The sequence below is a fragment of the Acinetobacter sp. 25-47-130 genome, assembly GCF_056779705.1.
Genome location: NZ_JBWYII010000012.1, coordinates 57672 through 109882, shown reverse-complemented (window position 1 = coordinate 109882; position 52211 = coordinate 57672). Strand labels below are relative to the sequence as shown.

Genomic DNA, 52211 nt, shown 5'->3' with positions numbered 1-52211 from the left:
CTTAGATCCAACCTATTCAGCTAAATCCTTGTTTTTCAACAAGTTTTAATCAACATCACCGCCGATGGATGTGCATTCTACAGCATTCCTCTCCCAATGCAACCATGTTTTTTAAATATTTAAAAAAAATATGATTAACTGGATATTTATTGTTCAATTTACGTGATTTTTATGCTTTTGGAGCTATTTTTTAAGCGTGCATGGCACAATACTTGCAAAATTATCCATTAATTTTTCATCTTTATTAATTTCTTGCCACTTTAAACTACGGCAATCTATATATTCACAATACCCAGATTGTCCCACTTCTTGAATTCCATCAATCTGCACCTGATAACTAAAACTACCTACATAACCTGCGGCAAGACCAAATTTAAAATCTCCACGACTTTCACCTTTCACGATTATTTTTCTTTTTTTATTTTCAAATGACCATTCAAATACGCGCGCTAAATACATCTCATGTCCATTAGGGGTTTTTACTTTTGGGTATACACGATGGACTTTGAAATAAACATCATCAAACATTTCAGATGTCTGAGCTTTTAAATCTCTTAAATACATCCTTGATTGCACAATTTGATTTAAACCATTGCGTATATGAGCAAGAAGTAACTGTCTTTGGTCGATTAAGTTAATTATCTGATACGTAAAAAAATGAAGCGGTAGATAAGGAATATTGATCGCTCTGGCAAATTCAAATGATCCTAACTGGTCAATTTTATATGTTTGTTCTTTATAGGTTACTGTTCCTTTGCATTGACACACTAATGACCAGTGATCAAATAAACCTAATTTTAGTTTGGTAAAGTGCGAAATAATTGGTTGAGTTTGAATATTCAGATCAACGGAAAGTTCATTGTCCTTTCTTATTAATTTGAAGTTTGGGATTGAGCCTTCTAGTTGTTCTCTTTGTCCAAATACAAATTTATTCTCTTTAATCTCGCAATCATTGATGATTGAATAACCATTAAAATGTCCAACCATATGTGGACTAATGCTCGTAATGAGTGAAACAGTATCCAAGGCTTTTGTTTTAATTGCATAATCATTACGCAGCATTGGAACATTCGGCTGTCCGATAATGGTTAAAAAATTAAAATAATGAAGTGGAGATGGTAATCCTGGAATCATCAATCCTTGATGGATAATTTTATAGATTCCTCGTGGACCGTGATAATCCAACCGAAGAGGAAAAGGAGCCTGATTCAGCTGTTTTGAATCGTCCGCTAAACTCATCAACAACTGCATATCAAACTCCTTTTTTATTTATCTTGTTTTTTCTCGAGTCAAAAATGTAGTGACGAAACCTGAAAGTGCATAAATAATCGAAAGCACTAAAATACCGACAGGAATATTGTACGTAATCGCAGCAAAGATAAACACAACAATAGGCAAGACTGCAAACGGCACACGTTTACGATCTACGGTTTTAAACGAATAGTATTTAATATTCGAAATCATCAGCAAGCCAACTGCAATAATAATGACTGCATTTATGGTCTGAATCATTGGATCAGATAGGACAAAAATTTCAGGGAAATCACGTCCCACCCAAACCAAAGAAATGATCATTACTGCGGCTAGAGGACTAGCTACACCAATAAAATAGCGTTTATCAACCACACCTATTTGCACATTGAAACGTGCCAATCGGAATGCAGCACAAGCAGTATAGACAAAACATGCAGCCAAACCGATTCGACCTAGATCATGGAGGCTCCAGCTATACATCAAAATTGCAGGCGCAACACCAAATGCCAACATATCTGATAATGAATCAAACTGCTCACCAAAAGGGCTTTGCGCTCCAATTGCTCGTGCGACCCGACCATCTAAACCATCAAATAAAGCAGCGATAAAAATGGCATAAATAGCTTGTGTGAATTCGCCATTCATACTTGCAATAATTGAGTAAAACCCTGACAACAATGCCGCAGTAGTAATCAGATTTGGCCACAGATAAATCCCACGACGCTTAACCTTTTGCCCTTCTTGCGTATGTTCCTCTTCTTCAACTTCGAAAGTAATACCATCAAAGCCCGGAACATTTCTTGGAGAAGATTCAGTTTCAGGTTTATTTATATTTGTCATTGTCATTCGTCCTAACTGTAGCCTTATCTCTCAATATTCTTATTCGCCGACCAACCAACGAACGGCAGCATGACCACCATTTTCACTCATTCTTAAGTGCGGGAAAAGCCATTGCAATGCTTCATCTGCATCTTCAGAAAACTTCCAAGGTGGATTAATCACCAATAAACCACAACCGTTTAATCCTACAGGTGTATCGTCTGGCCATACACATACTTCACAAACCAATTGACGGCGAATACCAGTCTTAATCATTTTCTTCTCAAAACGATCAATCATTGCGCGGTCTTTAATTGGGTACCAAATTGCAAATACGCCTGTAGGCCATTTCTTATATGCCGTAGCGATGAGTTCAACCAACTGCGGAAAATCCTTTCGCTCCACCTCATATGGTGGATCAATCATGACCAATCCACGTTTTTCTTTAGGAGGAATCACACCGAGCAAACCTTCATAAGCATCACGCTCATGCAAACCTGCACGACGATCACGCACATTCATATAAAGTTGCTGAAATACATCTCGTTGCATCTCAAAAATTGTTGCTTTATCTGTTTCGCGCATTCCTTCCAAAGCGAACCATGGCGAACCCGGATAAGCGCCTTTTCCGGCACCTGCACGCATATCTTCTACAACTTTAAGATATTGCTTAACACCTTCAGGGGCATTACGCTTAATTGAGTCATCGAGTTTAACTAAACGGTGAATACCATTTAAAAACTCTCCCGACTTCTGTGCTGCAGACGTTGATAAATCGTATTTACCTGCACCACCATGTGTATCAATGTAACGATACGGCTTATCTTTTTGATTAAGACGTGACAAAATCTGAAGCAACAATACATGCTTCATGACATCGGCAAAGTTTCCAGCATGGAAATGGTGACGGTAATTCATGTTTCAATTATTCCTAAGATCAACAATCATTTTAACATGAAAAAGTGTTTCATTCAGAATCGATTATTACTCTAAAATAGCTGACCTTTTTTTTATACAGTAAATAGCGAGATAAATATGGAAGCAGTTGTCATCCCAGGGGCTTGGAATGTTGATCAAATCCTTGATGATTTAGATCAACATGGCTTCAGTATCATCGATCATGCATACCCACCAAGCTATTTAAAAAACGTTGTAAATGAATGCCAAATCCATCTCGATGATTTTAGAAATGCAGCAATTCAAAATGGCATTGTCAGCACAATCCGCAGCGATCACATTTTGTGGTTAGATCCAAAACTATCAATTTCCCATCAACACATTAAAACCTTACATTTACTCTCTCAGGAATTAAATCGTGCATTTTATTTAGGCATTCAAGAAGTCGAAGCCCACTTCGCTTGTTATAATCCTGGTGATTTCTATGCTTTACATCGAGACAACCCTCAAGGCAAAAATGGTCGTGTGATTTCGACAGTTTTTTATCTGCATGAAGAATGGCATCAGCATTGGGGTGGTCAACTAAAGCTCCAAGATAAGAATAATCAGTGGCATATTATTGAACCCAAACCTAATCGCATCGCTCTATTTCAAAGCGATTTATTACATGAAGTTCTTGTTGCACACCACCAACGTCTTTCAATTACAGCTTGGTTAAGGACCGCACGAACTTTAATTTAGCGCTTTATTTTTTCGAAGTTGCCTCCATATAGGTTTTAAACCTGATGAGGACTCATCCATGCAATCAAATACCAAGCTAATTATTCAACGCATTGGTGAAACAGACCAACTTTACTTACAAAAAAATACGCCTGAGCTTGCCTTTGAACGTGCCGAATTGCGTTTAGAGCTGGTCAGTATGAGTAAGCTTCGTCAGGAACAAATTCATTTTCTTCAAGAAGCGATTGTTCTTCTTGAACAAGGTCGAGTAGATTTCGAAGAAATGCCAATGCATTTGTATATTAATCTTACCCTGATGTTAGCCAGAGCCTACATGATGTATTTTGAGATTACTCAAGATGAAAAATTTGCGATCATCACTCAGCAAATTTTAAAATCATTAACATCGACCAATCATAGTGATGTTTATTTTAATCTGGCGTATGCTTGCGCTTCTCGTAAAGAATCAGCACTTACACGCCATTGGCTAAATAAATATTTTAAAACTATTGATCATGATTTAGAGGTGATAAGAACTCACCCTGCTTTCAAACAATTTCATGACCAAGAGTGGTTTATCCAGTTAACCAAACCTAAGATGCATTAAAAAAAGCCCCATGATAGGGGCTTTTTTTAGGCCATTCTTAATTTATATGCATCCATATGTAATTGTTGATTAAGTTCATCTATCCATATTGCCCAATCATCATCTTGTACTAAATGACTAATTAAGAAGTCACGCTGACCTTTATTCCAAAATGGTGCATCATGTAAATTTTGTTGCGCGGAAAGCTGATGTGTACGGATATAGAGTTCAATTGCCGCTGGACTATTTGCCAACCCCAATTGAGAAAATAATAACGCTAAGGAAGGTTTATGTTCCATCAAGAGACTCCCCTTATCAGATTTTAATAAAATTATTATTTAAATAACTTATAAAAAATCCATGAAAAAACCCAGCTTTTAGTCTGGGTTTATTGTTTCAATTTGTGATTATATTTTCATCACTTTGTATCGTTTGTGAGCTGCTCACTCAATTGGTCAATGACAATGGCCCATTCATTATCTTTTTTCCAATGACTAATAATAAAATCGCGTTGCGATGGATTCCAAAAATCAGCTTCATGCATCGGCGTATTGGGATCAAGCCGATGTGTTTGTATAAAGTGATCAATCCCTTCAGGTGAGCTATCTAAGCCCAATTGCTCAAAAAGTAATTCTTGATTTACTTCCATATCCAACATGGATTGCTCCTTGAATTTTCATGATTTTGTTCAAGATAACATGTCAATACACAGTTCTATGTAGAAGGATTTCTTAAGCATTGTTAAGTTTTGTGCATTAAAAAAGCACTCCATTCGGAGTGCTTTTTTAATTTAGTTGAAAACTAAATTATTTAACCATGTCAGCAATCGCTGCACGTTCTTCTTCTAACTCATTAAGCGTGAAGTTGATACGCTCACGGCTGAATTCGTCAATTTCGAGACCTTGAACGATTTTGTACTCGCCATTTTCACAAGTTACAGGGAAACCGAACATTACACCTTCAGGGATACCGTAAGAACCATCAGAAGGAATACCCATAGTTACCCATTCGCCGTTTGTGCCAAGAGCCCAATCGCGCATATGGTCGATTGCAGCGTTTGCAGCAGAAGCAGCAGAAGAAAGACCACGCGCTTCGATGATCGCAGCACCACGCTTACCAACAGTTGGAAGGAATACGTCTTTATTCCATGCAGCATCGTTGATTTTGTCTTTTAAGCTTTCGCCGTTTACGTTAGCAAAACGGTAGTCAGCATACATTGTTGGAGAGTGGTTACCCCAAACTGTCATGTTTTTGATGTCAGAAACTGCAACACCTGCTTTTTGAGCAAGTTGAGTTAACGCACGGTTGTGGTCAAGACGTAACATTGCTGTGAAGTTTTTCGCTGGAAGATCTGGAGCAGATTTCATTGCGATATAAGCATTCGTGTTAGCAGGGTTACCTACAACAAGAACTTTAACGTCACGGCTAGCAACTTCGTTAAGCGCTTGACCTTGACCGATGAAGATTTCACCGTTGACTTTAAGAAGGTCAGCACGTTCCATACCAGGACCACGTGGACGTGAACCAACAAGAAGCGCGTAGTCAGCATCTTTGAATGCAACTTTAGGATCATCAGTACCGATCATGCCAGCCAACAATGGGAAAGCACAGTCGTCAAGTTCCATCATCACGCCTTTAAGCGCTTGTTGAGCTTTCTCAACAGGAATTTCTAATAATTGAAGAATAACTGGTTGGTCTTTACCCAACATTTCACCGCTAGCGATACGGAATAAAAGGCTGTAACCAATTTGACCAGCAGCGCCAGTAACGGCAACGCGAACAGGTTGCTTCATGTAATTATCTCCAGTTGAGAGGATAGTCAATGCGATTAAATAGCTGTTCTATCTAATCTTAATAATCATAAACGGCGAAGATTGTACTCCAATACTTTGACAGATGCATTGAAAAGAGAATGAATTTCAACAAAAGTCTGATAGGAAATATAAATTAACTTCGCGGAAATAAATTAGTAGGCGCCCTCTATGTCAAATGTATTTGGGCAGGTCGAGACAATATCAGACGCACATGACTTGAATTGACCATTCGTGCGATAACAGATTTCAACCCCCGTTAACACTGGGCGACCATTTAAGCTTTGGCATTGAAATTCAATACCTTGGCTGGGTAATTTTGGGTTGAGTTTGATGAATTGTGATCGTAATGTCGCCATAGAGACTGTTTTACGATCCACTCCTGTTAAGGAATCAGGAACTTTTAATTGGTCTGCATGATTAATAATGGTACGAAAATACTGACTGGCATTCATTGGAACGCAACCACCATAGTTGGTCCATAACCTAATTCTAGCCTGCTCATCAGGCATCACCCTAGCAACAACCCTCTTCTGTAGCGGTGCCAAGGTGGCAGATGAACTCGTTTGGCAATCATGACGACTGGTTTCTGGGATAAGACCCTTTATCGTCAGTGAATATCCTTCTAGGCATTTACGGTGTTTCGCTTTTGTTCGATCTAATGCACAAATGGCAGGTGTCATCTGTACTTGAAGCACATATCCTTGTAAACCTTTCCCGGATGCCATCACATCTGCTGAACACAACAAAGCCCCTACGCTCAAACTACAGAGGAGGTAAGTGTGTTGACGACTAAACAGCAGTTTTGCGTGATTCATCCAAGCTCACAAAAGTAGTTGAAATGCTATTGCGTATTTCTTACTGGAATAGGCGGCATACGACTTTCGATCGCTTGCGGCCCCTGACCAAGCAAAACACCATAATGAGCAGCATTGGTCATAACTTTCTTCACATAGTCACGTGTTTCATGAAGTGGTATTGACTCTGTGTATTGATCCGCCGCAATACTTTTAAACTCTGGTTGCCAACGGCGTGCTCTAGTCAGCCCTGCATTATAGCCAGCCGTAGCTAGAACTGGACTGTTACTCAGCATACCTTGAATCATTGACAGGTAATATGTCCCATAACGAATATTGGTATTCGGATCTGATAATGCAGCAGGATTATACGTTTCACCCATTTTTCGTGCCACATCTTTTGCTGTTGCAGGCATAATTTGCATCAATCCACCAGCACCTACATGTGAACGGGCCGTGGTTACAAAGCGACTTTCTTGACGCATTAAACCATAAGCCCACGAAGGATCAATCCCTGCATTTTTACTATGCGTCACCACTAGATTTTGATGTGGTGTCGCATAACGATATGCATAGTTATGACGTTTAAGTGTTCTTTCCGCCGCATAAATAGCACGGTCATACCACCCCATTTCTGTGGCACGTTTTGCCGCAGCCAGTAATAGACCATCATCTTGCTTAAGATAAGCTTGGCGGACAGCCCAATTCCATTCACGGTTTGTGTAAGTTGCTGAAGCATTGATATTGCGTAATGCAAAAGCACGTCTAAAGTGAATATCTTGATCTAAACGTTGAATATCCTGTGCGCTTGGTTGTGCTCGATCATGTGCTTCATTATAACGAATACCTAAATGATCTTTTGCCAACAGATTGTGATAATCATCGCCAGCGGCAGCTAATCGTTGATAAATACTTTTTGCAGCTTGCTTGGAAGCTTGATCTTTGCGATTTTCATACGCTCTCGCCATCCAATATTGCCAGCGATCTTCTTGTTTTTGCGTAACGCTCATACTATCTATGGCGCGCAACACACTTTCCCACTCACCAAAACGAATCGCTTGACGCGCGTAAATTTCAGCCTCTTCTGGTGTAAAAGGCACGCCATAACTGTAATCAAAGTTCTTCAGCACTTCAGGATTAAAATTATTTTTCATCACTGTCGTGCCTCCAATATACGCCACCGTGCGGTACATATACTTTTGAACATCTGCAGGAACACCTTGCACGACACGAGGAAGATTTTGAAGCGCCGTGTTCAAGTCAGCATCTGCAGCACGACCTAAAGCAAACACCAAATAAGCATAATCTACTGTTGTTCCTTTGGTCGCAGACCATAAATAATTCAAAGGATCTGCCTGAATTTGATTTAATTGTGCTAATGACAAGTTTAAACCCAGAGTTTGTGCTGTTGCGATCGCTGGACCAGACTGGCCCGCTCTAAGTTGCGCAAACAAGCGCTGTTGACGATCAGTGGTGGTGAGTAAGGGACTACTTAGCATTAAGCGACCTAAACCATAACACGATTCTGGCTGCGACTCTGTTGTAAGCCAGACATCTTTGTATTCCGCGTACACCAATGTATCGCCATTTTTTGCTCGTACTTGCGCAACCGCACAGCTTTCAGCTTGGTCAGGATTGGTGACATAAGGTAAAACAGGTTGAGCTGTCTTGAAATCCGCTTGTTTTACCTTTTCTTCGACATAATCAGCAGCTAATTTTTCAGCCATTGCAGATTGAGGATAGCGCTGTGCAAAGCTGATAATATTCGTTGCGGGTTGGAAGCCTAAATTATTATTCAACATCCAATATTCTGGATAATATCCAAGCGCATCATTTTGCATTGCAGAACGATAATATTCGAGCTGAGCTGTATTACCCGAGTTCGCAAATTTAATCGCCTCATTAAATTGCTCTTCAGCCGCATGAGCAACGGGCAAACAACCTAGTGTTATCAGCCCCATTAAATATTGTTTTAACTGTTTTTGCTTCACTGCTTTTTTTAACACGCTTCTCTTCTCAACTTTAACTCGTCGCTACATTTGGACATGCTTTTTTGCATGATCAACTCTTTTGCAGCGCTTGGCAATTTTAAAATGTATTTTAAATACTCTAATGATCAAGTACTGTTCTGTTATGTAAAGCGCTGATTAACCACTATTATTTTAAAGTATTTTTACTGTAAATCCATAAACTTGATCTGATTTATATATTTGTTCAACCCGTAGTACAAATACTGTAAAATAGCTCGCTTTTATCGAGTGTGGGATTCCCCCATACTTCACCGGAACATATTTATCCCTTTTTATAGGATAGGAGCCTTCATGACGGTTCAAACCTTCATTCCGAATAGTGCCCCAGCTGCCTCAGAAAACACTGTTACCCAGCCACAGCACACCCCAGCCATCGATGGTGCAGTCAAAAAACTGTATATCGAAACGCAAGGGTGTCAGATGAATGAGTATGACAGTCATCGTATGGCCGACTTGCTAGGTGATTCACACGGTTATGTATTAACGACAGACCCTGCTGATGCAGATATTCTTTTAATGAATACCTGTTCAATTCGTGAAAAAGCGCAAGAAAAAGTATTTTCAGAATTAGGTCGCTGGCGCAAGCTGAAAGAAAAAAATCCTGATTTGGTGATTGGTGTAGGTGGATGTGTTGCATCTCAAGAAGGTGACAATATCCAAAAACGTGCACCTTATGTCGACATGGTATTTGGTCCACAAACACTTCACCGTTTGCCACAAATGCTTGATCAGCATACAGATCAAATTGAAAAGCCGAAAAAAGAGAAAATCAAACTGGTAGACATCTCATTTCCAGATATCGAAAAGTTCGACTTCTTACCTGAACCTCGCGTTGAAGGTTATAAAGCTTTCGTATCGATTATGGAAGGCTGTTCAAAATACTGTTCATTCTGCGTGGTGCCATACACTCGTGGTGAGGAAGTCTCTCGTCCCCTAGATGATGTACTTGCTGAAATTGCTGGTCTTGCGGAAAAGGGCGTACGTGAGGTTTCTTTACTCGGTCAAAACGTAAATGGTTACCGCGGAGAAACATTCGAAGGTGAAATCTGTACGTTTGCTGATCTTCTTCGTCTAGTGGCGGAAATTCCAGGCATTGGTCGTATTCGTTATACGACATCTCATCCATTAGAATTCAATGATGACCTTATCCAATGCTATCGTGACCTACCACAGATGGTTTCTCACCTTCATTTACCAGTTCAAAGTGGTTCAAATGATGTATTGAAGGCGATGAAGCGTAACCACACGATTGACGTTTATATCGATAAGATTGCTAAATTACGCCAGGTACGCCCTGATATGCATTTGTCTTCAGACTTTATTATTGGCTTCCCTGGTGAAACTGATGCTAACTTTGAAGAGACATATCAATTTATTCAAGACTTAGATTTTGATCATTCTTATAGTTTCATCTACTCGAAACGTCCTGGTACACCAGCATCAGAGCTGGAAGATTTAACACCTGAAGATGTTAAAAAAGAGCGCTTGGCTAAAGTTCAACAATGGATCAAGCAATCAAGTATCCAAAAAACTGATGCTATGCTTGGTACTGTCCAACGTGTGCTCATTGAGAGCGTTTCAAAGCACGATCCAAACTTATTGGTAGGAACCGCAGACAATACACGTTTAGTAACATTTATTGGTGATGCTTCTTGGCTCGGACGCTTTGCAGAGATTGAGATTACAGAGATTAAAACCTTAAATTTAGTTTACGGTGAACTCTTGAATCTTGAACCTGACGTGGCGTAATGTAGAGGTATAGATTAATAGACTCTAAAGGAAATCTCTTGACTGCAGCGATTCGACGTACAGTGGCTTTTCCCGGTGTTTCAATGGACCGTTTACAAACCATGCTTGGCGCGTACAACGGTCATATGAAACAAATTGAACAACGTTTAGATGTAAAAATCAGTCAGCGTGGCGATAGTTTTTTTATTGACGGTGGAATTGATGAAGTCGAGAGAGTTGAAAGCTTACTTCAGCGCTTATACGCCGAAGCTGAAGTTTCTCAACAAATCAGCTCTGATTTGATTCATTTAATGATTCAAGGCAGCCAGACTGATCATGAATTACAATTGGATCCTAATCAAGAACACACAGGACTTGACGAAGTCTGGCTCCAAACCCGTAAGGGCCGCATTAATCCACGGGGGGCCAACCAAAAACGCTATGTACAACGCATTCTTCAAAGTGATATTTCTTTCGGGATTGGTCCAGCCGGTACAGGTAAGACCTATTTGGCTGTAGCTGCTGCAGTTGATATGCTTGAACGCAATGAAATTCAACGTATTCTTTTAGTTCGCCCTGCTGTGGAAGCTGGTGAAAAACTTGGCTTCTTGCCAGGTGACTTATCACAAAAAATTGATCCTTATTTACGCCCACTCTATGATGCCCTGTATGAAATGCTTGGCTTTGAAAAAGTGGCAAAATTAATTGAGCGTCAAATTATTGAAGTAGCGCCACTTGCATATATGCGTGGTCGTACACTCAATCACTCCTTTGTCATTTTAGATGAAGCTCAAAATACAACGCCAGAACAGATGAAAATGTTCTTAACTCGTCTTGGTTTTGGTTCACGTGCAGTCATTACAGGTGACATTACTCAAGTGGATTTACCACGTGGACAGCAGTCTGGTTTGGCACATTCATTACGCGTGCTTGAAAAGATTAAAGAAATCCATATCACGCGTTTTCACTCACGTGATGTTGTAAGACATCAGCTTGTACAAAAAATTGTAGAAGCATATGAGGGTTGGGACAGTGAACAACATCGTTTAACTGCTGAAGCACGTGCGGAACGTAAAGCACGTCAAGAAGCACTCATATCAGAAAATGATTCTGCTGCTGATGCTCAGCATCAAGATGCAGAGTAATTTAAATCTAATCACGCTCAAGGCAAGATTTTGAAACTCAGTCTCTCATTACAACAATCGTTTGAAGCATCAAGCTTGGTGCTCAAACGTGCGTATGTTAAAAAAATTATTGAAACCACCCTTCGTCATATTGATACACAAAGCGATTGTGAAATTGGAATAGCTTGCGTAGATGTCGAAGAAAGTCACAAACTTAACCTTGAATATCGTGGTAAAGATAAGCCAACCAATGTTTTATCTTTTCCAAGCGACTTACCAGATGAAATGGCTGAAATTTTAGACAGTTTCCCTATCGGAGATCTGGTGATTTGTATTCCCGTTGTGCTTCGAGAAGCAGAAGAACAATTTAAAGCACCATTAACACATTTCACTCATATGTTGGTTCACGGTACTTTACATCTGATGGGCTATGATCATGAAACTTCTGAACAAGATGCTGAGGAAATGGAAGCAATTGAGATTGAGATTTTACAAAAACTAGGCTTTGAAAATCCTTACCTGCTTTTGGATGACGAATAACACTCCTCAATAACTTCAGTCTATGCTTCCCGTTATTAGGGAAGCACATTAAAATAATAAATGAGTATTCACAAATGAACTTCGTTGTCATCTTCAAAGCGAAAATAAAAAATATTGATGATGAATATGTACAATTAGCAAACCAAATGCGGCATAAAGCGATGCATGATTATCATTGTATAAAGTTTGAAAGCTATCAAGAGAAGAATAATGAAGTCAGTCTTTCTTATTGGAATCGGTTAGAGGATATTCAAGCTTGGCGTCAGGACACTGAGCATCTTTATGCGCAACAAAAAGGTCGCCTAACATGGTATGACACGTATTCGATTGAGGTCTGTCAAATTCAGCGCGCTTATCAATCTGAATAAATCGAGTTGATCTTTATATTGATGACATATTTTAGACAAATGAGTTAAATATTGAGCAAGTTCTTCAGATAAAATAAGATAAAGTCATGCGAAACCAATAGATTAAACTTAAATAACGCCTGACCATCAAAACCATAATAAACGTCTTTGTAAACATTACATCGCAATTGGATAAGCTGTTATCCTTCGGCAGTAATCACCTACAAGATATATACTAGCTGACATCTCACAAGATTTAGAGGTAATGGAACTTCACTTATGCCAACGATTATTTCAAATATCGCGAACAAATTTCGTAAAGTCTATCAAAAGGCTGAAGGGTTTATTGAAGAAGAACGTGAATTTCCTGTCTCTCAAGTTTTTTTAAATGCGACTTTCAAGCGCTTTGTGACCGACAATGTCAGCATCCTTGAAGACTTACATGCTGATTTACATGATGATTGGCTTCGACTCTATGCCACTTTGAATGTGAAAGGGCTTTATACCATTCTCTCTGTAGATTTAAAGCTGATTCAAATGGAATTGAATAAAGATGTACAACTGATTGTATTTGAACAAATTAGTGAAACCGAAGTCATTGAAGCAAAATTTCAAACCTTTTGGATGAAAATTGCATTCCGCTCTGCCCTATTTTTCTATCAAAAAATTCTTCGTAAAGATCCACTTGGTATGATTTTAGAGCGGTTTAATGTCATTAAAGTCAAAGACGATCTCTTACATCTCGATCTAAATCAGTGGCTCGGAAAAAATCGCTCGATCATTGAAACATTGGGCAAAGTACACGTCAACCATGCAGAACTTCGTGAAACAGAATTGGTGGTGATTGGTAATGTAAATTTGATGGCTTTATTCAGCAAAATGAATACTGATCGATTCAAATCTAAATCTGATGAAGTGGAAAGTGATCACATTACACCAATTAAACAAAAGGACGACTAGAGCGCAGCGTTTTGATGTCGTCATAAAGCTTAAGCTACAGAAAAATACATTTTCACTGTGATTATTGATTATTTCTCCTTATTTATCAGAGATAATAAAACTTCAAGTGATCCTTCGATACGAAGGTAAAGGAAAATATTTATGGCATTTAAATCGTTTAAAACTTTGAGTGTGATTGCAAGTGTAGGTACAGCCGTGCTTTTCACAGGCTATTCAAGTCAAGCGCTTGCCATGACGCCCTTCCAAGCCTCTTATCAGTTTGCATACAATGGTAAAAACTTGGGGTCAGCAACACGAACCTTGAAAAAATCAGGTAACACATGGAATTACGTTTTTGCAGCTAAAGCAGGTGGTATTGCTTCAGCGACTGAAACCAGTAACTTCACATTCAACAATAATCAGATTCAATCATCCAATTTCAGTCGCACCAGTAAAATTTTGGTTCATAACAATACAATGAGCATTAAATTTAATCCAAGTGCCAAAACCATTAACACCACTAAAGATAAAGAGCAACGTTCATTTGCTTGGAAATCTGGTGTACTGGATGAGTTAAATGCAGAATTGCAAATTCGTGAAGACTTAAAAAATAACGGTTTAAAATCGCAATATTGGATTGCAGATGCTAAAGAAGTTGAATCACGTCGTTTCGTCAAACAAGGCACTGAAAAAGTAGAAACCAAGTACGGTACGTTTGATACCATCAAAGTAGTGATGAAGCATGATAAACCAGGTCGTGAAACGATTTTTTGGCTGTCTCCGAAATTGGACTATCTACCAGTGAAAGTCACACACCAAGATAAGAAATCTTCATACGGGCTCTTACTGACAGGGTATAACGGTCCACAAAATTAAGGCATTTTTTACTTGCTTTTTTGCAGATGCTTTTTAAAATACGTCTTTGCTTAAAAAGGCACCTGCCCTAGAGGATTCTCCCGTGTACGCACTAGAACAGAAAATCTTAAACGAAGGTATCGTTCTATCTGATCAGGTTTTAAAAGTTGATTCTTTTCTAAACCACCAAATCGACCCAGTGATGATGCAACAAATTGGTCAAGAATTTGCTCGTCTATTCAAAGATGCAGGCATCACCAAAATCATAACAATTGAAGCTTCAGGTATCGCACCTGCTGTGATGGCTGGCTTGGAACTTGGTGTACCGGTAATTTTTGCACGTAAGTATCAATCTTTAACTTTAAAAGATGATTTATATCGTTCAAAAGTATTCTCATTTACAAAGCAAGTAGAAAGCACAATTGCTATTTCTAAGAAGCACATTGCAGCAACAGATAAGGTTCTTGTGATCGATGACTTTCTTGCGAATGGACAAGCAGCTTTAGGTTTAGCTGATTTGATTCACCAAGCTGAAGCTGAGGTTGTCGGGATTGGTATCGTGATTGAAAAGTCGTTCCAACCTGGCCGTGATCTTTTACTTGAAAAAGGTTACCGAGTTGAATCACTTGCTCGTGTTGAATCACTTGCAAATGGGACAGTGACTTTTGTTCAAGAATAATGTTTAACATTAAAAAAAAGCGCCTAACGGCGCTTTTTTATTTTAATGTGGCAGGATCAAGTTGAATACCCAATTTTGTACCACCAAAATGCTTTTGAATATAATCTTCAACGTAAGGCTGATGGTAAAGATTTGAAAGTTTTTGAAATTGTGGATCATTCAATCGATCTTTACGCACTGCAAGTATATTGACATTTTCTAAAGCTTTATCAGTAACCTCTTCTTTAAATATCGCATTTGTTATTACATTTAGTCCACTTTCTAGAGCAATAGTATTTCCAATTGCGGCTAAATCCACCTCAGACAATACACGTGGTAGTTGTGCACCTTTGACCAATTTAAATTGAAGTGATTTCGGATTTGACTGGATACTTTCAAGAGTTCCAGAAATCGTATTAAAATCTGGCTTAAGTTGAATCAACTGAGCACGTTCTAATAGTCTTAATGCACGTGCTGTATTCGCCACATCATTTGGAATTGCAATTAAGGCCCGATCAGGCAAAGCAGTTAGTGACTTGTAGTTTTGAGAATATAAACCCATAGGCTCTAAATAAGTGGTCGCCAAGACAGCAAGCTTCTGATGATTCAAGTCATTAAATTCTTTGAAATACGCCCAAGATTGAAATGCATTAACGTCAATCTCACCATCGAGCAAAGCTTGATTCAAAGCCACACCGTCATTAATTTCTTTCACCTCAATGTCAAATTTTGCTGTTTTCGCCTGATCAGAATCCGCGATATGTCTCCAAATATCAACATCCGATCCATGTGATCCGATCACACGATTGTTTGTTGTGTTTGCTTTGTTTTTTGAGGTTTAGGTTGAGCACTACATGCACTGATAATGAGAATTGCAAAAATAATAAATAAAAATTGGGCGTATTTTGACTTCATGATTTACTCGATATTGTTGTTGATTGTTTGAGTTGTTTAAATTGCGCTGGATAATATTTTTCTGTAACGTCTAGATGAGATCTAAGTCGACCTTTGATACAGTTTTCTCCCACATTTCTCAGTAAAGGATTCAGCGGATCTGTCTCTGGTCCTTGTGCAAGCGCTTTTAAATTATCTGCAAGATTTAAAAGCGGAATTTCACCAGCAAATAAATTTGGAGAAAGAAAATAAGCAACCGAGTACCGTTCTGCATTGGTTGGAGATATGACTCGATGTTGATTCGCAATCAAATATCCATTTGTGGCAAGCTCTAAAACCTCACCGATATTGACGACAAATGCGTATTCAACAAATGGTACTTCAATCCATTTGCCTTGACTTAAGACCTGAAGTCCTCCGATCTGGTCTTGTAAAAGTAAAGTTAAAATATTGGAGTCTTTATGAGGCCCTACACCCTGATGATTCATTTGATCAATTGGGGGATAATGAATCAGCTTGAGTAGTTCATGTGGACTGCCTGTAATCAATTGATCAAGTGCTGTGTCCTGCTGCCCCAATGAAAGCAACAAGGCTTTTAATAATTTAATTGCAACTTGTCTGAGATCTCGTTGCCATGCGGTGACTACGCGTTGAAACTCAGGCCAATTCGAAGGCCACTGATTTGGTCCCTGTAAACGTCTCCATGTCGGTCCAGTTTCAGGTTCTAATGCTGCTAGTTCAAAACCAATGTCTATTTGTTCTCTAAAATCAGGGTGCAGACGTGTAACTTCGGCATTTACTCGACTATACCCTCGAAAATGCGGGGAATGAATCATAGCGATTTCATCTTTTTGTTCTTGTGGCAGCGAAAAAAACTGTCGAGTAATACGCTGAATCTCCAAAATGTTTTCAGCTGAAATACCATGACCTGTCAAATAAAAAAAACCAATATCCTTGGCGATATGTGCAAGTCGTTGCAGAAAATCTGCTTGCGTTGATGATTGATCAAATTGACTTAAATTCAGAATAGGAAGTGCGGTTAAGCTTTGTTGTAATGGTTGATTCATGATGCACTCATCTTTCTAATACTTCATTGTATTAATGACTGAAAGATGAATGCTTTTGAAATCATTTAAATTGGATACTTATTCGTCTTTAAAAATATGATTCGCGTTCAATCACTTAGTCTTTCCCAGTCCACACATGATCTTTTAAAGACACGGCATTCGGAATGAGTTTGAGCTGATAAAATAAATCTGCAATTTTTTGTTGCGCCGTGACTGTATCTGTGTCGACCAGTTTGGCATAAGCAGGAATATTTCTTTTTTCTAAAACAAGTTTGGTAATATTTTCGTCCAAGCTTGTACTTTGCGCCAGAATTTTTGCGGCTTGATCTGGGTGTTGATTGATCCAATCATCTACTTGATTTAATGTTTGCACAATTTTTTGGGCTTCAACCCCATGTTGTTTTAAAAATTTTGGTGAAGACAAATAGAAGCTATAAGCCAATGGTAAAGCCTTTGAATCAATAAGAACACGTGTATCACCTTTAAGCGAAGCAGCACTTGCATAAGGATCCCAAATCGCCCAAGCATCGAGTGATTTTTTATCAATAGCAGCTCGTGCATCTGCAGGCGTTAACCAGACGGGTTGAATATCAGACCAACTCAATTGAGCTTGATCTAATATTTGTGAGAGAAAGTAATGCGCACTTGAACCTTGTGTAACACCAATACGCTTACCTTTTAGATCCTTTAAGCTTTGAATCGTGCTGTCTTTGGGTAACAGCAAGCTATGTGAGTTTTTAGATCCATTTTCATAAGCTAAATATTGAATTGGTTTACCTGCAGAAAGTGCGAAAATTACAGGTGTATCCCCTGTATACCCCACATCAATAGCACCGACATTTAATGCTTCTAGTGTTTGAGGACCTGCCGGGAATTCTTTCCATTGAATTTTCACACCAGGGAATGCCTGCTCAAAAGTTTTATTTTGTTTTGCAACGATGAATTTAAGCGCCGCTTTTTGATAGCCAATATTCAAGGTTGTTAACTTTTCTTTTGATTCATCTTGCCCCTTAAGCTCAGTAGGCTTTTCTTTTGAGCATGCAATAAGGCTAAAACTCAATGTCACAATGGTGCTTAGTACAAATAATTTTTTCATTGTCTTGGTAATTTTTTGATTGGAATAAAAAAATAAGCCAAACTTCGAAAAAAATTAAATCACTATTTGCGCTTAGTTATTCAGTTCAAGATCTAAGCCATCCTGCTCATAAAATATGGTTTTATCCTTAAAAATTAAATTAATCTATTTTCAAATCAATTTTTTATTTTATCTGCCATTACAGTTTTTCTACATTCGGCCATGTTGCAACTTTAAGCGCAATGCTAGAATCTTTTAAATAAATGGATGTATAGATTAGAGCAATCCTAAATGACTGAAAACTTAGAAATACACTGCCCAAAATGCGGTTCAACTGATATTGAAAAACGCAACCATGAACAATTACTGCAAAAAACAGGTGGTGTTCTTCTTTCCGCAGCGGGTACAACTGCGGGTACTGTGGGTGGTGCTGCATCAGGTGCTTCTATTGGTGCTTCCATTGGTGCTGTTGCGGGGCCTTTAGGTGTAATCATGGGTGGCACAATTGGCACTTTTGTTGGTGCAATCAGTGTGGGTGTGACTGGTGGCTTTTTAGGTCATCGTTTTGGAAAAAAAGCGGGAGAAATTGTCGATAAGAATGTTTTCCTCGATTACCAATGCAAAAAGTGCAAACACCGATTTGAACAGAAACATATTTCAAAATAAAAGTGAGCGAGAAGCTCACTTTTTTATGCCTGATAAAATAATCTTTAACATTATTTCTTTAACATTTGCAACGCCACTTCACCTAATCGTTTCCCTTGCTCGATACACAGTGATTTTTCATCTTGGCTTAGAGATTGATCGTGTCTAGGTCCACTGACATGTGTAGCACCATAGGGTGTCCCCCCTGATTTTGTATTCGATAAAGCTGGGTTGGCATTGGTTAAACCCAAAATCAACATTCCATGATGAAACAAAGGTGGCAACATGGTCAGTAATGTACTTTCCTGCCCGCCGTGCATAGACCCTGATGAACCAAACACACAAGCAGGTTTATTATGCAATGCACCATTGAGCCATAAACTCGTTGTTTGATCCCAAAAATATTTCATTTCTGATGCCATATTGCCAAATCGAGTTGGTGATCCTAATGCAAGTCCCGAACAATGTTGAAGATCATCCAAAGTCGCATAAATATCGCCCTCCTCTGGAATACTTGGTGCTGCTTTAGTCACTACTGTTGCCAACTGTGGAACTGTTCTAATTTTCGCAAGCATTCCAGTAGATTCAATTCCTTGAGCAATTAAATGTGCCATTTTCTTGGTTGAACCATATTTGCTGTAATACAAAACTAGAACATATGCTTGCATAAAAAGATCATCCAATGAAAAAAGAAAACTATACGGTATTTTTTTTAAAATTTGGTTAAGCTGTGCAACGAACGTACAGAATTTTAACTAAAAAATACTCGAGACTCATTATTTATGGCGGAAATCTTAAAAAAGTTACCTTTCTACAATAAAACATGGTTTCAGTTTATTTTGTTTGTACTACGACGCTTTGAAACTAACAATTGTCGTGAGCAAGCAGGCTCTTTAACTTACACTACACTTTTCGCTGTCGTGCCGATGTTGACCGTATTCTTGGTTATCATTTCATCGATTAAAGCATTAGAACCTGCTCGGCAACAATTACAACAATTGATCTACAGTAATTTTCTGCCTAAAACCAGTATCGCGTTTGACAAAGCATTGAATGCATTTACTGACAATTCGAGCAACTTAACCATTATTGGTGTGCTGTTTTTATTCTTTACCACAGTAATGATGCTCACTAGCATTGAGACAGCATTCAATCGTATTTGGCGTGTGACAGAAACGCGTAATGGCATTATTGGTTTTATGCGCTATTGGACCATCATTTCACTGGGACCAATCCTGCTGGGTTCGGCTTTTGTGATTTCATCGACTTTAGCGTCTATGAACATCCTAAGCAATAATTTTGCAGGTTATGAATTAAATGGGACGTTTATTTTGTGGGTCATCTCATTTGCACTCACCGCATTTGGTTTTTTTGCCTTGTATTGGACGATTCCAAACCGCTCTGTTCCAATAAAAGCAGCCATGATTGCTGCGATTTTTAGTGCTGTTACCTTCGAGTTACTGAAAAATTTATTCGGCTTCGTGATGACTAACTTTACCAGTTATCAGTTGGTTTACGGTGCTTTTGCAGCAGTTCCAATTTTCCTGTTGTGGATTTATCTCTCTTGGAACATCGTACTGCTTGGTGTTGAGATAAGTTATGCCCTCACAGCATTTCATACAGGTAAGACCGAAACGCGCCATCCAATTCTCATGCTTCTAGATATGCTTGAGTTATTCTATAAAAAACAAAAACAAGGTAAAACCGTAACCGATCTGGAGGCACTTGATATTTTAGGACGCGGTGAAATTGGCCGCTGGCCTAAATATGTCAATCTATTAGAACAGCAGAATATTATTAAACGTACTGATAATAATGAATATGTTTTGGTTAGAAATTTAGATCATCTGGATTTTTGGTCATTTTATAAATCATTGCCTTATACGCTACCTGATAAAAATGATATCGGACAAATCCATGAAGATGACATATGGATGAACCGTATTGGTCCTGCACTAATTGAAGCTGATGATTATCTGGCTGCAAAGCTCTCCGTACCGCTATCGACCATACTTGAAGAAAAATAAACTCTTGCAATAAGAAAAGACCTCTATAGGTCTTTTTCTTATTTCATAGATGGATTATATGGACGTGTAAATTGCCAACAAATAAGTGCACCTAAGGTCACTAAGACACAACCGATCCAAAAGCTCATTAGAGGTTGCACATCTAGAATCAGCATCGACATCAGACTTGAAAAAATGGGCATAAAATACGTTGCCAAAATTAAAATTTTGAGATGTCCATATTGCATGCTTTGGTTCCAATTGCTGTAAGCCAAGCCAATTAAGCTGCCAATGACTACAACCATCAGCCATGTCATCAAATTCAGCTCAATAAACGGTTCTCGCATCACAAAATGTACAGCCCACAATCCAACTGCAGTCATTAGAAAAAGAAATGGGACAGTATTATGACCTTCTGCATATTTCTTGGTAAATATACTGTACAAAGGCCATAGTACGGCGCCGATGAAAGCAAATGAATATGCTAATGGATTTTCAAGCACAGCCACAAATATCCGTTTCGGCTCGAGAATATCAGGATTAACAACCATCATTAACCCAAGAATGGCACATGCAAAGCCAGCAATCACCCAAATATTCGCGCTCAATTGCCGTGCAAGAATCGAAAATACAATCAGCAAAGGAGGCCAAAGATAATTAATCATTGCAATGATTAATACCTGTTCTCGATGCGTTGAAAGTGCAATCGAAATTAAAAACAGGATCTCATAGCCAACAAAAAGAGCACCACAGCCCCATAAGTATTTTTTAGGCATGAGTGAAAGCTTGGGAAAACCATTTTTCCATAACATGAACAATGCACTAAAACTATAGATCAGTGCCACCGCCTGTACCGGGCTTAATGATTCAGTTACAAGTTTCACCACCGCAACCAACGAGGCCCAAATTAAAATCGAGCTTAATCCCAGCCATGTATACTGATTCAATGGAATGCTCCAATTCTTGCGCTGATTCGATCAAAATAAATTCTCAAATAGCGGTGCAAAGATACAATCATAATCCCTGCAAGAACCATACTAGAACCGACCAAGAAACTCGTTTCGATCTCCTCATCTAACAGCCATACACCAAACAACATGCCGAACATGGGGGTCAAAAACGAAAACACACCTAAGCCATTTGCTAAATAAGTTCGTAACAACCAAAACCATAGCAGCAAACTTAAAAAAGACATGACAACCGCATGAAATGTTAAGCTCAGAAACGTCAGTTGTGACCAGCGTACATCTGCTTGTCCAGTCCAAAAAGCTAAGGGTAATAAAAAAATAAAGCCCCCAAGCAATTGATAAAATAATGTTTGAGTGGGCGGTGCCTCTGAAAGCGTTGAAAATTTTAAAGAAATCGTAGTCAATGCCCACATCATCCCCGCCATTAGAGCAAGAAAATCTCCCCATAAAATAAGGCTGAGTTGGCTCTGAGCTTGATCACGCACTAAAAAAGTATAAGCGATGCCAAGAAATGCGAAACAAATACCAAACCACTGCAGATTATTCAATTTTTCAGCTTTGACTTTCCAATGTAAGCCTAAAGCCACAAAAATAGGCGCGGTATAGAGCAGAACAACAGTGTGCGCAGCACTGGTGTACCTGAGTGCCTCAGCAACCAAATAAAATTCTGCAGAAAATAAAAAGGCTAACCAAATTCCAGGAACAACATAACGGTAATTGAACAGTTGTTGCACTCGTTGTCGATACAATAATGGAACGACAAGCAAGGTTGCCAAACCACAGCGCAATGCGATTTGCATCAGAGGACTAATATCAGTAGCTGCAAGTTTCAAGACAATTTGCTGTAAACCCCAGACTAAACACAATACGATCATTAAGCTTGACGCCTGAAGGTCAAGACCTCTTCGCTCACCCATGAGTGGCACTCTTCACACAAACAAGTCGTCACTATACTGCTGACTGAATTAGAATATATAATTCAAAATAGACAACAAATACATTTATTCAGGCAATTTAATATGCCAAAACGCCATCCACATGAATCATTCGTTCAGTTAGATAATTATGATCATATCCAAGAGAATCTTTGGCTAACATTCCGTAATGATCCAGCCCATTCGGAATATCCTAAACACGGTCATGCATGGGGCGAATTTATCTATGCATTTGATGGTGTAATGGAAGTTCATATTGATCAAAATCAATATTTAACACCTCCGCCCTACGGAATTTGGCTACCGCCGCATCTGCATCACAGCAGTATTAATCTCACAGCTGTTTCTCATGCCACCTTATACGTGCATGAAAGCCTGTGTGATGCACTGCCCAAACAATCAGGTATTTTACTAAGCTCCCCCTTAGTGACGGCGCTACTCAATGAACTCAGAAAAACTTATTTCAAATATGATCAACCCGAATATCAACGACTCTTAATGGTTTTGCTGGATCAATTAAAAAGTTCACCACTGCTCAAAAGCTACTTACCCCATTCTGATCATCCTGCATTACAAACGATATTTTCCTACATGCATGAGCATCTCAGTGATCAGCGTCCACTGAGAGATTATGCTCAAATGGTGAATATGAGTGAGCGCACTTTATCGCGCCTATGTGAAGCTGAAATTTCGATGTCGCTCAATGAATGGCGTCAACGCTTTAAAATTACACGAGCATTAAGCTTATTGTCTGAAAATAAAACCGTTGAACATATTGCTCTAGATTTGGGCTATGCCAACGCCTCAGCCTTTATCAATATGTTTAAACGCTGGATGCACATCACGCCCCAACAGTTTCGTAAAAACATCAATTCAGACAATCTCTAGCCATAAAAAAAGGATGAACCATCATCCTTTTTAATTGAGCTTGATGCATCATTAATGCACTTGCGTAGTCCACACAAAATCTTGTTTTAAGCCAGTCAAAGTCATTTTGAGCTGATCACCCGATTCTAATGGTCCCACACCTGCAGGCGTACCCGTCATGACAACATCACCAGACATTAAGCTAAAGTTTTGACTGATTTCTGCCAAAAGCGCTCCTAATTTAAAAATCAGTAACCCCGTATCACCATGTTGCCTAAGTTGATCATTAATTTCGAGCTTAAACTGGACTTGATCTAATGCTAGGACCTGATCAAGCGAAATCCAATCTGCCAAAATACAAGATCCATCAAATGCTTTCGCACGTTCCCAAGGTTGTCCTTTCTTTTTAAGCTGATCTTGTTGATCTCTTAAAGTCAAATCCAAACCAAGAGTGACTGCACCTACTGCTGCTAATGCCTCTTGAGGATCCGTAACGTTTTTGAGCGGTCGATCTATTCGCAATGAAAGTTCACATTCATGATGACACTGTCCCAATGCACGATTCCAATCAATCCCTTCTGCTAAGGACACCAAGCTACTCGGCGGCTTGATAAATAAGACAGGTTGATCAGGAATCGCATTACCTAATTCTTGAGCATGCGCAGCATAACTGCGACCGACACATACAATTTTTGATGGAACTGCACTCATGAAAACCTCTCTTATTTATAATTTGAGTAACGAGCTCATCAAAACTTAACGTTTTTGGAATGTATTTTCAAACAGTGTTCTATCTACATCAGACTCAAATGCACGTTTTGGAATAATGACCACTGTATGATTTTTGAGTTCAAGCATATAGGTCAATTTACCCACTACAAATTTTTGTACTTCACTGTAGGCAAATGCTTGTTTAGGACGACCACTTGAAAAAAGCTCGGCAGAGTTTTGAAACAAATCGATACCTTGCTCAGTCTTACCAAATTGATATTTTTCAAACTGACGCTTGAACATCATAGGTAAGAACCAGTAACGCATAACGATTTGTAAAAAGATAAAGAACGTGCCTAAAGCCACGTAATAGCGCCCTACACCCTCTAATCCAAGATAAAGCCCCCAAATCACGATCGCAATACTGACAAGTGGCGTAAAAAAACGCGTAAATTGTTTTTTGCCAAAAGTAGCTAATGCAAAACCATCCTGAGACTCTTGTAAATTTAAGAAGTAACGGACAGATAAAACTGGTTGAGTATCAGACATAGGGGATTCAACAATCGATTTTCTTAAGCAAAGATATTACACCACTTTACCTGAAATCGAATTGTCGTTTTAATGAATACTGTTGATTACATCATCGCACTATTGATGAAAGCATCACACGATTTACAATGACACAAAATAAAAAGTCTAAATTCATAGTTCAGGATGAAAATGAAATACTTTAACTATCGAGCATTGTGCTTAAGCCTTATTTTTGTACCTAGCTTGTCGTACAGTGCGATTATTGAATGGAAAGAAAATATACCCAGTGCGTTAAAACCATTTCAAAATAATAGTACCGAACTCGCCAGCATCGCAAAAGATCAGATTCTCATCTATGCGCACACAAATACCCAAACATCTATTCCGACACGCAAAAAACAACCCAATCCAAATGTGAAGTTCACATCATCTGCCATCGTATTGCCTGTTAATGAAGAAAAGGTCGCCAAAACGCTTTCACAGTTTGAAAATTTTGTTGGTTTATTCCCAACATTGAAGTCAGCTAAAATATTAAATCAAGAAAAAAATATCACTCAGGTTCAATATAAAATTTCCATTCCAACACCAATACCAGTGCTCAACTTTAATGAGACCATAGTGTTTCAGCATCATATTGAAGCCAATAGTATTTCGAGCTTGATTGTGGATGCACCTGTTCCTTATGGTCTAGGCAAATTTGAATGGTTCAAATTGGATCAGAATCATACCCTTCTAACCCTAACGCAATGGGGAGATTTAAACCAACCTAAAGGTTTTCTATTTAGCAAAGTTCTGAATGCAGTGCCTGAAGCAAAAATGGGAATTCCAAGTGGTACACATGCATTTTTACTTGAATCAATTCGAAAAAAATTAACAGCGCCTTCTTCGAGTGCGCTCAAACCAGGGCAATTTCCATCCGACCAATTAACGACAAGTCAATTAGCCAAAATCGCACAAATCAGTCGTATCACCGAACACCCTGTAAGTTTTGTCCATACACCGACAACTGTGCCTTATCAACACGGTGCCGAATCAATGCGTTTTGTGACGACGTATCAGTATTATTCACAACCAGTGCAACAATTACAAAAATGGACACAGCCTGTACATTATAAAAAGCTGTTTCCCCGCCAACTCAAATCTATTGATATCGAAACCCTAAAAGACCAAACGCAGTTGGCAGATTTTAAAGTTGAACTCGGGTTAGGAGTTATTCAAATTCCATTCCGATTTAAACTGAATTTTAGCTTTCCTCAGTCGAATCAGAATAGTTTTTATGCTCAAGGCGGTGATCTGAAATACATTAAAGGAAAAATGCAATTTGATAAGTTTCAACAAGGTACTTTATTGAAAATGACGAATGCAGGAAAAATAGATGCAAAAGCACCTTTCCTGATTCGTGCAGCACGGAGCTTGCCTTATCATGATGTGCTCCCTACAGTTGGGGCGAATGTCGTCTTTGCATTGAAAGTCAAAAACGAAGAGCAGAAGAAATAAGAAAAAATAGACACAAAAAAACCGCAATTAAGCGGTTTCTTCTCTTTTTTTACATCTTAGAGATGTTCAAGTTGGTGCGCTCAGAGAGATTCGAACTCCCGACCCCTTAGTTCGTAGCCAAGTGCTCTATCCAGCTGAGCTATGAGCGCGACGTCTTGATGGAGTGCATTATATATGAATATTATTATTTGTTAAGTACTTTTTAATAAAATTTAAATCAAGCGAACAGTATTTATACGAAAATGTAAATTATGCCTAAATAATCAACAATTTAAGAGATAGTCAACAAGATCAATCCAAATTCCAAACAATCATGAGTTGGATTGAGGATGTTTTTATAAGAGCTAATATCTATTAATTAAAAATAATATGTGTAGAAATTTTAAAATTTATTTCTTTCTTAGGTAGCTAGTGAATATGATGATTCATAGCATCACTTCATTCTAGACACAAAAAAACCGCAATTAAGCGGTTTCTTCTCTTTTTTTACATCTTAGAGATGTTCAAGTTGGTGCGCTCAGAGAGATTCGAACTCCCGACCCCTTAGTTCGTAGCCAAGTGCTCTATCCAGCTGAGCTATGAGCGCGTACTTGAGTGTCTTACGACTTCGTTACATCGATTAACTTGATTGGTGCGCTCAGAGAGATTCGAACTCCCGACCCCTTAGTTCGTAGCCAAGTGCTCTATCCAGCTGAGCTATGAGCGCATTTCAAGTTTATCGTTGGCGGTGAGAGAGGGATTCGAACCCTCGATACCAGTAATAGGTATGCTTCCTTAGCAGGGAAGTGATTTCAGCCACTCATCCACCTCACCGTAACGAGACGCCATAATACAAACTTCGTCCCTACTCTTCAAGTGAGAATTTAAAAAATTCTATGTTTTTTGTTCAATCATATATTTTTTAAACAATTTTCAGGTTTTTTACCTTTAATCTGCATTAATTTCACTTTAATACTGTCTATTCTGCATCTCTTTTATAATTTATGAACTAAAAACACTTTATTGCAATCATTTACGTGCAGTATTTCTCATCATGTCTTATGCTAAACTTATCTTCTGATATGAAGCCAAAGACATTATGAAAAATTGGGTCGACCCTGAAGCCAAAGCGGAAGCTGAACGTTACGATAATCCTATTCCAAGCCGTGTTCTGATTCTAGAAACGATTGAGAATAAGAAAAAAGCATTGTCTCATGCAGACCTTGTGGAACACTTCGAAATTGCGGATCAAAAAAGTATTGAAGCGCTTAGTCACCGTTTAAGTGCGATGGTTCGTGATGGTCAATTGACGAAAGAAGGTTATAAGTTCCAGCTTATGGCAGATCAACCTGTTCATGATGCGACCATCTATATCAATAGCAAAGGTTTAGGGGTTGCGAGTATAGATGGTAAGAAAGAAGAATATTTGTTACCTGAGCGTGAATTACGTCAAGTCTTCCATGGTGACCGAGTTAAAGTTCAACAGACCTCTGTTGACCGTAAAGGTAAACCATGGGGTTTCATTACTGAAATTACCCAACGACGCGTCAAACAAATCATTGGGAAACTCGCAGAATATGAAGGTGAATACTTCATTCAACCAGCAAATCCAAATGCGCATCAACCGATTACCTTAGAAAAAGAACTCATTGCGCATGCGAAAGCTAAAGTTGGTGATTCTCTTCGAGTTGAAATTGATGATTTTCCAAATCGTGAAGAGTTTGCTACAGGCCATATTATTCAATCTATGGCCGACAAATCTGATACTGAAATTATTATTCCTCAAACCATTTTAGAATATGGTTTACCTTACGAATTTCCAGAAGCAGTAGTTCAAGAAGCTGAAAGTTTTAAAGAACCGACAGCACGAGATCGTCAAGGACGCATTGATTTAAGAGATTTACCCTTAGTCACAATTGACGGTGAAGATGCGCGTGACTTCGACGATGCTGTCTATGCAGAAAAACGTCCTGGTGGCGGCTATCGTGTCGTGGTCGCGATTGCAGATGTCAGTCATTATGTTCGTATTGGTAAACCTTTAGATGATGAAGCACAAGAACGCGGTACGTCTGTGTACTTCCCTCACTTTGTATTACCGATGTTGCCTGAAGCACTTTCAAATGGCTTATGCTCACTCAATCCAAATGTCGATCGTCTATGTATGGTCTGTGATTTGAATCTAAGTCGCGCAGGTAAAGTCACAAAATTTGAATTCTATCCGTCGGTGATGCACTCTAAAGCACGACTCACCTATGACCAAGTTGCAAAATATTTTGAAGGTGATAGTCAAGCTGTACCTGAAGATCGTACAGTGCGTAAATCACTGAATACATTATTCCAACTTTACCAAGTATTAAAAGGTTTACGTGCAGAACGCCATGCAATGGAATTTGAAACCGTTGAAACGTACATGACCTTTGATGAACTTGGTGGAATTAAAGAAATTCTACCAAGATCACGTAACGATGCTCATAAACTCATTGAAGAATGTATGTTGTTAGCCAATGTCGCTGCTGCTGAATTTGCTTTAAAACATGAAATTCCAATGTTGTATCGTGTGCATGAGCCACCTGAATTCTCACGCATTCAAAAAGTTCGCGACTTTGTTAAGTTATTAGGTTTGAAATTCCCTGATCAACCTACACAAGCGGACTATCAAGCGGTCATTGAAGCCACTAAAGACCGTATTGATGCGCCAAGTATTCATGCTGTGCTTCTTCGCTCCATGATGCAAGCTTATTATGGGCCAAATAACGCTGGTCACTATGGTTTGGCGTATGAGGCATACACTCATTTCACCTCTCCAATTCGTCGTTATCCAGATTTATTATTACATCGTGCTATCAAAGCACACCTCAAAAATAAACCTGCACCAGTCTCAGGTGGCGCACTAGAAGAAGCCGGTAATCATTTCTCGGCAACAGAACGTCGAGCTGATGAAGCTTCTCGCTCAGTGACCACTTGGTTAAAATGCCATTATATGCAACAGCATCTTGGTGAAGAGTTTGTTGGCGTCATTAGTGCTACGGCTGAGTTTGGTCTATTTGTCACTTTAAAAGATTTATATGTCGATGGTATGGTCCATGTAAGCCAGCTTGGCGATGACTTCTTTGTCTTCGATCAAGCGAGTCAAAGTTTAGTTGGGCAAAATCGTGGTCAGACCTTCGGTTTGGGTGATGAAGTACGCATCAAGGTTGCAGGTGTCAATTTAGAAGAACGTAAGATTGATTTTGAATTGATTCAACAACTCAGCCATGCAGGTCGCGCTATTCGTAGTCGAGCACCACGTGTCGTGAAGGAAAAACCGGTCACCAAGCAAGAAGCGTTAAATCGCATGTTGAATGAGCCTATCGAACTCCTAAAAGATAAAGATGAAAGCGGTGAACGCCCTGTTCGTAAGAAAAAGTCCAAGGCAAAACCAAGCTCTTATACTAAAAAATCAGACAAAAAATCTGATGGAAAAGTAAAAGACAAAGCGAAAAAGAAAGCTAAAGTAAAAAAGAAAAAGTCGAATGCGAAAGCTAAATTAGACTAAATCTTTAAAGAGCGCTACGGCGCTCTTTTTTTTTAAGCTTTATTTTTTTAATTTATAATCAGGTGCACCGATTCTTTATTTAGCACTTACGTAAATAATTGAATGTATCACTTGATTTAAAGTCCATAAACCCCTACATCTAAATGAAGTAAATGAATCAATTAGGTCCTTGAATGACTTTAGAAAAGGCAACTTTGCCTGTACCCGATTTTTCTCAAATTACACTTGATCAACTTAAAGCACAGATTGAACAAGCGATTCAAAATGGTCAACACTTTATAAACCAACTCGAGAAAGTCCCAGACACGGTACAATTACAATTAAATGTGCTCGATCAAATCGATCAATTAGAAAACCAAATGAGCGAATCTTGGGGTATTTTGTCTCACTTAAATGCTGTGATGAACAATCCTGAAACCCGCGAGATTTATCAGTCTCTTTTACCTAGCTTAAGTGAATACTACACACAATTAGGGCAACATACTGCGCTCTATCAAACCTACCAATATGTGCATGATGCACCTATTTTTTCGGATTTACCAGAAGCTCAACAGAGTGCGATTAAACTTGCACTTAGAGACTTTAAACTCTCAGGCGTGGCTCTAGAAGGCGAAGCAAAAAAACGCTACGCAGAAATATCAGCTCGTTTATCGCAGCTTTCTTCAGATTTTTCTAACCACGTTCTTGATGCCACACAATCATATTTCAAACCATTAACTGAAGATGAACTTGCTGGTTTACCTGCGAGCAGTATCGAACTGCTAAAGCAATACGGTCAACAACGTGAACTCGATCAAGCCGTGGCGACATTGGATTTCCCTTCTTATCTTGCGATCATGACTTACGCAGATAATCGAGAGCTTCGCGAAGCCTTATATAAAGCATATACCACGCGAGCGTCGGATCAGTCAGATCACCCTGAATATGACAATACTGCGGTGATGGAAGAAATTCTCAAATTGCGCCAAGAAATGGCTCAACTTTTAGGTTTTGATCATTATGCAGCATATTCACTGGCAAGTAAGATGGCTCCAAGTGTTGAAGCTGTAGATCAATTCCTGATTGAGTTGGCAGAACATGCTCGTAAACCTGCCCTACAAGAAATTGAGGCATTAAAAGCAATTGCTCAATCTCATGGTGTAGATGAACTACAACCTTGGGACACGACGTATTTCTCGGAAAAACTCAAAGTTCAACAGTTTAATCTGTCTCAGGAAGCACTTAAGCCATACTTCCCTACCCCTGTCGTCGTTCAAGGTTTATTTAAAATTGTGGAGCGTTTATATGGTATTCAAGTCATTGAACGTGAAGCACCTGTATGGCATCCAGATGCACGATATTATGAGCTTGAAGATCAAGGCAGTGTCATAGGTGGATTCTATTTTGACTTGTACGCTAGAAGTGGGAAACGTGGTGGAGCATGGATGAGCGGATTCCGCTCACGTATGCAAACCAACAATGGCATGCAGAAACCGATTTGTTACATGGTCGGTAATTTTACACCACCAATTGGTCAACAGCCTGCGCTTTTAACACATGATGAAGTCGTTACTCTTTTCCATGAGTTTGGACATGGTCTGCATCATATGCTCACAGAAGTAGATCATATCTCTGTAGCAGGCACACATGGTGTCGCTTGGGATGCCGTCGAGCTGCCAAGTCAGTTTATGGAATTCTGGACTTGGGATAATGAAAGCTTGGCTTTAATCAGCCAACACATTGAGACCAAAACACCCTTACCTGAAGAACTCCTTAAGTCGCTTTTGGATGCGAGATTTTTCCAATCAGGCACGCAAACCCTTCGTCAACTTGAGTTTGCCATGTTTGATTTGAATATACATAAACAATCTCCTGCTTTAGATGCAACAGGTATTCAACAATCCTTAAACGAAATTCGTGAACAATATGCTGTTCTCCCTACAGCACCATACAACCGATTCCAAAATAGTTTTAGCCATATTTTCGCAGGGGGTTATGCCGCAGGCTACTACTCTTACAAATGGGCTGAAGTTTTAGCAAGTGATGCATTCGATCGCTTTGAACAAGAAGGGATCTTCAACCAAGAGACTGGACTTGCTTTCCGCAAGGCAGTGCTGGCTGTAGGCGGTAAAGATACAGCGCTTGATGCCTTTGTTAAATTTAGAGGTCGTGAGCCTAAAATTGATGCATTATTACGCCATCAAGGTTGGACGAATGACACTAAAACTGCTTAAACTACGCTACTAATTTTTGAAGGTGAGAGTCATTATGTCGATCAAACGTCGTTTCATTGCAGGTGCAAAATGTCCGAAATGTGAAGCTATGGATCGTATTGTCATGCTCACTTCAGGTGATTCAGAATGGATCGAATGTATTGAATGCAACTATTCTGAAAATCGTCCGACACATATTGACGAACCTCAAATGCCTGAGGTTGCAGACGAAATTGGTGTTATTCAATTTAAACCTAGTCCAAGAAATTAAGATGCTTAAAGTCAATAAAGCCAGCTCTATAGAGCTGGCTTTATTGTAAATTCATTAAAAAATAAGCACCCGAAGGTGCTTATTTTATTTAATTATTGATACCAACCAAATAACTTAAAGATATAAGGTACATAGGCGATAATTAACATAGCTGGAATCATCACAATCAGAGGAAGAATCCAACGTTCGTATTTGTAGTAGAACGTTTTATCTTTCACTTCTGCATCGGCAGCAGCCACCTCTTCATCACCAATCGACTGCCTTGCGAGCAAGTGATTGAGTGCAACTGGAGGTGATACATAACCCAATTCGAAACCAATTAAAGCAATCATCCAGAAGTGAACAGGATCTATACCATAAGCGTAGGCGACAGGAGCAACTGTTGCTGAAATTAAGATGACAGCACCAAACGGATCCATAATCATACCGACAAATACCATGAGACATACGATCAAGGTAATCACGATATAGATATTTTCAATATCCGTTGGGAAGTGTTCCATCAACTCGATACGCTCTAAGTATCCACCAACGCTGACAGACAATGCCATTAAGATCACAAGCGCCCCGATATGTCCGACTGTTTCACTTGCAGATACATGAATTGACTTCCAGAAACTCACTTTACGCGCAGGATTGTCTGGACTATCTTGCGCTGCAATTTCAGATGCTGACACTCGCGCCTTAGCTGCTTCTTGTTCAACCGAAGTATGGCTTAATGTCGTATCCCAATGTCCTACTGGTGCGAGTGGTGCTGGTTCATGACGTAATTTTTCATAAAGCACCATGACAAGTAAGATGATTGGCATCATGACTGGTGCAGTGAACTCATTCAAATTGGTATTTAATGCATACTTGTAGAATGACCACACGATCAGGAACACGATCACATAAGGAACTACTGCCACTAATGCCTTAGCGGAATTCGGGAATGCAACTGATGGCGCTGCAATACGGAATTTTTGCTCAGCAAAGAACAGTGAAATTAATAGGAACAGTGTCGAAGTGATGAGGAAAACACCGATACCATATTGGTATAATAAATCAGTTGTTACTTCTTTGTTCAGTGATGCAACAACAACAATCAATAGACATGGACGGAGTACCACACCAAGCGAACCCGACATCGCTGCTGTAGCCAAAGCGAATTGACGGCGTCCGCCCGCATTCCAAACTTCTTTATAAATGATCGCACCTGCAGCGATTACAAAAATACCTGATGCACCTGTATAAGCTGTAGGTAATGCAGCAGCAAGTAAGATTAACCAGGTAAGCGTTTCAGGCGCTAGATTCCATGGACGTAAAATATTTAGGAATTTATCAACAATTAATGTCTGCTTTAACAGCATACCTGCCCAAATGAACAGTGATAAATTAAGGAAAATGGTAGAGAACTCAACCAGCTGCCCTAAATAAATCCCTTGACCCATTGGATAGTCCATCACAAAGGTAAAGTTAAATCCTGTTGTGATCGCCATATAGGCATAAAGTGGGACTGACAATAATGCCATGCCAATCGTACCACCTGGCTTCGCATTTTCTGGTACACGGAACAATTGGTACAAACTAATTAATGTCAGTGTACTGAACAAGATTATCCATAACCAATAGATGATTGTCATCTCACTGGTTGGCGGAACACCAGAGTTCAATACAGATCTATACTGACTGATCGCTGAACTGGTTAAGAAACTGTTCGCAAGTATCATTGCGACAGCGTAAACCCGATAATCTAAAACAGAACTTGGACCGCGTAGACCAATGTGGTGGATTTTAAGTGTTGCAGTGATCGCTGCAAGTACCACCATGATAATCAATAGAACTGCCTTATTTTCCGTACCAAATTGGAAAATACCAAAGAAAGTTGTTTCCATGGTTCGGTAAGTTCGTATTGAAGGATTATCTTCTAAATACTGAATTGACTTATCATAGAAGGCATATTTTTCTTCACATAACTGTTGACCAGCCAATACAGAGGCACGAACATCTTCTTCAGATGTTGTACCAAAGATATCTGCAAATTCATCTTTTGCATTAGCTTGCATTTGGTTTTGAACCAAAAGGTCAATATTTGGATTTCGATCACAGACTGGCTTTTCAGGTTCGGCACGCAAGAATGAATACTGCATACCAATTTTTTCGTCACCGTATAGACTTTCACCTATACGTAACATCTGCCCGTGAATCATTTCTCCTGTCCCGATGATGAGCGTCAGTAACAGTAGAAGCAAAATCGTAAACGCAGATATCCACTCAGTCCATATATAACTAAGTAGACCTAACCCAGATCTCTTTTTAGAAGGCTCTTGCATTGTTATTCCATTATTTAATACTGCTATACATTGCCTGTACAGCTCATCTTTTCTAATTCGGGCTTAGGCAAAATCCTTTACCTAATTTCCTTACCACTTTTATCACATGAATCTGACTGATTTTTTTTTAAAAAAGAATGACTGACTTTTCCATTTTTTTTAAATTTATGCCAATTTTCATCAATTCACCTCTTAAGAGCGAGATAAAAACCAACTAAATCAGTAGGCTATACCATACTGTATTTCTTTTTTTAAACAAATATGACCTTAAAAAAATAAATGCAAAAGATTTGAATCTGATCACACATTAAAATAAGTGATAATTAAGCATCAGAGGAATTAAGAGATGTGTGTGTCCTTCACGGAGATGTGCTGATAAATTAAAAAGAACATGCTGAGTAATGCCCCCCATATTGCACCTGTTAAATGTGCTTCAACCAATACTGGGCTACCAATCATTTGCGCAGTATCGAGAGAACCAAAGATATTTTCCCACAAAATTTTGCCCGTGATTAAAGCTAATACAAGCAGCGAGAATTTACGTTCTTTTTCAAATTTTAAAAAATAAACTGCCAAAGCCATATACATACCATGTAGCACCCCTGATAGACCTGCATAAGCTTCAACGCGAGGATAAACATAAAAAAAACTTAAACTAATTAATGGCGGGAGTGCGATCAACAAGTACAACATGTACCTAATTTTGACATATGGGAAGATGAATGGTAGGCAGGCTAAACCCACCATATTCAATGCATAGTGTATCCATCCCACATGTACATAGTGAGCTGTCCATACTCGCCAAATTTCTTCATCCAATACAGGACGCCAATAGAAAAAATACTCCTGAAAAATCTGCAAACTAGCAGCAATACTGATACAGCATGCAATAAACAGTATTTTTCGAATCAGGATAGTATCTTTCATCTTTCGTATTCCTAAAAGAAAAAGAGCTTAAAGCTCTTTTTCTTGAATAACTCCATTTTTAATTTTGAACAAAATTAAAAAATCTTATTCGCCTAATGTGTTCTCGAAAAGATCATCAGCTTCATTGGTCGCTTGATCATCCCAGAAGCTCGACATTCCATCTGCTTCAGTTCGGACACCTGTATTCTCCGTCCAATAACGGTCTGAGATCGCTTGTATCATTTGTCCTGCCATATTATCCAATAACTTAAACTCTGGATTTACAGGAACTTCTTCAGCACGTGAAGCGGCATAAGAACGTAATGCATCACGTATTTTTGCATCGTCACCACTGGCTTGTGCTGCAACAGCATACAAGGCATGCGATAAGCGTACTCCTTTTTGCTCACCAATTTGCATAGATTGTTTAAGCGTTTGGTATGGATCTGGTTTGCCTGCATCAGCTCCAGGTAATAATGTCCAAATCACTGCTCGAGTAGCATTCGGTACGCCCCAGAACTTGTTGTTATCGAGGCAGACCATGCCACGTTCAACAATTGCTGCGATATCTTTAGGAACATGCACTTGACCACCAGAAGCAATATCATTGGTCATCGCTTGTAAGCCACTTAACATACCTAACAGATATACTGTTTGGTCAAGATTACGACGCATAGTTGGACATGAGTCACCTAAATTATATTTATATTTAGACTGCCAACGCTCCGCAAACAATTGATAACCCGTATATTGACGTTCGGCAGCAACAGCAGCCCAGCGCTTTTGTTCAATACGCGCATCTTGTGCTTCTGTCACTTGACCTGCTTTTGATGCTCTTAGGTATCTTAATTCTGCATCTAAGGCACGATTTTCTGCGCACATCCCTGAAGCTGAATATAAAAGAACTGCCATACGGGTCGGATCAGCACCCATATCTTTAGTCGCCATAATCACAGGAGTCAAAGCTGTGCCCTGATTACACACCATATCCACATCACCCATTGAGAGTACTGGCGGTAAGATGTGTTTTTCACTAAACGCAAGTGATGCATTCGCACCAGTTTTGATTACGTATGAACATCCAGATAAAGTTGTAGCTGCTACAACCGCAATTGCCGTGAAAAGACCTTGAGTCTTTAATTTAGACATACTTCCTGTCCTCAATTTTATAATTTTGTCATCCTTGCGATTTAAAATATCAGATGCAATCGCTGAATAAAAGTGCAGCAATGCACTTCATTAACAATTAGTCTGTCATTGATCTGAATTGAAATAATTGACTTATTTTTTGAATTGTTAAAATTTTGGGCAAAAAAAAGTAGCATTGCGACGGTTCGGCACATGCTACTTATTAAATGGTAAACTCAAGAGAGTTTATTTTGTTCGTTGTTGTGGTGTTCAATTCGTTCCTTCAGCACAGTTCCTAGTCTTCCAATTATAATTGCCATAACAGCAGCAACCACTAGAAACAACCACATATGAATTTCGCTCATTTTGAAATTCCTCATTAGCTGTTGGTATGTTTAATGTACTTTAGAAATTAAGATTTCATCGTGTTTTTGTCTAACAATTTGATTTTCTTTCATTTTCGTCAAACAATTCATTTTTTATTCATATAATATATTTTTAAATAATTGTTTTTTATCATGTTTTAAATTTAAAAATAAAAGACTTATTGTCTAACAATTAGCCAAAACTTGCATGAGTAATCAAGCTTTTCCATTGTTTTTCATCTATTTGATCTCTCCAAATCACCAAAGAATCGAATTTATTTTCGTTAAAACTGAGTACTACGAAGTAATGAAAATGAAAAACTCGATTCAGTTTTGCTTGGTATATTTTTGGATTTGAAGTCATTTGAATCGACCATAAATCTTTGTCTATTTTTTGTAATTCTTTTAATTGTGGTTTTTTTCTAAAATTCCACCAGATAATCAGTATAAATATAATACTGCCCAAAGCATAAATGAGCTTAATACTGATTAATAAAGTAATACTCATGATGAAAATAGAGAAAACATGAAACACAGCCGAATAAGAGCTGTGTTTCAGTGAATAACGCTCATGGATTATGGACATAATCTTTTAATTTTTGAATAAATTGGCGCAATTCAGGTCGAGGTGGTTCAGAAACCTCCATAAACCAATCCAATAAATCAGGATCTTCTTGTTCAACCAGTTCAGCAAACATTGCTTTCTCTTCTGGTTCAGCTTGCAAATAGTATTGCTTTACATAAGGATCAAAATACACGTCAATTTCTTTTAAACCACGACGTGCGCGATAGATAACTTTACGCTCTTCAAGCGTTAATTCATCGTACATTTTTATCCCCTAATCTGTGTTCATTCCATTTTAACTGAAGCCATGAGCTTTGTGTTTTAAAAATATCAATTGACCAAATTCATCAGCAATTCTTGCGATTTGAGCATTCAACACATTGCACCAATGTTCAGGCTCTCTTATGTTGTGGCTAATCTAATAACACTTATGGAAATATAAATATGCAATCAGGCGCAATTCGACCAATTCCTAATATGTTACCTCGAAAATTATTCAATGCAGAGCATGAAGCGTTTCGTGATACTGTCCGTAAATTCTATGAAAAAGAAGTCGTTCCAAATATTGCAAAATATGAAGAACAACAACATGTAGATCGTGACTTATGGAATAAAGCGGGTGAAATGGGTCTATTGTGCACCACAATGCCTGAAGAATATGGTGGATATGGTGTAGATCGACTCTACAGTATGATCCTCATTGAAGAACAAGCTTATGCAATGGATTCATCAACTGGTTTTTCATTGCATTCGGATATTGTTGCGAATTACCTGAATAATTTTGCCAACGAAGAGCAAAAGAAAAAATGGCTCCCTAAAATGGCTTCTGGCGAAGTTGTCACTGCCATTGCGATGACTGAGCCTGGTACAGGTTCAGACTTACAAGCTGTACGAACTTCTGCAGTTTTAGATAGCGATGAATATGTCATCAATGGTTCTAAAATTTTTATTACCAACGGTTATCTATGTGATATGGCAATTGTTGTGTGCAAAACAGGTAATAGTGATAAAGGTTCAGCCAACTTATCGCTTATCATTGTCGAAGCTGATCGAGCTGGATTCACCAAAGGTAAACCACTCAATAAAATTGGTATGAAAGGACAAGATACTTGCGAATTGTTCTTTGATAATGTTCGTGTACCAAAGGAAAATTTGATTGGTATGGAAGGCATGGGCTTCATCATGCTTATGAAAGAACTCGCTTGGGAACGTATGCTTGTTGCGATTATCTGCCAAGCAGGTGCAGAAGCTGCCTTTGCACACACAGTACAATATACAAAAGATCGTAAAGCATTCGGCAAGCCAATTGGCGCATTTCAAAATACACGTTTTAAGCTAGCAGAACTTCGAACTGAAATAGACTTTTGTCGTTCTTATTTAGATCGTTGTATGGAATTACAACTTGAGGGTACGTTAGGTGTAGATGCGGCTGCAGCTGCAAAATATAAAATTTCTGATATGTTCTCTAAAGTCGTCGATGAATGCTTGCAGTTACACGGTGGCTATGGCTTCATGCTTGAATACCCTATTGCACGCGCATATATCGACAACCGTGCAAATCGTATTTATGCCGGCACCAATGAAATCATGAAAGAACTCATATCACGTTCTTTGTAGATAGAAAAAGGAAGCTTTCGCTTCCTTTTTTATTTTAATAGCTATTCATTAAGACACTAATTTAGGCTTTTTTACAGACTGTGCCGGAGCCTTCGCAAATTTTAAAATACCATCATTAAAAGTCGCATTTTTGAGATCTTTACGATCAGCTAAATAGTTATGCGTTGCCATCCAAGGTGCCTTAGTACCTTGTTTTGGAAGTTGATCAGCCGCACGCGCAATATAACCTGATGACATTTCACCCATAACTGTTTCATCGAGCATTGCAGAATGGTCAGTTGGTGCGACAACTTCATCATAACCGTTCTGATCCATAAATTTGAATAGACGGCAAATATAATCAGCAACGACATCTACTTTTAAGGTCCATGATGCGTTCACATAACCAATGACCATCGCCATATTTGGTACATCACTTACCATCACACCATTATAAAGCATATGTTCGCTAGTCTTGATCGGCTGACCATCAACAGTCGCTTTGATACCGCCCATAATTTGAATTTCTAGACCAGTCGCAGAAACAATGATATCTGCATCTAAGTGTTTACCAGATTTCAATTGAATACCATTTTCAGTGAATGATTCAATATGATCTGTTTCAACACTTGCTTTACCACTACGTAAAATTTTGAATAAATCACCGTCTGGCACTACACATAAACGTTGATCCCAAGGATTGTAACTTGGGGTAAAGTGTTTCATATCCACTTTACCTTTCAACTGCATTTCAATAGATTTAAGAAGTAACTTGCGAACCAGTTGAGGTTGTTTTTTTGACAAAGCAAAAATTGCACGTTGCATTCCGATATTACGAGCACGCGTGAACTTATATGCCATGTCCTCTGTCATAAATTTACGTGTTTTGTCATAAACAAAATCAATCGAAGGAATTGAAGCAATATACGTTGGTGAACGTTGTAACATTGTTACATGCCCAGCCCCACCTTTTGCCATTGCTGGTACTAAAGTGATTGCAGTTGCTCCACTACCAATGATAACTACTTTCTTGCCGGTATAATCTAAATTTTCAGGCCAAAATTGTGGATGAATCAATTGACCTTTAAATTTATCTTGATTTGGAAAATCAGGTTGGAAACCTTGGTCATAGTTATAATAACCTGTGCAGCCTAAGACGAAATTAGCTTGCCAAGTTTGTTTCTTTTGATTTTGATCTTCGATTTCTACAATCCATTTTTTTATTGAAGTATCGTAATTCGCAGAAAGTACACGATGCTCAAAATGAATTTTTTCTTTAATATTGTACTCACTAACAACTTCGCCCAAGTAACCTTTAATCGAAGCGCCATCTGCAAGCACATTCGCTTTACGCCATGGCTTAAAATTGTAGCCAAAAGTAGACATATCTGAGTCGGAGCGAATACCTGGGTATTTAAACAAATCCCACGTTCCACCGAAACTTTTACGACGTTCGAGTATTTCAAATTTACGGTTCGGATTATTTTTAATTAAATGTGCTGCAATTCCAATTCCAGAGATACCAGCACCAACAATAAGAATATCGACTTGCTTATCCATTTCTTTTATTAACCTTTTTATAAGAACATTTTTATTAAAACATATTTTTGACAATACACAATGTCAAGTTTGACTAAAAGTTGCAAAAAACATATCAATTCAGGTCAAGTAATGCCAATTGTTAGATAAAAAAAGGCCGGTTTATTCAACCGACCTTTTTTGAACAACTTGCGATGTTCTACACGAAATTATTTAACTTCGCGATCTACTAGCTCAACGTAAGCCATCGGTGCAGCATCACCTGCACGGAAGCCCGCTTTAAGAACACGTAGATAACCGCCGTTACGTTCTTTGTAACGAGGGCCAAGAACGGTAAATAATTTACCAACAGTTGCTGCTGAACGAGTACGAGCAAACGCTAAACGACGGTTTGCTACTGTATCGACTTTAGCTAAAGTGATTAAAGGCTCAGCTACACGACGTAACTCTTTTGCTTTAGGCACAGTTGTTTTGATCAACTCGTGTTCAAACAAAGAATTAGCCATGTTTTGGAACATCGCTTTACGATGACTGCTTGTACGGCCTAATTTCACACCACTATTACGATGACGCATGGTGATAGTCCTACTTAATTAACGACTACGATAGGCAAAACGATCGTCCATACGTAAACTAGCTGGTGGCCAGTTTTCTAAACGCATGCCGAGTTGTAAGCCTTTTGAAGCCAGAACATCTTTGATCTCAGTCAACGATTTTTTACCTAAGTTAGGAGTTTTTAACAACTCAACTTCAGTACGTTGAACAAGATCACCAATGTAGTAAATATTTTCTGCTTTCAAACAGTTAGCAGAACGAACAGTAAGCTCTAGATCATCTACTGGACGAAGCAAGATTGGGTCAACTTCTTCACGAGGTTCTTGAGCAACTGGAGCTTGATCTTTCTGAAGATCAACAAAGATTGCAATTTGTTGTTGCAAGATTGTTGCCGCTTTACGGATCGCTTCTTCAGGATCAACAGTCCCGTTTGTTTCAAGATCAATGACCAACTTGTCAAGGTCTGTACGTTGTTCTACACGAGCATTTTCAACTGTGTAAGAAACACGTTTAATCGGGCTATAAGACGCATCTAATTGTAAACGTCCCACTGGGCGAGTTTCACCTTCTGGGAAGCGAGAATCAGAAGTCTCATAACCACGACCTTGAACAACTTTCAAGCGCATTTTCAATGAGCCTGAAGCACTTAACGTGCCGATCAAATGTTCAGGGTTAACCACTTCGACATTGTGAGGTAAACGAAGATCAGCGGCAGTTACATCGCCAGGTCCTTGTTTCTCTAATGTCAAATATGCTTCATTTTGATCGAACAGCTTAATAGACAATCCTTTAAGGTTCAGCAAGAGCTCGACGATGTCCTGCTGCAAGCCTTCTAAAGTACTGTACTCGTGCTCGACGCCTTCAATCTCAACTTCAACCACAGCAGCGCCAGGTAAAGATGATAAAAGAATGCGACGTAAAGCATTACCTAGAGTATGACCAAAGCCACGCTCTAAAGGTTCTAGAATCACTTTTGCCGAGGTCCCGCTTGCCGCTTCGACCTTGATCGCTTGCGGAGTTAGAAACTCGTTTGCAGTACGCGTCATTATTGCTACCTCAAGGATTATTTAGAATACAATTCAACAATCAAGCTTTCGTTGATTTCAGCAGGTAAATCAGAACGATCAGGTGCAGATTTGAATGTACCTTCTAATTTAGAATGGTCAACTTCCATCCAAGAAGGAGTTCCACGTTGAGCAGCCAATTCAATTGCGTTTTTAATACGTAATTGTTGTTTAGCGCCTTCGTGTACTGCAATCACGTCACCAGCTTTAACTTGGATTGACGCGATGTTAACACGACGACCATTTAAAGTGATTGAACGGTGAGATACAAGCTGACGAGCTTCTGCACGTGTAGAACCAAAGCCCATACGATAAACAACGTTATCTAAACGGCTTTCAAGCAATTTCAACAAGTTTTCACCTGTTGCGCCTTTAACACGAGCAGCTTCTTTATAGTAGTTACTAAATTGACGTTCTAAAACACCGTACATACGACGTACTTTTTGTTTTTCACGTAATTGTAGTGAGTACTCTGATTGTTTACCACCACGAGCTCCACCATGTTGGCCAGGAGCTTTAGCATGTTTTTTTGTCTTAACATCAAACGGTTTAACGCCTGATTTAAGTTGCAGGTCTGTCCCTTCGCGGCGAGAGAGTTTGCATTTTGGACCAATATAACGAGCCATGAATGTTTCTCCTTACACGCGACGTTTTTTAGGTGGACGGCAACCGTTGTGAGGAATTGGAGTCACATCGGTAATGCTATTAATTTTATAACCCACTGCACCTAAAGCACGAACCGCAGATTCACGACCTGGACCAGGACCTTTAACAAGGACGTCCAAGTTTTTCAAACCGTAATCTAAAGCAGCTTTACCAGCAACTTCAGCAGCTACCTGAGCAGCAAACGGAGTTGATTTACGTGATCCACGGAAGCCTTGTCCACCTGAAGTGGCCCAAGCCAGTGCATTACCTTGACGATCGGTAATAGTCACAATGGTGTTATTAAAAGAAGCGTGAATGTGTGCAACACCTTCAGAGACGGTACGAGTGACCTTCTTGCGTGTGCGAGTATCTTTAGCCATCTTTTAGCTTCCAGAAATCTTATTTCTTAATAGGTTTGCGCGGACCTTTACGGGTACGTGCGTTAGTTTTGGTGCGTTGTCCGCGGACAGGCAAGCTGCGACGATGACGAAGACCGCGGTAGCAGCCTAAATCCATTAAACGTTTAATGTTCATGGAAATTTCGCGACGTAAGTCACCTTCGGTCGGAACCTTAGCAACTTCTGCACGAATCGCATCAAGCTGAGCGTCATCTAATTCACGGATCTTAGTAGTTGGTGCAATACCAGTTGCAGCTAAGATTTGCTTAGCAGTATGGCGACCAATACCAAAGATATACGTAAGAGAGATAACAGCATGCTTGTTATCCGGAATGTTTACACCGGCAATACGAGCCATTCACTTTCTCCAAAAAGGCAGTAGAGATAATCAACCGCCCCACAAAATCTTTGAGGGGCGGATAATAACCTAATTAGCCTACTGAAATCAACAGGTCTTGATCAGATTAACCTTGACGCTGCTTATGACGAGGTTCAGCGCTACAAATCACGCGGATTACCCCATTACGACGGATAACTTTACAGCTACCACAAATTTTCTTTACAGAAGCTTGAACTTTCATGATGAAACCTCTAAGTGCGCTTATCCCTTAGGATGAGCAGTCGTTTTACTCATTAGTGTTTGATTATCATATTGGCGCGATGTGAGGTGTGCCTGTAGCTGAGCCATAAAGTCCATAACTACAACAACCACGATCAACAGCGATGTACCACCCAAATGGAATGGAATACCGAAAGAACTTTGAAGCACCATCGGCATTAAACATACAACCGTGATATAAATCGAACCGATAAATGTTAAACGACTAAGAATATGATCTAAATAACGAGCAGTTTGCTCACCTGGGCGGATACCAGGTACATAAGCTCCACTACGCTTTAAGTTTTCTGATACTTCTTTAGGACTGAAAACTAGTGCCGTATAAAAATAACAGAAGAAAATAATAAGCGCACCGAATAGCACCAAATATAATGGTTGTCCAGGCGATAAAACTAATGCCAAATCTTGTAGTGTGCGCTTAACGATCCCTGCATTAGGATCAGAACTACCTAACCATTGACCTAAACTTGCAGGAAACAGCAATAATGAACTTGCGAAAATTGCTGGAATAACACCTGCCATGTTGATTTTTAATGGTAAGTGAGTCTGTTGTGCAGTAAATACTCGGCGACCTTGCTGCTTTTGAGCATAGTTAACAGGTATACGACGTTGTGCTTTTTCAATAAACACAATCGCAGCTAAAACAGCTAAAGACAATAAGCCAAATATAGCAATACCAATTAAGCTTGATTGACCATTTTCCACAAGGGTAAATGATTGCACAACCATACTTGGTAAACCAGCAACAATACCTGCAAAGATGATCATAGAGATTCCATTACCAACACCACGTTCGGTAATTTGCTCTCCCAACCACATTAAGAACATGGTACCTGCAACTAACGACGTTAACGCAGGGATATAGAATGCTAAACCTGAAGTAAAGGTAATCCCTTGACTAATCAAACCCGCACACATACCAATACCTTGTACAATTGCAAGGAATAATGTGCCGTAACGCGTATATTGGTTAATCTTACGCTTGCCCTGCTCGCCTTCTTTTTTCAATGCTTCCAGCGAAGGAACAACCGTTGACATTAACTGCACGATAATCGATGCAGAAATATACGGCATGATCCCCAACGCAAGAATGGACATTCGTTCCAATGCCCCGCCTGAGAACATATTAAACAAACCAAGGAAAGTACCCTGATTTGCATTAAAGAAACGTTCTAAAGCGACATTATCAATACCTGGCAGCGGAATATGCGCTCCTAGTCGAAAGACCACCAAAGCACCAATTAAAAACATTAATCGGCGAATAATTTCACGATATTTCACGTGAAATGGTTGACCTTTCATCATGTGAACATGACCTGTAGAACTAGGAGACATAGACACTCGCGATTACTCCTCGACTTTACCGCCAGCAGCTTCAACAGCAGCTTTAGCGCCTTTAGTCAATGCAACACCTTGAACAGTGAATGCACGAGTGATTTCACCAGAAAGAACGATACGAGCACGAATCATATCTTTACGTACAACGTTCGCTGCTTTTAAAGTTTCAAGAGTAACGATATCGCCTTCAACTTTGTTAAGTTCAGACAAACGTACCTCAGCAGTTTTCAAAGCCAATTGGCTAGTGAAACCGAACTTAGGTAGACGACGATATAACGCAGTTTGACCACCCTCGAAACCTGGACGAGTACCACCGCTCTTACGTGAGTTTTGACCTTTGACACCACGGCCACCAGTCTTACCAACGCCAGAACCAATACCACGGCCTAAACGAAGGTTTTCACGCTTAGCACCTTCTGCAGGTGCAATTGTATTTAAACGCAGAGTCATGGCTTATTCCTCTACACTAACCATATAGTAAACTTGATTGATCATACCACGGTTAGAAGGAGTATCTTGAACTTCTACAGTGTGACCAATACGACGCAGACCTAAACCTTTAAGGCTAAGCTTGTGATTTTTCAAGCGATGCGATGCAGATTTAGTCTGGGTAACTTTAATCGTTTTCATGATTGATTACCCTTGAATTTGTGCTACTGAAAGACCACGTTTCGCAGCAACTTTCTCAGGAGAAGTCATATCACGCAGACCATTAAAAGTCGCGTTTACTACGTTCGCAGCGTTAGTAGAACCATAACATTTAGTTAATACGTTACGTACACCAACAGCTTCTAAAACAGCACGCATAGCGCCACCAGCAATTACACCAGTACCTTCAGAAGCAGGTTGCATGTAAACACGGCTAGCACCGTGACGAGCGTTGATAGGGTGCTGAACAGTACCATCAACAAGTTCAACAGTAATCATGTTGCGACGAGCAGCTTCAAGTGCTTTAGAAATAGCAGCTGGAACTTCACGAGCTTTACCACGACCAAAACCTACGCGACCATTACCATCACCCACAACAGTTAATGCTGTGAAAGAGAAGATACGACCACCCTTAACAACTTTGGCTACACGATCAACGGCAACCAGCTTTTCAACAAGACCTTCGTTTTGTTCAACTTTAGCCATGATTAGAACTCCAAGCCGTTTTCACGAGCAGCATCAGCCAAGGCTTTGATACGACCATGATATTTGAAACCAGAACGGTCAAATGCAACTTTAGTTACGCCAGCTGCTTTAGCACGTTCAGCGATTAAAGCACCAACTTTAGTAGCTGCTTCAACGTTACCTGTAGTACCACTACGTAACGTAGCATCTAAAGTAGAAGCTTGCGCTAATACTTTGCCACCATCTGCTGAGATTACTTGAGCATAGATGTGACGCGGAGTGCGGTTTACACACAAACGAGTCGCACCCAATGCACGGATGTGCAAGCGTGTGCTTTTCGCACGACGCAAACGGGTTTGTTTCTTTTCGTTCATAAGAACCTCGCGCCTTATTTCTTCTTAGCTTCTTTACGAAGTACAACTTCATCAGAATAACGAACACCTTTACCTTTATATGGCTCTGGCGGACGGTAACCACGGATATCTGCAGCAACTTGACCTAAAGCTGCTTTATCAGCAGATTTAAGCACGATTTCAGTAGCTGTAGGTGTTTCAGCAGTTACACCTTCAGGAAGGTTGTAATCGATCGGGTGAGAGAAACCTAGGTTAAGGTGAACTGTGTTCCCTTTAACCGCAGCTTTATAACCAACACCGATAAGTTGTAACTTACGTTCGAAACCTTCGCTAACACCTTTAACAAGGTTGTTAAGCACAGCGCGAGCAGTACCAGCTTGCATCCAAGCATCTTTAGATTCAGCTTTAGGAGCAACAGCTAGAATACCGTCTTCCTGTTTTAGCTCGACCAGCGCATGCAGGTTGAAAGACAAAGTACCCTTGCTGCCTTTCACTTCGACCTGCCGGCCGTTCTGAGTAACTGTTACACCGTTAGGTACAGTTACTGGGGCTTTAGCCACACGAGACATGAGGAATCACCTATTAAGAAACAAAAGCAATAACTTCACCACCGATACCTGCAGCACGTGCAGCGCGATCAGTCATGATGCCTTTGCTTGTAGAAACAATTGCAATACCTAAACCTTGCTTAACGCTTGGAAGGTTATCTTTACCGCGATATTGACGTAAACCTGGACGGCTAACGCGCTTCACAGTCTCAATAACTGGTTTGCCTTCGAAATATTTTAAAGTCAAAGTAAGTGTTGGTTTGCCTTCAGCATCTGCAACAGCTACATCAGCGATATAACCTTCTTGTTGAAGAACGTTAGCAATCGCAACTTTTAACTTTGAGTTTGGCATAGAAACAGTTTGTTTCTTCGCCATTTGTGCGTTACGAACACGTGTTAACATGTCGGCAACGGTATCTTGCATACTCATTTATAGTGCTCCTTACCAGCTTGCCTTAACAACGCCCGGTACATCACCTTGCATTACTGTGTCACGTAATTTGTTACGGCTTAAACCGAACTTACGGAAGTAACCATGAGGACGACCAGTTAAACCACAACGGTTACGAAGACGTACTGGAGATGCATTACGTGGTAATGCTTGTAACTTCATCATCGCTTCGAAACGCTCTTCGTCGCTTGCATTTACGTTTGCAATAACAGCTTTTAATTCAGCACGTTTTGCAGCGTATTTAGCAACAGTAGCTTCGCGTTTCAATTCGCGATTAATCATACCTTTCTTAGCCATATCGACCTCTTATTTGAACGGGAAGCCGAATGCACGCATAAGCGCACGGCCTTCGTCATCGGTGCGAGCAGTCGTAGTGATGGTAATATCCATACCACGAATACGGTCAATCTTATCAAAATCGATCTCAGGGAACATAATCTGTTCTTTAAGACCCATAGAGTAGTTACCACGACCGTCAAATGATTTCGCAGAGAAACCACGGAAGTCACGGATACGAGGGATCGCGATAGAGATCAAACGGTCTAAGAATTCGTACATGCGTTCGCCGCGTAAAGTAACTTTACAACCAATCGGCCAACCATCACGGATTTTGAAACCAGCGATAGATTTACGAGCTAACGTAAGAACTGGTTTTTGACCAGCGATAGCTTGCATATCAGAAAGAGCACCATCAAGGAGTTTTTTGTCAGCAGCAGCTGCACCAACACCCATATTGATCGTGATTTTAGTGATGCGAGGGATCTCCATCACATTCTTAACGCCCAATTGTTCTTGTAATTGAGCTTTAAGTTCGTCGTTGTAACGCGCTTTAAGTCTGGCCATTGCCTATTTCAACCTATTACTTCGCTACCGCCACTGATTCACCATTTGATTTGTAAACGCGAGTTTTCACGCCGTCAATCACTTGGTAACCAACACGGTCAGCCTTTTGGGTTGTAGCATTAAAAATTGCCACGTTAGAGATATGAAGCAAAGCTTCTTGTGTAACGATAGCGCCTTCAGCACCTGTTGCACGGTTAGGCTTTTGATGCTTCTTAACTAAGTTAAGACCTTCAACCTTAACTCGGTCATTAGAAACAGACAAAACAGTACCTTGTTTGCCTTTTTCTTTACCTGCGATCACGATTACTTGATCGCCTTTTTTAATCTTAGCCATGATTGCCTCTATTATAGAACTTCAGGAGCCAATGAAATGATTTTCATGAACTGTTCAGTACGAAGTTCACGAGTCACTGGTCCGAAAATACGAGTAGCAATCGGAGCTTTGTTGTTGTTCAAAATAACAGCAGCGTTATCATCGAAACGAATAACAGAACCATCTGGACGACGGATACCGAATTTTGTACGTACAACTACTGCATTCATTACGTCGCCTTTTTTAACACGGCCACGTGGAATTGCTTCTTTTACAGTAACTTTAATAATGTCGCCAACTGAAGCATAACGACGATGTGAACCACCAAGTACTTTAATACATTGTACGCGGCGAGCACCACTGTTGTCTGCTACGTCGAGCATAGTTTCGGTCTGAATCATTGCCCTACTCCAAAACCGAGCATCACCGGTCACAATTTCGAAAGGCTCAAAGAGTACTCGAAATTGACCGATGATGCAACAAGAACGTTATTTACTCAGCAGCTGCTTCAACAACTTCAACTAAAGTCCAAGACTTAGTTTTAGAAATTGGGCGGCTTTCTTTGATAGTTACAACATCGCCAGTTTTAGCAGTGTTGTTCTCATCATGAGCGTGTAATTTTGTTGAACGGCGGATTGATTTGCCATACAACGGGTGTTGAACGCGGCGTTCGATAAGAACAACGATAGACTTGTCCATCTTGTCGCTTACTACTTTGCCTGTTAACGTGCGAACTGTTTGCTCACTCATTGTGCGTTCCCCTGTTTTTCGGTAAGGAGGGTCTTGATGCGAGCAATAGTTTTACGAGTTAATTGCACTTCGTGCGATTTACCCAATTGACCAGTTGCTTTAGCCATGCGAAGACGGAATTGGTTCAACTGTTGCTCATCAAGCAAAGCTGTCAATTCTTCTACCGACTTTTCACGTAGATCTTTAGTTTTCATTACATTACCGTCCGAGTCACGATAGTGGTTTTAAACGGAAGTTTAGCAGCAGCAAGCGTAAATGCTTCACGCGCTAATTCTTCGTTCACACCTTCCATTTCGTACAGGATCTTACCTGGTTTGATTTCACAAACCCAATATTCCACAGAACCTTTACCTTTACCCATACGAACTTCTAATGGTTTTTCAGTAATTGGTTTGTCCGGGAATACACGGATAAAGATCTTACCACCACGTTTTACACGACGGCTGATTGTACGACGCGCTGCTTCAATTTGACGCGCAGTCATGCGACCACGTTCAACTGATTTAAGTGCGATAGTACCAAAAGATACTGTGCTACCGCGATGCGCTAGACCAGTGTTACGGCCTTTTTGCACTTTACGGAATTTAGTACGTTTAGGTTGCAACATGGATTATTCTCCTTTTTCAGCAGAACGATCATTGCGACGACCACGACGCTCTTGACCTTCACCACGACCGCGACCACGTTTAGCTGGACGTTCTTCAGCTGGAGCTGGGTTCATGACTTGTTTCATGCCGCCCAAGATCTCACCACGGAAGATCCAAACTTTAACGCCGATCGTACCGTAAGTAGTTTCTGCGCGTACCGCTGAATAGTCGATGTCAGCACGAAGAGTATGTAGAGGTACACGACCCTCACGATACCATTCAGTACGTGCAATCTCTGCACCGCCTAAACGACCAGAAACTTCAACTTTGATACCTTTCGCACCAGCACGCATAGTGTTTTGAACCGCACGCTTCATAGCACGACGGAACATTACACGTTTTTCTAATTGAGAAGCAATTGCTTCACCAACTAGACGAGCGTCTAAATCTGGACGATCAATTTCGTTGATGCTTACTTGCGCTGGAACACCCATAATATTGGTAAGTTCGCGCTGTAATTTTTCAATGTCTTCGCCTTTTTTACCGATCACGATACCAGGACGAGCAGTGCTAATTGTTACTTTAGCAGCGCCTGTTGGACGTTCGATAAGAATATTGCTCACCATCGCATTCTTAAGTTTTTTGTTTAAAAACTCACGAACTTGAAGATCTTTAAGCAAGTATTCAGCGTATTGTTTCGGATTCGCATACCAGTTAGCGTTATGACGTTTCACAACACCTAGGCGGATACCGATTGGATGAACCTTCTGACCCATATCAAACCCCTACCTTAACGGTGATGTGACAAGTACGCTTAGTAATACGATCTGCACGGCCTTTAGCACGTGGCAAAATACGTTTAAGGCTCATGCCTTCATCAACGTAGATCGTAGAAACTTTAAGATCGTCTACATCTAAACTGTTATTATGTTCAGCGTTTGCAATCGCAGATTCCAATGCTTTCTTAACTAAAACTGCAGCTTTTTTGTTACTGAAGTTTAGTATGTTAAGAGCGTGCGCAACAGATTTGCCGCGAATCAAGTCTGCAACCAAACGAGCTTTTTGTGCCGAGATAGCGGCACCGCGTAATTTAGCAGTTACTTCCATCATAGCACCTATTAACGTTTAGATTTCTTGTCAACACCGTGACCACGGTAAGTACGAGTCGGTGCAAATTCACCAAGCTTGTGACCAACCATATGCTCAGATACGATTACCGGAACATGGTTACGACCATTGTGTACAGAAATTGTTAAACCAACAAAATCCGGGAGGATCATCGAACGACGCGACCAAGTTTTGATCGGCTTACGGTTATTAGCCGCGATAGCCGCTTCAACCTTAGCGAACAAGTGCGCATCGACGAATGGGCCTTTTTTCAGAGAACGAGGCATTGTCAGATTCCTTTACTTGTTACTTAACGCGACGGTCGCGAATGATCATCTTAGTCGTACGCTTATTGGTACGTGTCTTGTACCCTTTAGCTTTTTGACCCCATGGGCTTACAGGTTGAATACCTTTGTTACGCCCTTCACCACCACCATGTGGGTGATCTACCGGGTTCATCGCCATACCACGAACGGTAGGACGAACACCACGCCAGCGTGAAGCACCAGCTTTACCTAGTGAACGTAAGTTGCTTTCTTGGTTAGAAACTTCACCAAGAACTGCGCGACATTCAACGTGTACTTTACGCATTTCGCCAGAACGTAGACGAATAATTGCGTAAGAACCGTCACGACCCAATAACTGAGCAGAAGCACCAGCAGAACGCACTAATTGAGCGCCTTTACCGATTTTAAGCTCGATATTGTGAAGAGTAGAACCGATAGGCATGTTACGAAGTGGTAAGCAGTTACCTGGACGAATTGGAGCATCGTTACCAGATTGAACTTTATCACCAGCACGTAGACCTTTAGGCGCAATGATATAACGACGCTCACCG

General features: G+C 39.8%; 62 protein-coding genes, 4 tRNA genes and 1 pseudogene (1 of these 67 only partly in view). 17 read left to right on the top strand and 50 right to left on the bottom strand.

The annotated features are described in order from the left end of the window. Positions 1-183 precede the first annotated feature (183 nt). Genes AC1M83_RS13125 through AC1M83_RS13115 form a run of 3 tightly spaced genes read right to left on the bottom strand, consistent with a single transcriptional unit; the run spans position 184 to position 2991 of the window. Positions 184-1251, bottom strand: coding sequence for a DUF6670 family protein (locus AC1M83_RS13125; protein WP_481590849.1), 1068 nt, complete (start codon positions 1249-1251; stop codon positions 184-186). Positions 1252-1269: 18 nt separating this feature from the next. Then, complete coding sequence (gene pssA / locus AC1M83_RS13120) at positions 1270-2094, bottom strand: CDP-diacylglycerol--serine O-phosphatidyltransferase (protein ID WP_481590848.1); 825 nt, start codon at positions 2092-2094, stop codon at positions 1270-1272. A 39-nt stretch (positions 2095-2133) separates the two neighbouring features. Next, positions 2134-2991 carry a 23S rRNA (adenine(2030)-N(6))-methyltransferase RlmJ gene (locus AC1M83_RS13115; protein WP_092768034.1) on the bottom strand — a complete coding sequence of 286 codons (858 nt, stop codon included), beginning with the start codon at positions 2989-2991 and terminating at the stop codon, positions 2134-2136. 117 nt (positions 2992-3108) lie between these two features. Here AC1M83_RS13115 and AC1M83_RS13110 point away from each other — a divergent pair, with 117 nt between their 5' ends. Continuing rightward, the gene (locus AC1M83_RS13110) at positions 3109-3711 is read left to right on the top strand and encodes a 2OG-Fe(II) oxygenase (protein WP_481590847.1); all 603 of its coding nucleotides are present in this window, start codon (positions 3109-3111) and stop codon (positions 3709-3711) included. 58 nt (positions 3712-3769) lie between these two features. Beyond that, positions 3770-4297, top strand: coding sequence for a hypothetical protein (locus tag AC1M83_RS13105; protein WP_481590846.1), 528 nt, complete (start codon positions 3770-3772; stop codon positions 4295-4297). A 26-nt stretch (positions 4298-4323) separates the two neighbouring features. Here the strand turns inward: AC1M83_RS13105 and AC1M83_RS13100 are convergent, their stop codons facing one another. The 5 genes from AC1M83_RS13100 to AC1M83_RS13080 all read right to left on the bottom strand — a co-directional run bounded on the left by AC1M83_RS13100 (position 4324) and on the right by AC1M83_RS13080 (position 8845). Continuing rightward, complete coding sequence (locus AC1M83_RS13100) at positions 4324-4575, bottom strand: DUF2789 family protein (RefSeq protein ID WP_481586807.1); 252 nt, start codon at positions 4573-4575, stop codon at positions 4324-4326. A gap of 119 nt (positions 4576-4694) precedes the next feature. After that, entirely contained in the window at positions 4695-4934 is a 240-nt protein-coding gene (locus AC1M83_RS13095; RefSeq protein WP_035269893.1) for a DUF2789 family protein, read from the bottom strand. Positions 4935-5082: 148 nt separating this feature from the next. Further along, complete coding sequence (locus AC1M83_RS13090; protein WP_035269892.1) at positions 5083-6069, bottom strand: malate dehydrogenase; 987 nt, start codon at positions 6067-6069, stop codon at positions 5083-5085. A 173-nt stretch (positions 6070-6242) separates the two neighbouring features. Beyond that, positions 6243-6905: a ribonuclease T2 family protein gene (locus AC1M83_RS13085; protein WP_481590845.1), complete on the bottom strand. Its 663-nt coding sequence runs from the start codon at positions 6903-6905 to the stop codon at positions 6243-6245. A gap of 26 nt (positions 6906-6931) precedes the next feature. Then, entirely contained in the window at positions 6932-8845 is a 1914-nt protein-coding gene (locus tag AC1M83_RS13080; protein WP_481590854.1) for a lytic transglycosylase domain-containing protein, read from the bottom strand. A 360-nt stretch (positions 8846-9205) separates the two neighbouring features. On the opposite strand from AC1M83_RS13080, the gene miaB reads away from it, so the two are divergent. From miaB to AC1M83_RS13045, 7 genes are all read left to right on the top strand, one after another. Next, entirely contained in the window at positions 9206-10663 is a 1458-nt protein-coding gene (gene miaB / locus AC1M83_RS13075) for a tRNA (N6-isopentenyl adenosine(37)-C2)-methylthiotransferase MiaB (RefSeq protein WP_179999317.1), read from the top strand. A 38-nt stretch (positions 10664-10701) separates the two neighbouring features. Continuing rightward, on the top strand, positions 10702-11787 hold the full coding sequence (locus AC1M83_RS13070; protein WP_092768044.1) for a PhoH family protein: 1086 nt from the start codon (positions 10702-10704) through the stop codon (positions 11785-11787). Positions 11788-11817: 30 nt separating this feature from the next. Beyond that, positions 11818-12306 (top strand): rRNA maturation RNase YbeY, encoded by a 489-nt coding sequence (gene ybeY, locus AC1M83_RS13065; protein ID WP_035269880.1) that lies wholly within the window; start codon positions 11818-11820, stop codon positions 12304-12306. Between the two features lie 74 nt (positions 12307-12380). Continuing rightward, complete coding sequence (locus tag AC1M83_RS13060) at positions 12381-12674, top strand: antibiotic biosynthesis monooxygenase family protein (RefSeq protein WP_481590844.1); 294 nt, start codon at positions 12381-12383, stop codon at positions 12672-12674. Between the two features lie 258 nt (positions 12675-12932). Further along, the gene (locus AC1M83_RS13055; RefSeq protein WP_179999309.1) at positions 12933-13613 is read left to right on the top strand and encodes a hypothetical protein; all 681 of its coding nucleotides are present in this window, start codon (positions 12933-12935) and stop codon (positions 13611-13613) included. 141 nt (positions 13614-13754) lie between these two features. Beyond that, positions 13755-14468, top strand: coding sequence for a DUF3108 domain-containing protein (locus AC1M83_RS13050; protein ID WP_035265223.1), 714 nt, complete (start codon positions 13755-13757; stop codon positions 14466-14468). A gap of 82 nt (positions 14469-14550) precedes the next feature. Further along, positions 14551-15126 (top strand): xanthine phosphoribosyltransferase, encoded by a 576-nt coding sequence (locus AC1M83_RS13045; protein ID WP_035265221.1) that lies wholly within the window; start codon positions 14551-14553, stop codon positions 15124-15126. Positions 15127-15163: 37 nt separating this feature from the next. On the opposite strand, the gene AC1M83_RS13040 is transcribed toward AC1M83_RS13045, so the two are convergent. The 3 genes from AC1M83_RS13040 to AC1M83_RS13030 all read right to left on the bottom strand — a co-directional run bounded on the left by AC1M83_RS13040 (position 15164) and on the right by AC1M83_RS13030 (position 18162). Further along, positions 15164-15907: a MetQ/NlpA family ABC transporter substrate-binding protein gene (locus AC1M83_RS13040; RefSeq protein WP_481590843.1), complete on the bottom strand. Its 744-nt coding sequence runs from the start codon at positions 15905-15907 to the stop codon at positions 15164-15166. A gap of 109 nt (positions 15908-16016) precedes the next feature. Further along, entirely contained in the window at positions 16017-17066 is a 1050-nt protein-coding gene (locus AC1M83_RS13035) for an isopenicillin N synthase family dioxygenase (RefSeq protein ID WP_481590842.1), read from the bottom strand. 115 nt (positions 17067-17181) lie between these two features. Then, entirely contained in the window at positions 17182-18162 is a 981-nt protein-coding gene (locus AC1M83_RS13030) for an aliphatic sulfonate ABC transporter substrate-binding protein (protein WP_481590841.1), read from the bottom strand. Between the two features lie 270 nt (positions 18163-18432). On the opposite strand from AC1M83_RS13030, the gene AC1M83_RS13025 reads away from it, so the two are divergent. Beyond that, positions 18433-18807, top strand: coding sequence for a hypothetical protein (locus tag AC1M83_RS13025; protein WP_035265212.1), 375 nt, complete (start codon positions 18433-18435; stop codon positions 18805-18807). Positions 18808-18857: 50 nt separating this feature from the next. Here AC1M83_RS13025 and wrbA read toward each other — a convergent pair whose 3' ends face one another. Beyond that, a complete protein-coding gene (gene wrbA / locus AC1M83_RS13020) occupies positions 18858-19454 on the bottom strand; it encodes an NAD(P)H:quinone oxidoreductase (RefSeq protein ID WP_481590840.1) in 597 nt (198 codons plus the stop codon). Positions 19455-19568: 114 nt separating this feature from the next. Between wrbA and AC1M83_RS13015 the strand changes: the two genes are divergently transcribed. Further along, a complete protein-coding gene (locus tag AC1M83_RS13015) occupies positions 19569-20813 on the top strand; it encodes a YihY family inner membrane protein (RefSeq protein ID WP_481590839.1) in 1245 nt (414 codons plus the stop codon). 38 nt (positions 20814-20851) lie between these two features. Here the strand turns inward: AC1M83_RS13015 and yddG are convergent, their stop codons facing one another. Beyond that, positions 20852-21739 (bottom strand): aromatic amino acid DMT transporter YddG, encoded by an 888-nt coding sequence (gene yddG, locus AC1M83_RS13010; protein WP_481590838.1) that lies wholly within the window; start codon positions 21737-21739, stop codon positions 20852-20854. After that, positions 21736-22677 carry a DMT family transporter gene (locus AC1M83_RS13005; RefSeq protein WP_481590837.1) on the bottom strand — a complete coding sequence of 314 codons (942 nt, stop codon included), beginning with the start codon at positions 22675-22677 and terminating at the stop codon, positions 21736-21738. The genes yddG and AC1M83_RS13005 overlap by 4 nt, the downstream gene beginning before the upstream one ends. 102 nt (positions 22678-22779) lie before the next feature. On the opposite strand from AC1M83_RS13005, the gene AC1M83_RS13000 reads away from it, so the two are divergent. Next, on the top strand, positions 22780-23583 hold the full coding sequence (locus tag AC1M83_RS13000) for an AraC family transcriptional regulator (protein ID WP_481590836.1): 804 nt from the start codon (positions 22780-22782) through the stop codon (positions 23581-23583). A gap of 51 nt (positions 23584-23634) precedes the next feature. Here AC1M83_RS13000 and AC1M83_RS12995 read toward each other — a convergent pair whose 3' ends face one another. Both AC1M83_RS12995 and AC1M83_RS12990 read right to left on the bottom strand, forming a co-directional pair. After that, the gene (locus tag AC1M83_RS12995; protein ID WP_481590835.1) at positions 23635-24273 is read right to left on the bottom strand and encodes a fumarylacetoacetate hydrolase family protein; all 639 of its coding nucleotides are present in this window, start codon (positions 24271-24273) and stop codon (positions 23635-23637) included. Positions 24274-24318: 45 nt separating this feature from the next. Further along, complete coding sequence (locus AC1M83_RS12990) at positions 24319-24822, bottom strand: YcxB family protein (protein WP_481590834.1); 504 nt, start codon at positions 24820-24822, stop codon at positions 24319-24321. Positions 24823-24993: 171 nt separating this feature from the next. On the opposite strand from AC1M83_RS12990, the gene AC1M83_RS12985 reads away from it, so the two are divergent. Next, a complete protein-coding gene (locus tag AC1M83_RS12985) occupies positions 24994-26301 on the top strand; it encodes an SRPBCC family protein (protein WP_481590833.1) in 1308 nt (435 codons plus the stop codon). 72 nt (positions 26302-26373) lie between these two features. Here the strand turns inward: AC1M83_RS12985 and AC1M83_RS12980 are convergent. From AC1M83_RS12980 to AC1M83_RS12965, 4 genes are all read right to left on the bottom strand, one after another. Next, a tRNA-Arg gene (locus tag AC1M83_RS12980) sits at positions 26374-26450 on the bottom strand. Positions 26451-26810: 360 nt separating this feature from the next. Beyond that, positions 26811-26887, bottom strand: a tRNA-Arg gene (locus AC1M83_RS12975). A gap of 43 nt (positions 26888-26930) precedes the next feature. Continuing rightward, a tRNA-Arg gene (locus AC1M83_RS12970) sits at positions 26931-27007 on the bottom strand. A 16-nt stretch (positions 27008-27023) separates the two neighbouring features. Continuing rightward, positions 27024-27114: transfer RNA gene (locus AC1M83_RS12965), tRNA-Ser, on the bottom strand. 262 nt (positions 27115-27376) lie between these two features. Here AC1M83_RS12965 and rnr point away from each other — a divergent pair. The 3 genes from rnr to AC1M83_RS12950 all read left to right on the top strand — a co-directional run bounded on the left by rnr (position 27377) and on the right by AC1M83_RS12950 (position 32278). After that, the gene (rnr, locus tag AC1M83_RS12960; RefSeq protein ID WP_481590853.1) at positions 27377-29815 is read left to right on the top strand and encodes a ribonuclease R; all 2439 of its coding nucleotides are present in this window, start codon (positions 27377-27379) and stop codon (positions 29813-29815) included. Positions 29816-29988: 173 nt separating this feature from the next. Further along, positions 29989-32028, top strand: a complete 2040-nt coding sequence (locus AC1M83_RS12955) for a M3 family metallopeptidase (protein WP_481590832.1) — start codon at positions 29989-29991, stop codon at positions 32026-32028. 40 nt (positions 32029-32068) lie between these two features. Further along, the gene (locus tag AC1M83_RS12950) at positions 32069-32278 is read left to right on the top strand and encodes a YheV family putative zinc ribbon protein (RefSeq protein ID WP_481586819.1); all 210 of its coding nucleotides are present in this window, start codon (positions 32069-32071) and stop codon (positions 32276-32278) included. A gap of 92 nt (positions 32279-32370) precedes the next feature. Here AC1M83_RS12950 and AC1M83_RS12945 read toward each other — a convergent pair whose 3' ends face one another. The 5 genes from AC1M83_RS12945 to AC1M83_RS12925 form a co-directional block, all read right to left on the bottom strand. Beyond that, on the bottom strand, positions 32371-33756 hold the full coding sequence (locus AC1M83_RS12945; protein ID WP_373683318.1) for a TRAP transporter large permease subunit: 1386 nt from the start codon (positions 33754-33756) through the stop codon (positions 32371-32373). 1173 nt (positions 33757-34929) lie between these two features. Further along, positions 34930-35517 carry a rhombosortase gene (gene rrtA, locus AC1M83_RS12940; protein ID WP_481586792.1) on the bottom strand — a complete coding sequence of 196 codons (588 nt, stop codon included), beginning with the start codon at positions 35515-35517 and terminating at the stop codon, positions 34930-34932. Between the two features lie 84 nt (positions 35518-35601). Further along, complete coding sequence (locus tag AC1M83_RS12935; RefSeq protein ID WP_035265182.1) at positions 35602-36645, bottom strand: hypothetical protein; 1044 nt, start codon at positions 36643-36645, stop codon at positions 35602-35604. Positions 36646-37182: 537 nt separating this feature from the next. Further along, a complete protein-coding gene (locus tag AC1M83_RS12930) occupies positions 37183-37497 on the bottom strand; it encodes a hypothetical protein (RefSeq protein WP_155756947.1) in 315 nt (104 codons plus the stop codon). A gap of 61 nt (positions 37498-37558) precedes the next feature. Further along, on the bottom strand, positions 37559-37819 hold the full coding sequence (locus AC1M83_RS12925) for an FAD assembly factor SdhE (protein WP_035265169.1): 261 nt from the start codon (positions 37817-37819) through the stop codon (positions 37559-37561). A 179-nt stretch (positions 37820-37998) separates the two neighbouring features. On the opposite strand from AC1M83_RS12925, the gene AC1M83_RS12920 reads away from it, so the two are divergent. Then, positions 37999-39171 (top strand): acyl-CoA dehydrogenase family protein, encoded by a 1173-nt coding sequence (locus AC1M83_RS12920; RefSeq protein ID WP_481590831.1) that lies wholly within the window; start codon positions 37999-38001, stop codon positions 39169-39171. A gap of 48 nt (positions 39172-39219) precedes the next feature. Here AC1M83_RS12920 and AC1M83_RS12915 read toward each other — a convergent pair whose 3' ends face one another. The 25 genes and pseudogenes from AC1M83_RS12915 to rplB form a co-directional block, all read right to left on the bottom strand. Beyond that, complete coding sequence (locus AC1M83_RS12915) at positions 39220-40719, bottom strand: flavin-containing monooxygenase (protein ID WP_481590852.1); 1500 nt, start codon at positions 40717-40719, stop codon at positions 39220-39222. 179 nt (positions 40720-40898) lie between these two features. Further along, positions 40899-41264 carry a 50S ribosomal protein L17 gene (gene rplQ / locus AC1M83_RS12910; protein WP_034587447.1) on the bottom strand — a complete coding sequence of 122 codons (366 nt, stop codon included), beginning with the start codon at positions 41262-41264 and terminating at the stop codon, positions 40899-40901. Positions 41265-41282: 18 nt separating this feature from the next. Further along, entirely contained in the window at positions 41283-42290 is a 1008-nt protein-coding gene (locus AC1M83_RS12905; RefSeq protein WP_035265161.1) for a DNA-directed RNA polymerase subunit alpha, read from the bottom strand. A 17-nt stretch (positions 42291-42307) separates the two neighbouring features. Then, positions 42308-42934 (bottom strand): 30S ribosomal protein S4, encoded by a 627-nt coding sequence (gene rpsD, locus AC1M83_RS12900; RefSeq protein ID WP_035265160.1) that lies wholly within the window; start codon positions 42932-42934, stop codon positions 42308-42310. 12 nt (positions 42935-42946) lie between these two features. Beyond that, positions 42947-43333 (bottom strand): 30S ribosomal protein S11, encoded by a 387-nt coding sequence (gene rpsK, locus AC1M83_RS12895; RefSeq protein WP_001040166.1) that lies wholly within the window; start codon positions 43331-43333, stop codon positions 42947-42949. A 19-nt stretch (positions 43334-43352) separates the two neighbouring features. After that, a complete protein-coding gene (rpsM, locus tag AC1M83_RS12890) occupies positions 43353-43709 on the bottom strand; it encodes a 30S ribosomal protein S13 (protein ID WP_035265156.1) in 357 nt (118 codons plus the stop codon). Positions 43710-43815: 106 nt separating this feature from the next. After that, positions 43816-43932 (bottom strand): 50S ribosomal protein L36, encoded by a 117-nt coding sequence (gene rpmJ / locus AC1M83_RS12885; RefSeq protein WP_000867907.1) that lies wholly within the window; start codon positions 43930-43932, stop codon positions 43816-43818. Positions 43933-43952: 20 nt separating this feature from the next. Continuing rightward, entirely contained in the window at positions 43953-45272 is a 1320-nt protein-coding gene (gene secY / locus AC1M83_RS12880; RefSeq protein ID WP_171076742.1) for a preprotein translocase subunit SecY, read from the bottom strand. Between the two features lie 45 nt (positions 45273-45317). Further along, a complete protein-coding gene (gene rplO, locus AC1M83_RS12875; protein WP_035265144.1) occupies positions 45318-45758 on the bottom strand; it encodes a 50S ribosomal protein L15 in 441 nt (146 codons plus the stop codon). 3 nt (positions 45759-45761) lie between these two features. Beyond that, on the bottom strand, positions 45762-45938 hold the full coding sequence (rpmD, locus tag AC1M83_RS12870) for a 50S ribosomal protein L30 (RefSeq protein WP_004786899.1): 177 nt from the start codon (positions 45936-45938) through the stop codon (positions 45762-45764). A gap of 6 nt (positions 45939-45944) precedes the next feature. Then, positions 45945-46442, bottom strand: coding sequence for a 30S ribosomal protein S5 (gene rpsE, locus AC1M83_RS12865; protein WP_035265141.1), 498 nt, complete (start codon positions 46440-46442; stop codon positions 45945-45947). A gap of 2 nt (positions 46443-46444) precedes the next feature. Further along, positions 46445-46795: a 50S ribosomal protein L18 gene (rplR, locus tag AC1M83_RS12860; protein WP_035265138.1), complete on the bottom strand. Its 351-nt coding sequence runs from the start codon at positions 46793-46795 to the stop codon at positions 46445-46447. A gap of 14 nt (positions 46796-46809) precedes the next feature. After that, a complete protein-coding gene (rplF, locus tag AC1M83_RS12855) occupies positions 46810-47343 on the bottom strand; it encodes a 50S ribosomal protein L6 (protein WP_035265135.1) in 534 nt (177 codons plus the stop codon). 13 nt (positions 47344-47356) lie between these two features. Beyond that, complete coding sequence (gene rpsH / locus AC1M83_RS12850; protein WP_035265132.1) at positions 47357-47752, bottom strand: 30S ribosomal protein S8; 396 nt, start codon at positions 47750-47752, stop codon at positions 47357-47359. 12 nt (positions 47753-47764) lie between these two features. After that, positions 47765-48070 (bottom strand): 30S ribosomal protein S14, encoded by a 306-nt coding sequence (rpsN, locus tag AC1M83_RS12845; protein WP_067731180.1) that lies wholly within the window; start codon positions 48068-48070, stop codon positions 47765-47767. A 9-nt stretch (positions 48071-48079) separates the two neighbouring features. Further along, complete coding sequence (gene rplE / locus AC1M83_RS12840) at positions 48080-48616, bottom strand: 50S ribosomal protein L5 (RefSeq protein WP_004809796.1); 537 nt, start codon at positions 48614-48616, stop codon at positions 48080-48082. 16 nt (positions 48617-48632) lie between these two features. After that, positions 48633-48950, bottom strand: a complete 318-nt coding sequence (gene rplX, locus AC1M83_RS12835; RefSeq protein ID WP_035265122.1) for a 50S ribosomal protein L24 — start codon at positions 48948-48950, stop codon at positions 48633-48635. 11 nt (positions 48951-48961) lie between these two features. Continuing rightward, positions 48962-49330 carry a 50S ribosomal protein L14 gene (gene rplN / locus AC1M83_RS12830; protein ID WP_035265119.1) on the bottom strand — a complete coding sequence of 123 codons (369 nt, stop codon included), beginning with the start codon at positions 49328-49330 and terminating at the stop codon, positions 48962-48964. Between the two features lie 91 nt (positions 49331-49421). Further along, positions 49422-49679 (bottom strand): 30S ribosomal protein S17, encoded by a 258-nt coding sequence (rpsQ, locus tag AC1M83_RS12825; RefSeq protein ID WP_004691314.1) that lies wholly within the window; start codon positions 49677-49679, stop codon positions 49422-49424. Beyond that, positions 49676-49873 (bottom strand): 50S ribosomal protein L29, encoded by a 198-nt coding sequence (gene rpmC, locus AC1M83_RS12820; RefSeq protein ID WP_035265113.1) that lies wholly within the window; start codon positions 49871-49873, stop codon positions 49676-49678. Before rpmC ends, rpsQ begins: the two co-directional genes overlap by 4 nt. Beyond that, on the bottom strand, positions 49873-50286 hold the full coding sequence (rplP, locus tag AC1M83_RS12815) for a 50S ribosomal protein L16 (RefSeq protein WP_035265110.1): 414 nt from the start codon (positions 50284-50286) through the stop codon (positions 49873-49875). Before rplP ends, rpmC begins: the two co-directional genes overlap by 1 nt. Beyond that, positions 50226-51042: pseudogene (gene rpsC / locus AC1M83_RS12810) on the bottom strand (30S ribosomal protein S3). The gene rplP and the pseudogene rpsC overlap by 61 nt, the downstream one beginning before the upstream one ends. Before the next feature lies 1 nt (position 51043). Further along, complete coding sequence (gene rplV / locus AC1M83_RS12805) at positions 51044-51373, bottom strand: 50S ribosomal protein L22 (protein ID WP_035265103.1); 330 nt, start codon at positions 51371-51373, stop codon at positions 51044-51046. A gap of 11 nt (positions 51374-51384) precedes the next feature. Beyond that, the gene (gene rpsS, locus AC1M83_RS12800) at positions 51385-51660 is read right to left on the bottom strand and encodes a 30S ribosomal protein S19 (RefSeq protein ID WP_004281508.1); all 276 of its coding nucleotides are present in this window, start codon (positions 51658-51660) and stop codon (positions 51385-51387) included. A gap of 19 nt (positions 51661-51679) precedes the next feature. Continuing rightward, positions 51680-52211: the 3' portion of a 50S ribosomal protein L2 gene (rplB, locus tag AC1M83_RS12795; RefSeq protein ID WP_035265099.1), read on the bottom strand. Its footprint extends 293 nt past the window's final position; the window shows 532 of its 825 coding nt (coding positions 294-825); its start codon lies beyond the right edge, outside the window; it ends in the stop codon at positions 51680-51682.

Coding starts and splice junctions, on each gene's coding strand:
- AC1M83_RS12985 (WP_481590833.1), top strand. CDS start 24,994: ATGAAATACTTTAACTATCGAGCATTGTGCTTAAGCCTTATTTTTGTA.
- rpsS (WP_004281508.1), bottom strand. CDS start 51,660: ATGCCTCGTTCTCTGAAAAAAGGCCCATTCGTCGATGCGCACTTGTTC.
- rplE (WP_004809796.1), bottom strand. CDS start 48,616: ATGGCCAGACTTAAAGCGCGTTACAACGACGAACTTAAAGCTCAATTA.
- rplV (WP_035265103.1), bottom strand. CDS start 51,373: ATGGAAGTAACTGCTAAATTACGCGGTGCCGCTATCTCGGCACAAAAA.
- AC1M83_RS13050 (WP_035265223.1), top strand. CDS start 13,755: ATGGCATTTAAATCGTTTAAAACTTTGAGTGTGATTGCAAGTGTAGGT.
- AC1M83_RS13115 (WP_092768034.1), bottom strand. CDS start 2,991: ATGAATTACCGTCACCATTTCCATGCTGGAAACTTTGCCGATGTCATG.
- rpmC (WP_035265113.1), bottom strand. CDS start 49,873: ATGAAAACTAAAGATCTACGTGAAAAGTCGGTAGAAGAATTGACAGCT.
- rplQ (WP_034587447.1), bottom strand. CDS start 41,264: ATGCGTCATCGTAATAGTGGTGTGAAATTAGGCCGTACAAGCAGTCAT.
- AC1M83_RS13025 (WP_035265212.1), top strand. CDS start 18,433: ATGACTGAAAACTTAGAAATACACTGCCCAAAATGCGGTTCAACTGAT.
- AC1M83_RS13125 (WP_481590849.1), bottom strand. CDS start 1,251: ATGCAGTTGTTGATGAGTTTAGCGGACGATTCAAAACAGCTGAATCAG.
- AC1M83_RS12930 (WP_155756947.1), bottom strand. CDS start 37,497: ATGAGTATTACTTTATTAATCAGTATTAAGCTCATTTATGCTTTGGGC.
- AC1M83_RS13060 (WP_481590844.1), top strand. CDS start 12,381: ATGAACTTCGTTGTCATCTTCAAAGCGAAAATAAAAAATATTGATGAT.
- AC1M83_RS12995 (WP_481590835.1), bottom strand. CDS start 24,273: ATGAGTGCAGTTCCATCAAAAATTGTATGTGTCGGTCGCAGTTATGCT.
- AC1M83_RS13005 (WP_481590837.1), bottom strand. CDS start 22,677: ATGGGTGAGCGAAGAGGTCTTGACCTTCAGGCGTCAAGCTTAATGATC.
- AC1M83_RS12935 (WP_035265182.1), bottom strand. CDS start 36,645: ATGTCTAAATTAAAGACTCAAGGTCTTTTCACGGCAATTGCGGTTGTA.
- rpsN (WP_067731180.1), bottom strand. CDS start 48,070: ATGGCTAAGAAAGGTATGATTAATCGCGAATTGAAACGCGAAGCTACT.
- pssA (WP_481590848.1), bottom strand. CDS start 2,094: ATGACAAATATAAATAAACCTGAAACTGAATCTTCTCCAAGAAATGTT.
- secY (WP_171076742.1), bottom strand. CDS start 45,272: ATGAAAGGTCAACCATTTCACGTGAAATATCGTGAAATTATTCGCCGA.
- AC1M83_RS13085 (WP_481590845.1), bottom strand. CDS start 6,905: ATGAATCACGCAAAACTGCTGTTTAGTCGTCAACACACTTACCTCCTC.
- rpsQ (WP_004691314.1), bottom strand. CDS start 49,679: ATGAGTGAGCAAACAGTTCGCACGTTAACAGGCAAAGTAGTAAGCGAC.
- rplN (WP_035265119.1), bottom strand. CDS start 49,330: ATGATTCAGACCGAAACTATGCTCGACGTAGCAGACAACAGTGGTGCT.
- AC1M83_RS13090 (WP_035269892.1), bottom strand. CDS start 6,069: ATGAAGCAACCTGTTCGCGTTGCCGTTACTGGCGCTGCTGGTCAAATT.
- rpmD (WP_004786899.1), bottom strand. CDS start 45,938: ATGAAAACGATTAAAGTTACCCAGACTAAATCTGCATCGCATCGCTTG.
- AC1M83_RS13105 (WP_481590846.1), top strand. CDS start 3,770: ATGCAATCAAATACCAAGCTAATTATTCAACGCATTGGTGAAACAGAC.
- AC1M83_RS12925 (WP_035265169.1), bottom strand. CDS start 37,819: ATGTACGATGAATTAACGCTTGAAGAGCGTAAAGTTATCTATCGCGCA.
- AC1M83_RS12955 (WP_481590832.1), top strand. CDS start 29,989: ATGACTTTAGAAAAGGCAACTTTGCCTGTACCCGATTTTTCTCAAATT.
- wrbA (WP_481590840.1), bottom strand. CDS start 19,454: ATGCAAGCATATGTTCTAGTTTTGTATTACAGCAAATATGGTTCAACC.
- rplP (WP_035265110.1), bottom strand. CDS start 50,286: ATGTTGCAACCTAAACGTACTAAATTCCGTAAAGTGCAAAAAGGCCGT.
- AC1M83_RS13080 (WP_481590854.1), bottom strand. CDS start 8,845: ATGGGGCTGATAACACTAGGTTGTTTGCCCGTTGCTCATGCGGCTGAA.
- rpsE (WP_035265141.1), bottom strand. CDS start 46,442: ATGGCTAAAGTTGAACAAAACGAAGGTCTTGTTGAAAAGCTGGTTGCC.
- AC1M83_RS13035 (WP_481590842.1), bottom strand. CDS start 17,066: ATGAATCAACCATTACAACAAAGCTTAACCGCACTTCCTATTCTGAAT.
- rrtA (WP_481586792.1), bottom strand. CDS start 35,517: ATGAAAGATACTATCCTGATTCGAAAAATACTGTTTATTGCATGCTGT.
- miaB (WP_179999317.1), top strand. CDS start 9,206: ATGACGGTTCAAACCTTCATTCCGAATAGTGCCCCAGCTGCCTCAGAA.
- rplR (WP_035265138.1), bottom strand. CDS start 46,795: ATGAACGAAAAGAAACAAACCCGTTTGCGTCGTGCGAAAAGCACACGC.
- AC1M83_RS12905 (WP_035265161.1), bottom strand. CDS start 42,290: ATGACGCGTACTGCAAACGAGTTTCTAACTCCGCAAGCGATCAAGGTC.
- rpsM (WP_035265156.1), bottom strand. CDS start 43,709: ATGGCTCGTATTGCCGGTGTAAACATTCCGGATAACAAGCATGCTGTT.
- rpmJ (WP_000867907.1), bottom strand. CDS start 43,932: ATGAAAGTTCAAGCTTCTGTAAAGAAAATTTGTGGTAGCTGTAAAGTT.
- rplF (WP_035265135.1), bottom strand. CDS start 47,343: ATGTCTCGTGTGGCTAAAGCCCCAGTAACTGTACCTAACGGTGTAACA.
- AC1M83_RS13030 (WP_481590841.1), bottom strand. CDS start 18,162: ATGAAAAAATTATTTGTACTAAGCACCATTGTGACATTGAGTTTTAGC.
- AC1M83_RS12945 (WP_373683318.1), bottom strand. CDS start 33,756: ATGGCGATCACAACAGGATTTAACTTTACCTTTGTGATGGACTATCCA.
- AC1M83_RS13110 (WP_481590847.1), top strand. CDS start 3,109: ATGGAAGCAGTTGTCATCCCAGGGGCTTGGAATGTTGATCAAATCCTT.
- rplX (WP_035265122.1), bottom strand. CDS start 48,950: ATGGCTAAGATTAAAAAAGGCGATCAAGTAATCGTGATCGCAGGTAAA.
- AC1M83_RS12920 (WP_481590831.1), top strand. CDS start 37,999: ATGCAATCAGGCGCAATTCGACCAATTCCTAATATGTTACCTCGAAAA.
- AC1M83_RS13095 (WP_035269893.1), bottom strand. CDS start 4,934: ATGTTGGATATGGAAGTAAATCAAGAATTACTTTTTGAGCAATTGGGC.
- rpsK (WP_001040166.1), bottom strand. CDS start 43,333: ATGGCTAAAGATACTCGCACACGCAAGAAGGTCACTCGTACCGTCTCT.
- AC1M83_RS13015 (WP_481590839.1), top strand. CDS start 19,569: ATGGCGGAAATCTTAAAAAAGTTACCTTTCTACAATAAAACATGGTTT.
- rpsH (WP_035265132.1), bottom strand. CDS start 47,752: ATGAGTATGCAAGATACCGTTGCCGACATGTTAACACGTGTTCGTAAC.
- rplO (WP_035265144.1), bottom strand. CDS start 45,758: ATGACTCTGCGTTTAAATACAATTGCACCTGCAGAAGGTGCTAAGCGT.
- AC1M83_RS13000 (WP_481590836.1), top strand. CDS start 22,780: ATGCCAAAACGCCATCCACATGAATCATTCGTTCAGTTAGATAATTAT.
- AC1M83_RS13100 (WP_481586807.1), bottom strand. CDS start 4,575: ATGGAACATAAACCTTCCTTAGCGTTATTATTTTCTCAATTGGGGTTG.
- rpsD (WP_035265160.1), bottom strand. CDS start 42,934: ATGGCTCGTTATATTGGTCCAAAATGCAAACTCTCTCGCCGCGAAGGG.
- AC1M83_RS13055 (WP_179999309.1), top strand. CDS start 12,933: ATGCCAACGATTATTTCAAATATCGCGAACAAATTTCGTAAAGTCTAT.
- AC1M83_RS12990 (WP_481590834.1), bottom strand. CDS start 24,822: ATGTCTGATACTCAACCAGTTTTATCTGTCCGTTACTTCTTAAATTTA.